Raw genomic sequence first — 57,671 nt, 5'->3', positions numbered from 1 at the left:
ATCTGCAGCAACAACTAGTACTACAATATCAGTAACTTTTGCTCCTCTAGCACGCATAGCAGTGAATGCAGCATGACCTGGAGTATCAATAAAGGTAATATCCCCTTTTTTCGAATGTACTTTATAGGCTCCGATATGTTGGGTAATACCTCCTGATTCGCCAGAAACTACTTTAGATCGACGGATGCAATCGAGTAATGATGTTTTTCCATGATCTACATGCCCCATTACCGTTACAACAGGGGCGCGTACTTTTTTAATGCCTTGTATGAACTGTTGCTCGTTAAGTGTGAGCTCCAATATATTCTCTTCTAAAAGTTTAGGTTTATGACCCATATCTTCCACTAGGATTACAGCTGTATCCCGATCTAGTGCTTGATTAATTGTTGCCATAATCCCTAAACGCATGAGATGTTTTACTACTTCAGCAGCTTTTACTGCCATTTTCTGTGCAAGCTCAGCAGCAGTAATTGTCTGCGGGATGACAACCTCTCGTATTATTGGAGTACTTGGTTTTTCAAAACCATGTTTTATGGTGAGTGCAGCTTTTTTAGGGCGGTTTTTCTTATTTTTTCCAATAAACTTATCAGAATTTAGAGATTGCTCTTTATAACTATGTTTTTCCTTCTTATTTTCTTTATCCGTATCATTAGATTCCCGAGGGCTATCTTTATCAGGTTTATTTTTTTTGCTTACCTTATTTTTTGAATTTGAAACAGAATCATCTAAAGCAGAAGTAGATAAAGATTTATTATCTTGAGAATCCGACTTTTCAATACCTAAATTTTCAGCCAATTCTTGCTCTTTAGGTTCATTGACTTGCTCTAATTCTTCAATAGATTTAGATGCCTCCACTTGATCTGCTCTAGCAGTTAGCTTAGTTTCTTCTTGAGGTGAATCTTGAACTACCTGAGTATCTATTGGCTTAATGCTATTCTCTTGGGGTTCTTGAGGATTGTTAACAACGGTACTATTCTCTTCACGATAACGCTCTTGACGCTCTGTTTTTGCCTCTGCAAGACGCTCTTGTTCTTGCTCAAGGATAACACTTCGTTTAATATAAGTACGCTTTTTACGTATCTCAATATTAACACGCTTAGAACGACCACCGCTGTTACTAACTTGGATTTCACTATAACTTCGACGTTTTAGTGTAATCTTCTTAGGAACTTTGAGTTCTGTGCCTACACTTCTTTCTTGTTTTAGATATAGTAATAACTGTGATTTTTGAGACTCAGTTATCGGGCTATTTCCTCCATCTACTTTAATACCAGCTTTATATAGCTGCTCTAATAAATGGTTGATAGGTGTACCCATAGCACTAGCTAATTGTTGTACCGTCGTTACATCACTCATGTTTCACCTTTTACTTCTTAAGCTTTTTGCTACTACTCATTAGCAAACCAAGCTTCTCTAGCTGCCATAATTAAACGAGCGGCTTGTTCCCTATCGACCCCTTCGATTTCAATAAGATCATCTACTGCTTGTTCAGCTAAATCATCCCTCGTGAAAATGCCTACCATTGCAAATTTATCAGCTAATACTTTATCAATACCCTCTAATGTTAAGAGATCTTGGTTTGGTTGTAAGGTTTGAGATTCCTCACCATTCATAGAATGACTAAGAAGCACATCTCTAGCACGCCCTCTTAGATCCTTAACAATTTCTTGATCAAATTCATCAATAGCTAGTAGCTCTTGCTCTGGTACATAAGCGATCTCTTCAATACTAGAAAATCCTTCATGTACTAAAATAGCTGCTATTTCTTTCTCTACATTAAGTTGATCAGTAAATAGTTTTTGTAGTGCCTCATTTTCTGCCTCTCCGATTTCACCTGCTTCCTGCTCTGTCATTACTTTTAATGACCAACCAGTAAGTTGAGTAGCTAAACGAATATTTTGCCCACTTCGACCAATCGCTTGAGATAAATTTTCCTCAGCTACAGCAATATCCATACTATGATTTTCTTCATCTACAACAATAGAGCTAATTTCTGCAGGTGCCATCACATTAATCACAAAACGGGTAGGATCTTCATCCCATAACACAATATCTATCCGCTCTCCTGCTAATTCATTTGAAATCGCCTGTACTCGAGATCCTCGCATTCCTACACATGCTCCTATCGGATCAATGCGAGATTCATTGGTTTTCACTGCAATTTTAGCTCGAACTCCGGGATCTCTTGCAGCACCTTTAATTTCTATTCTATTTTCGCTAATTTCTGGCACCTCTAACTTAAATAACTCTATCAAAAGTTCTGGAGCAACACGGCTTACTATTAATTGTGGACCTCTTCCTTCTCCACGTACATCTTTGAGATAGCATCGTAATCTATCTCCATGGCGCACGGTTTCACGAGGAATCATTTCTTCTCGTAGAATAATACCTTCAGTATTATCTCCAAAATCTAAAATAATATTGCCCTGAGTAGTACGTTTTACTACCCCTACTATCATTTTACCTATTTGGTTTCTATAGATTTCAAAAATTTGAGCCTGCTCTGCTTCTCTAATTTTTTGAACAATAACCTGTTTTGCAGTTTGAGCTGCAATACGACCAAATTCTATAGATCCTATAGGATCTTCTATAAATTCGCCTAACTTAGTATTGGGTGATTGATCTTGTGCCTTGCTGAAAGATACCTGCCGGTGTGGAAATTCTATACTCTCTTCATTTTCAACCACTTCCCATACTCTAAAAGATTCATACTCGCCTGTTATCCGATCAATAACAACGCGTACTGCAATATCTTCTGAATAGCGCTTTCGGGTTGCCATTACAAGAGCCGCTTCTAGGGCTTGAAAAATTACCTCTTTATCTACGCCTTTCTCATGAGAAACAGCGTCTACTACCATTAGTATTTCTTTGTTCATTATTAACCCTAAGCCAACTTAATTTATCTTTGGTACTAAACGCGCTTTTCTTATATTCGACAATGGAATTTGGAAATCTTTCCCAGTGACTACAATTACAATTTCATCTTCAAGAACAGCCTTTAGTAAGCCCTTTAATTTTTTTTGTCCATCTAAAGCCTCATAGAGCATAATTGAAATGTCATTTGCGATAAATCGAACATAGTGTGCTTTAGTGAAAAGAGGTCGATCAAGCCCAGGAGAAGATACCTCTAGAGTGTAAGATCCCATATTTGGCTTTTCTATCTCTAGTAAAGCACCCACTTGATGACTTACATTTTCACAGTCATCTACTGTAATTCCTAAATCTGAATCAATATATACACGTAAGAGGGAATTTCTATGATTGACATGGCATTCTATACCTACTAGCTCATAGCCTAAGGTAGTAATAGTTGGCATTATTACAGTATAAATACTTTCCCTATCCCACATACTTAATCATTTAAAACAAAAAAAGGGCCAGCGGCCCTATTCTAAATACTATATTATATAATTAACATACATAATGTGGTAGCGGGGGCAGGATTTGAACCTACGACCTTCGGGTTATGAGCCCGACGAGCTGCCAGACTGCTCCACCCCGCATCACAAGTTTAAATATAATACTTAATATAATGGTTACTTTCAAGTGGTAAATTGATTAAAGCCAGTTATTTGCCTATAGTAATTATTAATTTATTTACTGATTGTTTAATTATTTATAACTATAAACAGTAGTATCTATAAAATACCGATGTCTTTAACTACTCAACAACTAATTGATAGAGCATTAGATTTAATTAGCCGTATTGAATGTCGTTTTTTTCCCCAAGATAGAGTTCTTGATTGGGAATCATTCATTGCTTTTCGCTGGCGATCCACCCACTTAAGTCATTCAGGTTATTTGGAACCTATTTCAAATACCCATTCTATTCAGCTAAAACATTTGTGCGGAGTAGATTCCCAAAAGCAGCGGTTAATCCAAAATACTCGCCAGTTTATTTCAGGGTTACCAGCAAATAATGTACTTTTATGGGGTTCTCGAGGTACAGGAAAATCTTCCTTAGTTAAAGCTATTCTCAATAAGTTTGCTTATCAAGGTCTAAGGCTAATTGAAGTAGATAAACACGAATTAATTCATTTACCTGATATTATTGCTCAGGTGATACAACGTCCTGAGTATTTTATATTGTTCTGTGATGATCTCTCATTTGAAGCAGATGATCCTGGCTATAAATCTTTGAAAGTTGTTTTAGATGGTTCTATAAGTACTGCTCCAAAAAATGTATTAGTTTATGCCACTTCCAATCGTCGCCACTTACTCCCTGAATATGAATTAGAAAACCAACAAACACAACTAATAAATAATGAAATTCACCATGGAGAGGCAGTAGAGGAAAAAATTGCTCTCTCTGATCGATTTGGGCTATGGTTATCTTTTTATCCCATAAATCAGCAAGGCTATCTTGATATTATACATACTTGGCTTCAGTATCATGAAATAGGCCCAGAACTATGGGAAGAGGCAGATAAGGCGGCTTTGCAATGGGCATTGGCAAGAGGATCAAGAAGCGGACGTACTGCTTGGCAATTTGCTCAAGATTTTACAGGATCCCAAAAACTCAAGAATAAATTTAGATAAAAATTTAAAATATACTGGAATAATATAGACTTATGAGTAACATTCAAGCTGTTATTGAAGAGGCTTTTGAACACAGATCTGAAATTAATCCCCATAATGGAGAAGCTAAGATTAGAAGAGCAGTATCAGAAGCACTACAGCTCTTAAATACAGGCCAAGCCCGAGTAGCAGAAAAGAAAGAAGGAAGATGGCAAGTCAACAAATGGCTTAAAAAAGCAGTATTACTTTCTTTTAGGCTTTCTGATAACTCCCTTATTCAAGGGGGATTTACTCATTATTTTGACAAAGTACCTCCAAAATACGAACAATATACCTTGAATGATTTTCAAAAAGATAATATAAGGGTCGTTCCACCAGCTACAGTACGTAAAGGTGCGTTTATCGCTCCTAGTGTGGTACTAATGCCTTCCTATGTAAATATTGGTGCTTATGTGGATGAAGGTACTATGGTGGATACTTGGGCAACCGTAGGGTCTTGTGCTCAAATTGGAAAGAATGTTCATCTCTCTGGAGGGGTGGGCATCGGTGGCGTATTAGAACCTTTACAGGCTTACCCTACGATTATTGAAGATGATTGTTTTATTGGTGCCCGATCTGAAGTAGTAGAAGGAGTTATTGTAGAGAAAGGATCGGTTATTTCCATGGGTGTATTCATTGGTCAAAGTACAAAAATTCTAAATAGAGCAACTGGTGAAATAAGCTATGGACGAATTCCCGCAGGCTCTGTAGTAGTTTCTGGTAACCTTCCCTCTAAAGATAGTACCTATAGTCTTTACTGTGCTGTAATTGTAAAGCAAGTAGATGAAAAGACCCGCAGTAAAGTGGGGATTAATGAATTACTCCGTGATATTTAAATAACATCATTCAATTATGTCTGCTACTTTAGCACTTACTAAAGAACTAATTGCTTGTCCTTCAATTACCTCAGATGATGCAGGGTGCCAGAAGATATTGGTTGATCATCTCGAGAAAATAGGCTTTCATGCTGAATATATGCCTTTTGGGGAAGTACAAAATCTTTGGATTCGCCGAGGTAAAAGCTCTCCTCTATTTGTATTTGCAGGTCATACAGATGTAGTACCTACTGGACCTAAAGAAAAATGGACGAACGATCCTTTTACCCCAACCATTAAAGATGGAATTCTTTATGGACGTGGAGCAGCAGATATGAAAGGTGGTCTCGCTGCTATGGTAACTGCCTGTGAGCAATTTATTTCTATTCACCCTGATTATCAAGGCTCTATTGCTTTACTCATTACTAGCGATGAAGAAGGAATTGCAGTAGATGGTACTGCTAAGGTAATAGAAGTATTACAAAAGCGAGGAGAAAAAATAGATTTTTGTTTAGTGGGTGAACCCAGTAGTCTTGAGCAAGTGGGTGATCAAATCAAAAATGGTCGTAGAGGATCTCTCAACGGAACCTTACTTGTTCATGGTATTCAAGGGCATATTGCCTATCCTCAATTAGCTGATAATCCTATTCATAGCTTTGCAGAAGCATTATTAGAACTATGTAACACTCGATGGGATGAGGGAAATGAGGATTTTCCTCCTACCAGTTTTCAAATTTCAAATATTCGCAGTGGTACAGGGGCAACTAATGTAATTCCAGGGGATCTAGAAGTGCTATTTAACTTTCGTTATTCTACAGAGGTTACAGATAGTGAATTAAAATATCGAGTCGCTGATATTCTTTCCCGCCATCGCTTAAAATATACTATTAATTGGCATCTCTCTGGCCTACCATTCCGAACTCAAGAAAACGCAACTTTAGCAATAGCAGTCGTAAAAGCAATTAAGGAAATCACGGGTATTGAAACGAAACTCTCAACTAGTGGTGGTACCTCAGATGGGCGATTTATTGCTCCCACTGGTACACAGGTAATAGAGTTAGGACCAGTAAATAAAAGTATCCATCAAATTGATGAACATGTAGCCATTGCAGAGCTAGATCAACTGTCTCAAATCTACATTCGAACTTTAGAGCTTTTACTAGTAAGTTAATTCACTAATTTTTATCTGCTCTCGGTAAAATGCTTCAATTTCTACTAATAATTCTTCTCGGCAAATATCTCCTTGAAGAAAAATTGTAGGTACTGTATTTCTAAGAGTTTCTTTTAAATATTGAGCAATAGGACCTACCTCTATGCCTTGCCGAATATAAATTTTTAATAAGCTAAGCTCTTGTAGATTCTTAATCCGTAACTGATGAGACTGATTAGCATTTTTTATCAGTGCAGCCAAATTGTTTAAAGTTTCTTCTAATTGGGTCAGTGGCTTTCCAATATGCTTAGTTTCGTGACCAATGATACTAGCTGTACCCGAAATATAAAAGTGAATTTCAGAGTGCCATTTTTTTAATGTAGCCCGAGAAAAGGAAGGACTGCGGGGAGCATAATAAAATGGATATCGAAAAGCACTAACTTGGCGGGGATTTTCTACTCGTTCTCCAGGACTAGTCGTTGCAAGGAAATAAACAAGAATTTTTCCTGTGCTCGTACCCATTGCTGTAGCAGCGACTAAAAAACGCTCAAAGTTTGGAAGGGTTTCTAAAATTCGATGGCGACCCAAGCAAAAAGCCCGATACCGCTCTAAGCCTTCCTCCTCATTATGAATATGAGGTAAATAATTCCATGTTCTTAACAAATATGGATAATTTAAATTTTGTTGGCACTCAATGATAGAGCGATAGATACGATAAGTAATTTCATTTAAACTTGAGATATTATCCTCTTCAATTTGAAGATAACCGAATAATATAGAATCGGTTCGACTATACCAAATCCCCCTTTCTTTATCGTATCCCGTTTCAAATTTTTGAGTAGTGCGCCAAACCTCAACTGTAGATAATTGTGATACTTGTAGTTCAGGTAAATTAACAGTAATTACTCTAGGATCATCTATACTAGTTAAATAATCACCGAATCTTATAGCACATAGTATATTTTGCTCACTAAGGATATCTTTAATATCGGCAAGATTCTCATAGCTTATTTCAAATGGAGGAGAAGAAATAGAGGTGTTAGATATTTCCTTATTATGATTAATAACTTCCACCTCTAACCTCTGAGTAGCTTTTATTATGCTGCTGCTTTTAAAGAAGCTGCTTTAGTTGCTGCTCCCACTTCTATTTTGGCACCTAAGTCGCTTAGAATCTTTTCCAACGCGCCTAGGAAGATTAAGACGTTACGTAAATTAGCACTATGCCCCATTAAGCCAACACGCCATATTTTGCCTGCCATATCTCCTAGTCCAGCTCCTATTTCTATCCCATATTGTTGTAATAGCTGAGTACGTACTGTGGCATCTTCAATACCTTCAGGAATTTTAATTGCATTGAGCTGAGGAAGACGATAAGGTTGATCAACAATAAAGGATAATCCCATAGCTTCAAGACCTACTTTAAGTATTTGATGGTTGCGATCGTGCCTTGCCCAAGATTGCTCAATTCCTTCCTCTTGTAAAATCACTAGAGCTTCATGTAAACCATAAAGAGCGTTAATCGGTGCAGTATGATGATAGGCTCGCTTACCTATCCCACCCCAGTAACTGCTCACTAACCCTAAATCTAAAAACCAACTCTGAGCTTTTGTTTTTCGAGTTTTTATTTTTTCTACTGCCCGTGGACTAAAACTTACTGGAGAAAGCCCAGGAGTGCAGGAAAGACATTTTTGGCTACCTGAATAAATGGCATCAATTTTCCATTCGTCTACTTTTACTGGACTACCTCCTAAGGAAGTCACCGTATCTACAATAGTAAGACAACCATAGCGGTGAGCAATCTCTACTAAAGTTTTTACATCTGATTGAGCACCTGTAGAAGTTTCTGCATGGACAAAAGCAACCACTTTTGTATCTGGGTGTATCTTAAGGGTTTCTTCGAGCTTATTTGGATCTACAGGTTTTCCCCAAGAATCCTGTATCATAATTGGGGTAGCACCGCATCGTTCTACATTTTCTTTCATCCGACCACCAAACACCCCGTTTTGGCAAACAATGGCTTTATCTCCTGGTTCTAATAAGTTAACAAAGCAAGTTTCCATCCCTGCACTACCGGGAGCGGAAACCGAAAAAGTGAGATCGTTTTGGGTTTGAAAGGTATATTGTAGTAAAGATTTCATTTCATCCATCATGGCAACGAAAAATGGATCTAAATGACCAATGGTAGGACGAGACATAGCTTCTAAAATTCGAGGGCTTACATCAGATGGGCCTGGGCCCAATAAAATTCGAGTAGGTGGATGAAAAGAAGAAATAGGCATTAATAGGCTCCTAGATGTTTATAGTATAAGTGTTGCTAATTTTTAGCCTGTATTTTTAAAAATTCTCTCTGATCACTAATCTCTAATACCATATCAGCATAAGAAGGTACTTCTATTAACATATGCTCTGTTATTCTTTGAAAATGAGCGATAAATCGTTTTATCGCCACTTTGTCCATAATTCTTATTTCTGAAGTATGATTTCCTAAATACTCTTGCTGATTTAACCGAATGAGATTTTGTTCCTGTTCCAATCGTTGCTTATACACAGTCTGAAAAGAAGAAATTTTTATAAAAACTAGCTTGTCTAAAAGAGAAAATAACTGAGCATAGTCATAATATAATGCTTGATTAATATAATGTCGCCATACTCCATCCTTATCTTCTTCAGATTCTAATTGGTTTATAGGCTTTGTCAGTTGTTGTTCAAGCATTGGGAGAGTGCCTACACACCATCCTTCAAAAATTATAATATCAGGTTGCCCTTGAAAAATAATGCCCTCTGTATCAGGTAGCCTATCATCTAACTTTTTATCAAATTTAGGAAACTGAGTAATCGAATCTGCATTTGCTGATTTTAAGGATTGTAGTATCTTTATTGCGAGCATTGTATCATGGGTACCAGGCACACCCCGAGTCACAAATAAAGGATGAACTCTCTGAGCTAGCTGTTGTCTCTTAGCATGGGAGAAATAGAAATCATCCAATGATAAAGTAGCCACTTTTTGATGAAAATAGGTAGTCAAAATAAATTCCAATAACCTACTCAAGGTAGATTTTCCTGATCCTTGAGCACCACTTAGCCCTAATACTAAAGGTTTTTTCCCTAACTCTCCTTGTTGCTCTATGATCCATATGGCTATAGGTAAGTAGACCTGCCATAGGGTTTCTAGCGGTGGTATTTGTAGTTGGTCGTGCTTTGCTAAAATAGTACTGTTTAAACGTAGTAACCTACTTTTTTCTTGTATGTTATGGTAGATACGCTTATTTGATTTATCTAAATTCTTTCCCCACAAAGCGTAGGTATCTAACTCTAAATCTACTAGAATAGAATAAATTTCCTTAGAACAATAAGGTAAAGTATTCCTCCCTTCTGCTAGTTGCTGAAGCACATTTATTATATGTGTATTTCTGGATTCCTCTATCATAGAGTACATTATAGATACTATTTATTTTTATTTAGAGGTTAAAGATTGTTTACTTCAGAAATCCCTAACCATTCTCTTAATAAGAAAGAATTTATTAAAAAGCTTAGTGCTTTTTTGCCTAAAAATGGAATTCTCCATAAAGAAGAAGATATCTCTCCTTATGAATGTGATGGACTCTCTGCGTATCGAAATCTTCCTTGGCTAGTAGTAATACCAGAAACGATTGCTCAAATCCAAAAACTTCTTCAGATTTGCAACGCAAATAATATTCCTATTGTGCCTCGAGGAGCAGGAACAGGACTCTCTGGAGGATCTTTACCCCTAAGTAATGGGGTTCTTATTAGCCTTGCTAAGTTTAATCGTATTTTAGCCATTGACCCCCTTAATCGAACAGCTCGAGCACAACCTGGAGTACGTAACCTTGCTATTTCTGAGGCGGTAGCACCTCATGGGCTTTATTACGCACCCGATCCATCTTCTCAAATCGCTTGCACTATTGGAGGTAATGTTGCAGAAAATTCCGGTGGAGTACACTGCTTAAAATACGGATTAACTGTTCATAATGTTCTAGCATTAAAAATCCTTACCATGACTGGTGAACTTATTTCTTTAGGGGGCACTACCTTAGATTACCCTGGTTATGACTTAATATCATTGATGACAGGGTCAGAAGGATTGCTTGGAATAATTATTGAAGTCACCGTAAAATTACTCCCTATTCCTGAGCAAACCCAATTATTACTCGCTGCTTTTAGTAAAGTAGAAAAAGCAAGTAATGCAGTCAGTGCTATTCTAAGTGCGGGAATCATTCCTGCAGGATTAGAAATGATGGATAGATTAGCAATTCAGGCAGCAGAAGATTTTATTCAAGCAGGCTATCCTAGAGACGCTGCAGCAATTTTGCTATGTGAGCTAGATGGAAATGCTACAGAAGTCATCTATCAACTTGAGCAAGTTAAAACTTTATTATCTTCTGTGGGTGCTATAGAGATACGTACTGCAGAAAATAAACAAGAGCAGTTAAAGCTATGGAAGGGGCGTAAAGCAGCCTTTCCTGCAGTAGGTCGGATCTCTCCAGATTATTACTGTATGGATGGGACTATTCCACGAAAAAAACTTGCTGAAGTATTAATACAAATTAACAAGCTTTCAGAGAAATTTAAATTACTCATCGCTAATGTATTTCACGCTGGAGATGGTAATTTACACCCTTTGATTCTTTATGATGGAAGTAAACCCAGAGAGCTTGAGAGAGCAGAACAGCTAGGGGCTAAAATTTTAGAGCTTTGCGTTGCTGTTGGAGGCACAATTACCGGTGAGCATGGAGTAGGGATTGAGAAAATTAATCAAATGTGTATTCAATTTGGTACTGAAGAGCTTAAACAATTCCATGAAATAAAATCAGCTTTTGATCCTAATAATTTACTTAATCCTGGCAAAGGGATTCCAACCCTACATCGCTGTGCTGAATTTGGAGCAACTCATGTTCATCGCAATTCTCTCCTCTTTCCTGAATTAGAGCGGTTTTGACAAGGATTAAAGGTTAATTTTTTAAGATTACTTGATCAAAGTCATCAATTAAAATTTTTAATTGCACTTTCCAATACTCAGTAATAGGTAATACTGGAAGATGAGCAAGCCATAAATCGCCGACTTGATGTGCTTGGCGGCGTAAAGGCTCAATTTCAGGGGTGAATGGATTAGTAATAATAAGAGTAACTTCTTGGGCTGAAAAAATTTGCCCATTATGAGTAGCTATAGCAATTTCCCAAGTACCTAGAGAATCTCTCTGTTCTTTAATTTCGGCATGTATTTGGCTATTTTGTAAATGAAACACTATTGTTTTAGTAGCAGATGAAGTGTTTAGGCTACGAGGTGGCGGAGTAAATCGCCATAAAGATACTACACCTAATACTAATATTGCCAAGATTATTTCTAAGCTGATAGAGTATTTTAAATGTTTTTGTGCTTTAGTAGATCCAGAAAGTGCTGGTTCTGTATAACACCAACGGTTTAAAGAAGCTAAAATAAGTAAAAGAGCAACTAAAATCAGCTTAGCTATCAAGATTTCGCCATATTCTGTCCGCCATAAGCTGTCTAACCGATCTACCTGTAAATAACTTAGTCCTAAGCCGCTGATCACTAAGACAATAACAACTGGGGTAATCCATCGAGAAAAGCTGGCTAAAGGTGTTAACCCTATCAGGGTTGGGAATGGATTACGATAAGAGGGCAATAGTCGAACCAAAGGGATAAATAAACCTACCCAAAAGATAGCAGTGATGATATGCAGAGTTACTAAAGGACGAGCGAGCCATTGAGGTGGTGCGGTACTAGCATGACCACTTACGGAAAATGCTAGACCAGAGATCCCTCCCCCAATTATTGCTATGATCATAGAAAATTTATGAAAATTTAGTGTACTAAGACCCACCAAAAAAACAACTGCCATTAAGCCCAGCATCCAAGCATAATGACCTGTAGAAAATGCAGTAACCCAAGTAGTAGAATCAGCAAGGGTTGCCCAAGAAGAATCTTGTAAATCTAATCCTTGTAGTCCTAAATCAATAGGTAGCGTGATTATACCTAGCAGTGCAAAGGGAAAAACCCAAGACAACTTGGTTTTAGGAGCTAGCACACGAAATAAGATAGCACCACTCACTACAAATAAACATAAATAGCCTAGCCATTTACTTAACCAAATTGCTACATTTCTTATAGATATATTTGCTGAAGGATCTGTAACCATTACACTAGGGGTACCTATAGAATAATCTAATATACCTCCCACAGGATGCCCATCAGCAGAGACAATGCGCCAGCTTAATAAATAAGTACCTTTTAAATCCATATCCGGTATAGAGATATGGATCTGCTCATTTCTATTAGTATAAGAATCTAGGTTTATTTGCCTCTCTTTAGGATCGATCAATTGCATTTTGGTTATCCCTACAGGCTCATTAAAAATGAGAGTAACAGTTTTGGGAGAAGCATCTAGAATTGCTCCCGATTCAGGCAGTGTTGATACTAATGCAGCATGTCCCCAAACTGTCTGTCCCCAAAAAAACAGACAGCTTGTAAATATAAAAAGGAGATTTCTCATTTTGTATTGACAGGTGCAGTTAGCCTAAGACCAGGTGCGGGATAATCTCCACCTTCATTCTGTTCTACACCTAATTTACCTGATGTATCAATCCAACGGGATGCTCCTTTCACACATTCTTGAACTGAAAGAAAATATAAAGTTTGATCTGGCTTTAACGAAGATGAGAGATAACCTACAAAAGCAAATTCCTCATAATGTGCATCAGAGAGTTTCCCAGTCCAGTCAATTTCCTTTACCCCGCTATCTATTTGAGTACCAAATAAACTTTGTGGATGGTCATATTTTCCTTGGATAATATCTAACTGCCAGCCAGCTTTAGGCTGAGGCTTTACCGTAAGTACTCCTTCAGGAATACGTACTTTTAATTTTACGGTATCAGATCCTTCGCAACCATGGGGTACTCCTAAAACTGTTTTATAATAATTACCTACTGGAGCAGAAGGAGCAGACTGCAAAAAAACGTGAGCCTGGGCTACTGGAATTATATTGGTTAGCAAACTAGCTAAAATAATAATGAAGAACACTTATCAAAACCTCTCTATTTAAAAAATAAAAAATTTAGAGCATTACCTTATAAGTGAGGTTCAATAAAATTACTCATTTAGTTTTTAGGAAGAAATTAATTTTTACTAGACTCCATCTCGTGTACGGTAGGTATCAAATCGTTTTTAAACCAATTGTGGATTGGGGTATGCACATGGATATAATAAGAATCTCCATAAATAGGTACTGAGAAATTGCGTAACTCCCCAGTCTTAGCATCATAGATAAAAAATGCCAATTTAGCTATTCCTCGCATATTCTCTTTTTTAAAAAAGGCAATTTCTGGAGTTTTAAATGTGCCTGATAAAGGTACAGGAACAGAAAAGCTAGGGATACCTATAAGTCGCTCAATTTTATCGATGGAAAGTGCACCTACCCTTGCTTCCATGATCAAGTCAGCTTCTTTTTCATCTTTAGCCAATCGCCCACCTTGTTTAAGGAGCTGAGCTTTAATTGCACTGATAGCATATAAAATATCTTGATTCTTACCACTATCTTTATATATCGGTAAGGCATTGGTATCGAGCCAAATTTTGGCTCTTTCTGGAATATTGAAATTTAAATCTACTACGCTGTGATCTACTGCAGTAGAAATAAGTAATTCTTCTGTTGCTGTTCTGGAGGGTAGAGTTTCATTGACTGTAGTGGTACAACCACTAAACATTATTATCGGAACTAGAACTAGGAAAAAAAACACAATAATTATTTTAAAAAAGATGGATTTTTATTAAAATCCTATTAAATTATTATGAATTTACTTTTAAAATCTCCTTTAATAGTAGAATACTACTACCATTTTTATAATGGATTTATAAAGTATTTTCTATAAAATAGGCATAAAAATAAGTACTTCATTTATGATGCTTCATGTAGAATAAGCTGCAATTGTATACAAGATTATAATCTGCATTGTTTTTATTGTTTTAAATTTTAAAAGTTAGAGATTATGGATGCTGTTATTGAAGACAAAGTGTATCAAGATAAAATCCTTGTGGATGTTTCCCGCACCTTTGCACTTACAATTCCCCAGCTACCAGATAAACTAAGAGAAGTTGTTGCAAATGGTTATTTATTATGCCGAATTGCAGATACTATTGAAGATGAACCTACCTTAAGCTTAGAGCAAAAAAATACATTCTCTAAAGTATTTACTCAAGTAGTCAAAGGAGATAAATCTGCGCAATCTTTTGCCGAAGATCTCTATCCTCTTTTATCTGATCAAATGCTTCCCGCTGAACGAGAACTCATTCAGAATACCTCTCGAGTTATTCGAGTAACTCATAGTTTTACGCCACCTCAGCGTGCTGCTCTAGAGCGATGTGTTCGTATTATGTGCGATGGAATGCCTAGATTTCAAAGATCAGCTAGCTTAAAAGGATTAGAGGATATGACAGCAATGGATAAATACTGTTATTTCGTTGCTGGCGTAGTAGGTGAAATGCTCACAGAATTATTTTGCGACTATTCTCCAGAAGTTCATGAAAACTGTGATGGACTACGTAAACTTACGCTCTCTTTTGGGCAAGGATTGCAAATGACCAATATCTTAAAAGATATTTGGGACGACAGAGAACGGGGTGTATGTTGGTTGCCTCGTAGTGTATTTAAAAAAGCACATTTTAATTTAGAGGATTTAACGCCAAATCAGTATTCCCCTACTTTTGGAGAGGGATTTCAGTATTTGATTAGCATCGCCCATACCCATTTGCGAAATGCTTTAGATTATACTTTGCTTATTCCAGCTAAAGAAGTAGGTATTCGCCGTTTTTGTCTTTGGGCAATTGGATTTGCTATTTTAACTTTACGTAAGCTACATCACCATCAGGATTTTTCTAGCGGAAATCAGGTTAAAATTTCACGCCGTAGTGTAAAAATAACAATTTTTTTAACTAACCTTGCAGCAAATCATGATAGAGTGCTTAAATTTTTATTTAACCTTGCTGCTAAAGGTATACCTCTTTCCCCCTTAGAAACCTCTCATATTAGTTACGGTAAATAAACTATTAACATATAAATAAACTTAAGGAATTAAACGGATAAGGATTGAACTATCATGGCTCATGCGATTGAAAAGACTATTATAGAACCCACCGAAACACAACCAGATCACAAATTAGATAGTGCCATATCCCGTGCTAGAGATTATTTATTGAAGCAACAGCGTAAGGATGGTCACTGGTGTTTTGAGCTGGAGGCAGATTGTACCATTCCAGCTGAATATATTATTTGGACTCACTTTACTGGTGAGCTAGAACCAGAGTTAGAGCGTAAATTAGCAGTTTATTTGCGTGAGAAGCAAGCTGATCATGGTGGCTGGCCCTTATTTTATGATGGCGATCTAGATATTAGCTGTTCAGTAAAAGTGTACTACGCTCTAAAATTCGCAGGGGATGATATTAATGAACCCCATATGGTACGGGCTAGAGAAGCTATTTTAGTCCGTGGTGGAGCAGCTCGATCTAATGCGTTTACTCGCCTTACTTTAGCTATGTTTAAGCAAATTCCTTGGCGAGCGGTCCCCCTTGTACCTGTGGAAATCATGCTTTTCCCTCGCTGGTTTCCTTTCCATTTAACGAAAGTAGCCTATTGGTCAAGAACTGTAATGGTGCCTTTGGCTATTCTCTATAGCTTAAAAGCTGAGGCAAAAAATCTTAATAAGGTAGATATTCAAGAGCTTTTTACCGTACCTCCTGAAAAGGAACGCAATTATTTTCCAGTGCGATCTCAGGCAAATAAAATACTACTCTATGTAGAGCGTGTGGTTCGACTGATAGAACCGATTATTCCATCATTTATACGGAAAAAGGCTCTTAAAAAAGCAGAAAACTGGTTTGTTGAACGTATCAATGGTATTGACGGATTAGGGGCCATTTTCCCAGCAATGGTTAACGCCCATGAGTCTTTAATATTATTAGACTATCCTCCAGATCACCCTGTAAGAAATATGGCCAAAAAAGCCTTGCAAAATCTCATTGTAGATTATGGTAAATCAGCTTATTGTCAGCCTTGTGTGTCTCCTGTTTGGGATACAGGATTGGCTGCTTTAGCACTTCAAGAGGTGGAAAATGGAAAAACCACAAACCAAGTAATTCATGCTCTTGATTGGTTAAAAACAAAACAGATTTTAGAGCATCCAGCAGATTGGCAGGAAATACATCCAAACCTTAAGAGTGGTGGTTGGGCTTTTCAATATAACAATGCTTACTATCCAGACTTAGATGATACTTCCGTAGTTGCTTGGGCTATGGATCAAGCTGGTAATTCTGATCGATATGGGGAATCGATTACCCTTGCTTGCAATTGGCTGCGAGGAATGCAATCAAGCAATGGTGGATTTGCTTCATTTGAAACTAATAATATGCATTACTATTTAAATGAGATTCCCTTTGCAGATCATGGCGCCTTGCTTGATCCCCCTACAGTGGATGTAAGTGCTCGATGTGTTGCTTTAATGGGACGGCTGAAACGATCTGAAGATTCAGAATCACTAAAACGTGCCCTTTCTTATATACGTGATGAACAAGAAGCGAATGGATCCTGGTTTGGACGGTGGGGAACAAATTATATTTATGGGACTTGGTCGGTATTAACTGCCTTAGAACAAGTAGGGATTAATCCAAAAGAGGAATTTATTCGCAAAGCAGTTCATTGGCTTCAAGAAGTTCAACGTTCAGATGGAGGCTGGGGCGAGGATAATTATTCTTACTATGACTCATCTATTGCAGGAACATATAAAGAGAGTACCCCTATCCACACCGCATGGGCACTGCTTGGGTTAATTGCTGTAGGTGAAGGAGGTAGTACTACAGTAAAACGGGGTGTTGAATACTTGCTCGCTAACCAAAATAAAAACTCTTGGAATCACTTGGCATTTAATGCACCAGGATTTCCTCGGGTTTTTTACCTTAGATATCACGGCTATGATAAATTTTTCCCACTTTGGGCCTTAGCGAAATACCGAAATTATATTAATAATCTATGCTAGTTGCTTCTAGTTTAAATCATGATCCAATAGAAACTGAGATATTATCCACTGCTTCTATTAATACAGGAATCATTGCTGCCCTTCCTTCGGAAGGGCGTTGTCTTACTAGTAAAAATCTTTATCCTAAAGGAAGTATTCGTTTATCTGAATCTTTATATTTACAACTCTCTGGTATAGGATCTAAGCGTGCCCAATTAGCTGCCGAATCTCTGGTAGCAGCAGGAGCTAAAGCTCTAATTAGCTGGGGAGTAGCAGGTGGTTTGGCACCCCATATAAAATCTGGGACACTATTACTACCTAAACAAATACGAGTCACTGAAGATGAGATCTACCACTCGGATCATAAATGGCGGCAACGCATCATAGACCGCTTAGATCCTCTGCTAACCTTTTCTATTGATGCACTTTACCATACAGAGATTACTCTTGGTTGTCCTGAGACAAAAAATCTTATCTATCAGCAAACCCAGTGTGTTGCCACAGATATGGAAAGTGCTTCTATTGCTCGTGTTGCAACTAAGGCGAGTATTCCATTTTTAGTAATTCGATCGGTAGTTGATCCTGCGCATATGGCCCTTCCTAGCTCCATATTAAGTACGGTAAATATAGAGGGGAATATTCATAAGCTTGCTTTATTAGCAAATCTACTTAAGCGTCCTAAAGATATTCTAAAACTATGGCAGCTTGCAACCCATTTCCATGCAGCACGTACTACACTAAAAGCAGTAGTTGCTTGTATAGGTCCTACCCTTTTAGCAGTTTAACTAGTGCTGCTTTTTGAATAGTGCGTGCGATTATTTTGGCGGCTGGTCGGGGCAAACGGCTTGCAGGTTATATTGATCAACCCAAGTGTTTATTAAAAATCCACGAATCAGCTAGTTTACTTGTGCGGCACTTATCTATTCTTGAATACCTAGGTATTCAAAAGATTACTTTTGGTCTAGGGTATCAAGCCGATAAAATCAAGAAAGTATTAGGTAATTATTCTTCTCATATTCAATTTAATATTGAATATAATCCTAATTTCAATCAAGGTAGCGTAGTCACTCTATGGACATTACGAGAATATCTCCGCTTAAAAGAAGATATTCTTTTAATGGATGCAGATGTACTCTACGATTATCAAATTTGCCAACGATTATTGCAATCGCTTCATGATAATTGCCTTTTACTAGATCGCCAGGTTGATATTAATGATGGAGAGCCAGTAAAGGTATGCCTTCGTCATGGAGTTCCTATAGAGTTTAGAAAAAATATTTCAAAAAATATTCCCTATGATCTTGTCGGTGAATCTGTAGGTTTTTTTCGTTTTTCAGCAGAAATAGCTTCTCAACTAGCAGATCGCTGCCAATATTACATAGATCACAAATATTATGATACGCCTCATGAAGAGGCTATAAGAGATATATTGTTAGCTAATCCTCGATGTTTTGGGATTGAGGATATTACAGGCTTACCATGGATAGAGATTGATTTTCCAGCAGATATTACTCGTGCACAACAGATTATCTTTCCTCATATCCAACCCACACCTAAAGCTAGTTAAAAAATAGTGTAAAGATTTTATGGATACTTTACTACCTATTCCAACTCCTCAAGCTTCGAAATTTACCCGGTTAAGAACTTTATTAAATTCTCACCAAACAGAATTTTTACTAGAAGCCCACAATGGGTTAAGTGCACGTATTGTAGAGGAGGCTGGCTTCAAAGGAATTTGGGCAAGTGGGCTTGCCCTTTCTACCCAATTTGGGGTAAGGGACAATAATGAAGCAAGTTGGACTCAGGTAGTAGACATACTAGAATTTATGTCTGATGCCACTCAAATTCCTATTCTTTTGGATGGAGATACGGGTTATGGAAATTTTAATAATTTACGACGGCTAGTAAAAAAACTAGAACAAAGAGAAATTGCTGGCGTGTGTATTGAAGATAAGATTTTCCCTAAAACCAATAGTTTTATTGGCGGAGAGAGACAACCCTTAGCTAATATCGATGAATTTTGTGGAAAAATTAAAGCAGGCAAAGATTCCCAGTATCACCCAGATTTTTCTATTATTGCACGGGTAGAAGCCCTTATTGCTGGTTGGGGGCTAGATGAAGCACTGCACCGTGCAGAAGCCTATCATCGAGCAGGTGCCGATGGTATTTTAATCCATAGTAAGCTATCTCAAGCAGATGAAATTTTAGCATTTGTTAATGAATGGGCTAATCGTGCTCCCTTAATTATCATACCTACTAAGTACTATAGTACACCAACAGAAGTATTTCGCACTGCAAATATCAGTATTGTTATTTGGGCTAACCACCTTATTAGGGCAGCGGCTGCTTCTATGGCTAAAATAGCTAAGGAAATTCATAAAACTGAAACCTTAGTTAATATCGAGGATCAAGTTGCTTCAGTAAGTGAAATTTTCCGCTTACAAGGTGCTGATGAATTACTTACTGCAGAGAAACGCTATTGCAAATCGTCTAATGAAATCAATGCAATTGTACTAGCTGCTAGTCAAGGAGAGGGATTAGAAGCAGTCACAAGTGAATATCCAAAGGTTATGCTACCTATTGCAGGTATTTCTTTATTACGGCGCTTAGTAGATAAATTTAAGCACCAACAGATCAACAATATTACCGTAGTAACTGGTTACAAGCCAGAATCCATTACCGTAAAAGGAATTTCTTTAGTACATAATGACACCTATACCCATAGCAATGAGCTCTACTCTCTTCACTGTGCGCTTAAGTCGCTTTCTAATGACACTATAATTACTTATGGAGATTTACTCTTTCGTAGCTATATTCTACGGGATTTATGTCATATGTCCGGAAAAATTATCACTGTGGTAGATTCCATGTTTCCAAGCTCACAAAAATATCACATTAAAGATATTGCGTTTTGCTCAAAGTCAGATGATCGCTCTCTATTTAGCCAAGAAGTGTATTTAACTAGAATTGAAACTTATCAAAATAGTAGCAAAGCAAACATCAAACCTAATGGGTATTGGGTTGGAATGATGCGGGTAGTAGATGAAGGACGAAATTGGGTATTAAGTGCACTTGATGAATTAGTAAAACGGGAAGATTTTTTACAGCTTACTATTCCAGATTTATTAAATTATTTAATCGATAAAGGTTTCCCTATTCGAGTGTTATATATTAACGGGCATTGGCTAGATATCAATAATATTGAGGATTTAGCACGGGCTGGAGATTTTGCCCATGGTTATCAGTAATTAAAGGAAATATATTTCCATGATAGAAGCACATGAATTTATCGATCGGGCACAAAAGTTTGGTTACTATTCCTATGCAGGAGTACCCTGCTCGTTTTTAACTCCCTTTATTAATCATGTAATTGCTCGAGATGATATAAACTATATTTCTGCAACAAATGAAGGGGATGCCGTAGCAATAGCATCAGGAGCTTATCTAGCAGGACAACCTGCAGTAGCAATGATGCAAAACTCTGGCCTAGGCAATGCAATTAATCCGCTAACTTCTCTTAATCATACATTTTGTATTCCCATTTTATTAATTGTTACCCTAAGAGGAGACCCTGATCTTAAAGATGAGCCCCAGCATGAGTTAATGGGCAGAATTACTGGCTCTTTATTAGAGTCAATGAAGATTCCTTGGGAGTATTTTCCTCAAGAAATCCCACAAATTCAACCTACACTTGAGCGTGCTACTTATTATATAAAAGAACAAAGACGCCCCTATGCTTTAGTAGTATGCAAAGACTCTATTGCCCCCTATGGAGCAAGTGGTGGTGGTATTCCTCATCGAATATTAAATAAAGCAGCACCCATAAATTTTCCTTTAGCTGCTCCAGTTCATTCCCGAAATGAAATACTTAGCCATCTTCATACGCAAATGCCTAAAGAGAACAGTGTAGTGATTGCTACCACTGGTTATACTGGGCGTGAATTATTCGCCCTAGAAGACAGAGAGAATCAGCTATATATGGTAGGTTCCATGGGATGTGCTTCTTCTCTAGGGCTAGGTATTTCCCTTACTCGCCCAGATTTACAAGTTATTGTCATTGATGGAGATGGTGCTGCTCTAATGCGGATGGGAAACTTTGCTACTGTAGGTACATATGGACAACCAAATTTTACCCATATATTACTAGACAATGAAGTACATGACTCTACTGGATCTCAAGCAACCATATCAGGTAACTTCTCCTTTGCCAATATAGCAAGCAGTTGTGGTTATGAAATAGCTTTATCAGGAAATGAGGTTACCCTATTGGATCAACTATTTGCCCATAAGACAACTAAAGGTCCTAAGTTTGCTCAAATTAAAATACACTCTGGTACAGTGGATCACCTTCCCCGCCCTAAACTTAGTCCAGAGGAAACTACTAGGCGATTAATGACCTACATTTCAAAATGTAAATAAATATTTATGATTTTACTTAATCCAGGTCCTGTTAATTTAAGTCATCGAGTAAGAAAAGCTTTTTTAGGCCCTGATTTATGCCATCGAGAATCTGAATTTTTTGATCTTCAAGATGAAATCAAAAAACAGTTACTAGCAGCTTATAAGCTTAATCCTGAAAAGTGGGCAGCAGTATTGCTAAGTGGTTCAGGCACTGCTGCTGTAGAGGCAATGATCAGTAGTCTTGTTCCTACCCAAGGAAAATTATTGATTATTGAAAATGGAATTTATGGTGAGCGAATTACTAAAATTGCTAAAATTCATAAAATAAAACATATTACTTTATCCCATAGCTGGGGAGAAGAAATTAACTTTGATCAATTAGAACAAACTCTGAAAAAAGATCCTAAAATTACCCATGTAGCAGTTATTCATCATGAAACTACAACAGGACGGCTCAATTCTTTAGAAACAATTGGTAGAATTTGTCAGCAAATAGGAGTTCAGCTTTTAGTTGATGGAGTAAGCAGCTTTGGTGCAGAGTTGATCTCTTTTGATCATTGGGGAATCAGTGGGCTTGCTGCTACGGCGAATAAGTGTCTCCACGGTGCTCCGGGTGCTGCCTTTGTGATAGTACGACGAGATAGCTTTCCTGAAACTCCCCTGAAACGGAGCTTTTATTTAGATTTAGCCTCCTATTGTCAGGAACAAGATCAGCGAGGTACGCCTTTTACCCCTGCGGTTCAGTCTTTTTATGTTCTACACGAAGCTTTACAAGAGTTTACGGATTTAGGTGGTTGGCATGCTAGAAGAAGTCACTATCGGCAACTAGGTAATCTTGTAGAGCAAGAATTTAAGCAACTTGGCATTAAACCCCTGCTTTCTCGCAAAGATTCTTCCTGTGTACTGCATTCCTATCATCTTCCAGAAACCCTTGCGTACCAATCCTTACATGATCAATTAAAAAAACGTGGATTTATTATTTATGCAGGTCAAGGGAAGTTAAATACTAAGATTTTTCGAGTAGCTACCATGGGTGCAATTACTATTCAAGATATGCAACAGTTTATCATGGCAGTAAAAAAGATTAAATTTATTTAAATAGTAGCACTACTTATAACTTAAGTTAGCTATTTATGGTTGTTTTAATTTAAGAGAGGTTATCATGTCTGAGGGTAAAATAAATAAAACTGTTTATTTAAAAGATTATTGTCCCCCAGACTATCAAATTAAAACCGTTCATTTATCTTTTTATCTTGGTGAGGAGCACACTAGGGTTTATTCTAAGCTGAGTATTACTCGTTCTCTAGGAAAAAAAACTCCTCTTATTTTACATGGGGAAGCACTTAAATTACTCTCTATTCAGCTTAATGGACAGCTACTTACAGAGAGTGCTTATCAGATAAACTCTGAATCCCTTACCTTACATCAGGTACCTGATTATTTTATTCTAGAAATAGAAACTAAAATCTATCCTCAAAAGAATACTACCCTCTCTGGGCTTTATGTTTCAGAGGGAAATTTTTGTACCCAATGTGAAGCGGAAGGATTTCGAAGGATCACCTATTTCCTAGATTGCCCTGACGTAATGGCAACTTATACTACAACTATTATTGGAAATAAGGAAAAATACCCAGTATTACTTTCTAATGGAAATTTAATTGATCAAGGAGATAAAGAAAACGGAGAACATTTTGCTATATGGCAGGATCCTTTTCCAAAACCTTCCTATCTATTCGCTCTGGTTGCAGGTAAATTATCCAGTATTCAAGACAAGTTTATAACTTTATCCAGACGAGAAGTTAATTTATCTATTTACGTACAGCCCCATAATATTGAAAAATGTACCTATGCCATGGCCTCATTAAAACGATCTATGGCTTGGGATGAACAAGTCTATGGTCGAGAATATGATTTAGATAATTATATGATTGTGGCAGTGGATGATTTCAATATGGGTGCTATGGAAAATAAAGGATTAAATATCTTTAATTCCAAGTTTGTTCTAGCGAACCCTGAAACTGCAACTGATACAGATTATCAATATATTGAAGGCGTGATTGGTCATGAGTATTTTCATAACTGGTCTGGTAATCGAGTCACTTGCCGAGATTGGTTTCAATTAAGCCTTAAAGAGGGATTTACTGTTTTTCGAGATCAACAGTTTAGCGCTAGCCAGAGTGGCTCCGTAGTGAAACGCATTGAAGATGTTAATCGTCTCCGTACTTATCAGTTTCGAGAAGATGCAGGTCCTATGGCACATCCAGTTCGCCCTGAATCCTATGAAGAAATCAATAATTTCTATACCGTCACCATTTATGAAAAAGGAGCAGAAGTAGTACGAATGCTCCATACTTTACTTGGAGAAACTGGTTTTCGTAAGGGTACCGATCTTTATTTTGAACGCCATAATGGGCAGGCAGTTACCACCGATGATTTTGTCAAAGCTTTAGAAGACGCCAATCAAGTGGATTTCTCTCAATTTCGCCTTTGGTATAGTCAGGCAGGTACCCCAGAGCTTCATGTGCAAAGTAGTTACGATGCCGATCAGCAAACCTATAGCCTAAAAATAAAACAAGCTTGCCCACCTACCCCGGATCAGCCCTATAAAAAGCCGTTTCATTTGCCTCTAACCATAGGTTTATTAGATTCCCAAGGTAAGGATATTCCCTTACAGCTTGTAGGGGAAAACAATAGGATTAAAGGTACTCAAACTCTTGAGATAAAAAACCAAGAAGAAACCTTTACTTTTGAAAATATATCTATGAGTCCAACTCCTTCCCTACTACGTGGATTTTCCGCTCCTGTCAAACTTCATTTTGAATTAAGCGATAAGGAGCGTTGTTTTCTACTAGCCTATGACAATGATTCCTTTAATCGTTGGGAAGCTGGCCAACAACTTGCAGTAAAAATAATTCTAAGCCTTACTAAGGACTATCAGGAAGGTAACCTTCTTAAGGTATCTTCTATTTTTATAGAAGCCATAGCAAAGTTTTTAGAAAATTATAAAACAGATAATCAATCATTTATTGCCCAACTGCTTATTCTTCCTTCAGAGCATTATCTCTCTGAGTTTATGGAAGTAATTGACCCTGAAGCGCTTTATCAAGCGAGAACCTTTTTAAGAAAAACATTGGCGCACAGCTTAAAAGATTATTTTAATACTATTTATCATCAGCTTACTTCAGAAAAACCGTACTCTTTTAACCCACAAGAAGTAGCAAGACGTACTTTACGCAATATATGTCTTGGCTATCTGATGATGCTAGATGAAACGGAAATTCATCAACGCTGTTTTCATCAGTTTAAAACAGCAGATAATATGACCGATAGCATTGCTGCTTTAAGCTATCTAGCAGATACAAAAAGCACTGAAAGAGAATCAGCACTAAGTATATTTTATGAGCGGTGGAAACAAGATTCTTTAGTGATGGATAAGTGGCTCAGTATTCAGGCTAGTGCTAAACGTGATGATACTTTTGAGATTGTAGAACAGCTTAGCGGTCACTCTGCCTTTAAACTAACTAATCCTAATAAAGTACGTGCCTTAATTGGAACATTTTGCCAAAATAATCTTGTTAATTTTCATCATCCTAGTGGAAATGGCTATAAATTTCTCGGAGAATATATTTGTAAATTAGATCCGCTTAATCCACAAATTGCAGCACGCCTTGTAAGTATCTTTAGTTTTTGGAAACGCTATGATCCAAAACGGCAAACATTAATGAAAGATCAGTTGGAGCAAATCTCTCGCAGTCCAAATTTGTCTAAAGATGTACAAGAAATTACATTAAAAAGTTTGAAAATGAATTAAATATAATAATAATAATGAATACTAAATATATTCTTTTCTTCACAGGGCTAATTAGTTTATTAATTGCTGCCTGTGCTACCTCACCTACTGGGCGGCATCAACTCTCTTTCTTTTCAACAGATGAGATAGCAAAGATGGGAGATGCATCCTATGAACAAATTAAAAAGGATACCCCCATTTCTAGTGATCCAACTATTAATACCTATGTTCAATGCGTGGTTAATGCTCTCACTGCTATAGTCCCTAAACCACCTAATGGTGCTGATTGGAAAGTTACAGTATTTAAGGAAGATGAAACCATCAACGCTTTTGCTCTCCCGGGCGGCAATATTGGTGTTTACACAGGGATTCTGCAAACTGCTAAAAACGCCGATCAGCTTGCTGCTGTGATTGGTCATGAGTTAGGTCACGTGATTGCCGATCATGGTAATGCGCGTATATCTACTCAATACACTACTCAAGCAAGCCTCCAACTAATCCAAGTAATGCTTAGTGGATCTTCTTGGAATGGCGTGATTGGAGACCAGTTAATGGGTTTGCTTGGCGTAGGAACACAAGTAGGTATTGCTCTGCCCTTTAGTCGTGCAGAAGAGAGCGAAGCAGATGTATTAGGACTTGAATATATGGCTAAAGCAGGGTTCAATCCACAACAAAGCGTTCAGCTCTGGAAAAATATGATGGCTGCCGATAGTGGAAAAGGGCCTTCAGAACTACTCTCTACCCACCCTTCAAATCAAACTCGTATTGATAACTTAGAAAAGCATATGCCAAAAGCAACTGATCTCTATCAAAAAGCAGTTGCTGAAGGTAAGCACCCTAAATGCATTCTTTCTACTACTTCTAAGGGTTAGATTCCTAACCCTTAACCTTCTGTTCGGCGGTGAACTGATCGATCTGTCCGACCTCGAAGGAGAGGTTTTGCGCCTGGCCGAGAAGCTGCTGGGTGCGCTGGCGATCCGGGAAATTCAGGCCATAATGCGCGTCATGGGGTAATCTCCTCCTCTTCCAGGGTGAATTCGAACTCGATATCATCAAAGATGGTGTGGAACAGGTCCTCGCTTCGGCCTTCGTCGTTGGCGGTGAGATTGCTGAGGTCCGGGATGAAATCGGCCGCCCAATCGACGCCGCGGTCCTTGAGCTAGGCGGCAAGGAATCTATCGCGGCTGTGCTCGGCGAGGATCTCGCCAATCAGCGCCTGATCGGATTTGGATGAGGCGGTACAGAGTGCTCCACCGAGGAGAACGCAGCACTGAACGGGACCGGATACTGATTCCGTTGCTTGTTCCTGTCACGTAATTCTCCCCATACTCTTTTTCTCACCTGCCTATATCGCTCGTCGGGCCTCGAAGGTGAAAATCTCGTCCTCCGGCTGCGGTGCCCGTGCGTGCTGATAGTTGCCCAACACATGCACGTCCGAAAACCCGACAGCCTCCAGCGCCAGTCGGAACTTATTGACTCCCCACCAGCGCAATTTGAACAGATCGAGTTCAGTCGCAATCAGCGCCCCGTCCCGCCAGTGTTCATAGCGACTATGCGAAAGCGTCGTCTGCAAGAGGTAGTTGGTCTCCACTCGGTTGTCGGTCAAAGTCAGCAGGTCGCCGTTCTCGGTCGTCCAACTCCGAATGGGACCGGAGGGAGCAAGTATGCCGCCGATCGGATCGAGGTCGATGATCAACCGACCATTCGGGGCCAGATGATCATAAAAGCGTTTCAACACGGCAACTGCGGCAGCTTCATCGGTCACCAACTGAAATGACCCTGCCGGAATGACGATAGTGGCGAAGTTCTTGTCATAGGAGAATTCTTCGAACGTCTGCCGGGTCAGGTTCAATGGAAGATTGCGCTTGCAACACTCGTCCCGGCAGTGGCTCAACATCTCCTCAGACGCGCCGAAGCCTTAGATCTGAAATAACCTTCTTGTAGCAGCGGCACAGAAAATCCGACCATTGCCTACTGCGGGCTCCAGGATGGGCTCGTCGCACTGTTCGAGGCGTTGCCGATAATACTCCAGGTCTCCAAACGATCGGCCGATCGGTTTATCGATATTGTAAACCCAGGATGAGAGCATCCCGTATCGATTATATCGCATCCTATTCAAGCCTCGATTTTCCATCTCAAATTCTATTTTCCTAGCGATAACACTGTATAGGTTAACCTGCGACAACTCTTTCTAAACCGCCTGTTCGGCGGTGAACAATAAAAAATTGTTAAAGATCCTTCAAAAATGATGAAGTTAGATTAGATTACGCGATTTTTAATCTATTGTTTTTATTAAATAAAAATTTAAGACTAAAAAAGAAAGGTTTATAGGAAAGAAAAATAGTGAATCAGAATTAAATATTTTTTACAAGATGTATAGCTTAAAGGGCAATTTATAAATAATTGCCCTTTTATATTTTTTTATTTATGCAGTTTTGACTGCTTTTAGTTCTATATCTTTTTTATTAAAATCCTTTCCTTCTTTAACTTCTTCTACATACCCCATGCGCACAACAAAATTTCCAAAATATTCCCCTTTATTTCGATCTTGAGCATAATGTTTAAAAATTGGAGTGAGTGTTTCGATAATTTCATCTTCAGTTAAAGACTCCTTATAAAGTTTGTTAAGCCGTTGGCCTGCAAATTCAGCACCTAAATAAAGATTATAACGACCTAAAGATTTACCCACTAGGGCAATCTCGCTAATATAAGGTCTCCCGCAACCATTAGGGCAGCCTGTCACTCGAACTGTAATAGGATCATTTTGCAATCCTATCCGTGCTAAAATAGCTTCTAATTTATTGAGAAAATCAGGCAACATCCGTTCACTTTCTGCCATTGCTAACCCACAGGTAGGCAGTGCAACACAAGACATAGCATCTTGCCGTACTCGACTGATTTTTTCAGGCATAGGTAAGTGATACTTCTCTACCAATGCTTCTATATTTTTCTTCTCAGCAGGCGGAATGTTTGCAATGGTAAGGTTTTGATTGGTCGTAAGGCGAAAATCTCCTTGGTGAATTTTAGCAATCTCCCGCAAGCCAGTCATTAAAGGTTGCTCAGGGGTATCTTTAATTCGTCCACTTAGTAAGCATAGGCTTAAATGCCAATTTCCTTTAAAGTCTTGAACCCAACCAAAGGGATCATTATTACTTTCAAAATGATATGGCCGAGGGGATTCTAACTTCCAGCCTAATCTTTGATTAAGTTCTTCTTTAAACCAGTCTATGCCACGGCTATCAATGGTATATTTTAAGCGAGCTTGTTGGCGATCAGAACGATTGCCAAAATCTCTTTGAATCCTAATGATATGCTCAGCGACTTCAAATATTTGATCTAAGGTACAAAAACCAATCACGCTAGCAAGTCGAGGGTAGGTTTCCGGGACATTGTGAGTCATGCCCATCCCTCCTCCAACACTTACATTAAAGCCAATGAGATGATTTCCATCATTGATTGCAATTAACCCTAAATCTTGAGCAAATACGTCAATATCATTGCTTGGAGGTAGTGCAATTCCTATTTTGAATTTACGAGGGAGATAGGTTTCTCCATATAAAGGCTCTTCTTTTATAGAAGAATCCGCAGAAATTTTTTCTTTATCTAGCCAAATTTCTGGATAGGCACCTGTTTGGGGTAAAAAACGATTGCTCAATCGTTTTGCCCAATCGTAGACTTCTTCATGGCAAGTAGAAAGATAAGGATTATTGTGACAAACTACATTACGGTTTACATCACCACAGGCAGCAATGGTGCTTAATGCTGCTTTGTTAATCCCAGCAATAGTTGATTTTAAATAACGCTTAATCACACCATGATATTGAAAAGTTTGTCGAGTGGTAATTCGTAGTGAGTTATTGGCATACTTTTGGGCAATTTCATCCAATTGTAACCACTGATCAGCAGTACATATACCACCGGGCATTCGAATACGTACCATAAAAGAATAAGCAGGTTCGAGTTTTTGGCGCATCCGCTCTACCCGTAAATCACGATCGTCTTGTTGGTAGGTACCGTGAAATTTAAGAAGTTTTATATCATCACTGGTTGCCGATCCGGTAATGGAGTCGGCTAAACTCTCTAGAATAGTTCCTCGAAGATAACGACTTTTTCTTTTAAGGGCTTCATCTGGGCTCAAATTACTTTGTTGCTGTAAGTTCTGAGTCATTACTTTTACCTCCTTAATATACGTCTCGTTGATAACGCTTATTTTGTTGGAGATCTCGTACATATTCTGTAGCCCTTTCTCGGGAAACATCTCCTTCTTTTTCTACGATAGTTAATAGAGCTTCATGTACGTCAGGTGCCATGGATTCTGCATCACCACAGACATAAAAATAAGCACCCTCTTCTAACCAAGCATAAATTTCATTGCTATGTTCAAGCATACGATGCTGCACATAGGTTTTGCGACTATCGTCCCGAGAAAAGGCTACATCAATTTTAGTTAATAGACCGCTCTTACGATGTGCGATCCATTCTTGCTGATAGAGAAAATCGGTATGAAAATTACGATCCCCGAAAAATAGCCAATTTTTTCCTTGTGCTTCTAAAAATTCCCGTTCTTCTAAAAATGCCCTAAACGGTGCCACTCCTGTGCCAGGACCTACCATAATTATAGGAGCATCCGGATTTTCTGGCAGATGGAAGTTTTTATTACTATCGATATAAATAGGGACGGTACCATCTTCAGGTATTCGTTCTGCTAAAAAAGTAGTAGCCACTCCACAACGAGATCGACCATAACTTTTATAGCGCACAATCGCAACCGTAAGGTGAACTTCATCTGGATTAGCCTGATAACTTGAGGCAATAGAATAAAGTCTTGGCGGTAATTTCCGAAGCAACCCAATAAATTGATTAGCAGTGATTCCAGCGATTGGATAAGTCTGTATTATATCGATGAGTTCTCGTCCGTAAATGTATTTTCGAAGCCGCTCCCGGTTTTCTTCTTTTAGGAGTTCCTTAAGTTCTTGAGATTCGGCAAGAGTGGCATATTTTTCTAAAAATGGTCGAGTAATGGTAGTAATTTCATACTCATGAGATAAAGCTTTATCTAATGATATTTCTTCTTCTTTTGCATTAGCAATTTTCTCACCAGAGCTAAAACCTAAAGCTTCAATTAACTCAGCTACCAATTCAGGGTGATTAGTAGGCACCACACCTAACGCATCCCCCGGTTTGAAGGAAAGGCTTGAATCCTCTAAGGATAGGGCAATATGCCGTACTTCTTTACTCGATCCTCGCCCTGTAATCTGAATATTTTCAAGTAATGGTGCTAAGAAAGGATTCTTTTTAGAGTAGGTAGATGCTACGTTATTATTAGCTACGCCTATTGACAATGGATTAGATACTGATTGAGCTGTAGTAGTAAGTTTTTGTGAAAGAGTTTGTACGACGTTAGCAATCCAAGCATCTGCCTCTTCTTCATAATCTACATCACAACTGACACAGTCTAATATCCGCTTTCCACCTAACGTATGTAGTCTAGAGTCAAAATCATGTCCTGTTTTACAGAAAAATTCATAGCTACTATCCCCTAAAGCAAGCACAGAAAACTCTAGTTCTTCTAGCTTAGGTGCTTTGGTACTATGAAGAAATTCATGGAATATCTCTGCATTGTCAGGAGGATCCCCCTCACCATGGGTACTTGCGATAATAAAAAGGTAGGATTCCTTTTTTAACTGCCTAGGTTTATAATTACTCATACTACAGAGATTTGGCGTAAGCCCAGCTTCTGTAAGCCTAGTACATAATTTTTCAGCAAGCTTTTCCGCATTGCCTGTCTGAGAACCAAATAGTACAGTAATAGGATCTGATGTATTACTAACAGTAGTTGCAGCTACTTGTGAAGCTACACTATCTATAGTTGCAGCATTAAGACCAGCGAGATAGCCACTGATCCAAGTTCTCTGTTCTGGAGAAAGATCTCCAATAAGCTGATTTAAAAGTGCAGCTTGTTCCGCAGTGAGTGGGCTGTTTTGAGCGCTAAAAAAATTGTTTCCCATGAATAAATGTAAGCTACTATTTAGGTAATTCCTTATCTAAACTGGTATTTAGTGTACATCTTATAAAAGAGTAAGCTACAAAATAACAAATATCCCTTATAATGTAAAAGAATAAAAAATTAATAATTATAATATTTTTTTATATAGGTATCTCATAATACCTCTTGCTCATTTTATTAAATAGAATTATCTTTTTAGCAGATAAAAATATTTATATAATTAATATCTATATCAGGAATAGCAATCTATGCAAATTGATGTGTATGATACTTATGTAACTACTACAGAAAATAAACGTCTTCATTTTGATGTGTTTCTTCCTACAGGAAAACCTGAAGAAACAGCTCAACAACACGCAACGGAATGGCTTAAAAGTATAGGAATTGAAGCTAGCAATATTAAACAAGAATCTTGTAGGTATTGCCACAGTGAAAGTGCAAACCCCAAAATAAAAGATCATATCCAGCAATATGGATATTATATCTTCCAAATGGAAGGATGCCCTTCTCCAGCAAGATAATTTCTTGCATTAACTTATCGCTTATCAGAGATATATTATGAGTTAACTTTTTTTTAACTTAATAGTTATTTTAAAAAATGAAATAGCCCTACTTAGCTAGGGTTATTTTTTGTTAAGTACTTTTCTATTGTGAGTTTAAATCTAGAGCAACTCCATGCTTTAAAATCAAAAATCCCCTACTGTATGGGATATGATCAGCGTCGGCTAACTTACAGATTGCAGCAGCTTATAAAAAATAAGCCAAACTCTGAAGATTCTCAGCTCATTTCTATTATTCAAGCCGTTGAGCAATCCTATTTTAAAAGAGAACAACGTCAAAATAATCGCCCTACTCCTATATTCCCTCTAGGACTCCCTATTACTGATCGTAGAGCAGATATTAAAACTACTATCGAGCAGCATCAAGTCACAATCATATGTGGTGAGACAGGCTCTGGAAAAACAACACAACTCCCTAAAATTTGTCTAGAGCTTAACCGGGGGATCTCTAGGATTATTGGTCATACCCAACCTAGACGGATCGCTGCTCGAAGTGTAGCAGCACGCATAGCTGAGGAATTGGCTAGTCCTCTCGGAGATGTAGTAGGCTATAAAATACGCTTTCAGGATCGGCTTAGCCCTAAAACTTATATTAAGTTAATGACTGATGGGATTTTACTTGCTGAAACTCAAAAAGATCCTAATTTAGATCATTACGATACCCTGATTATTGATGAAGCCCATGAGCGAAGCCTAAATATTGATTTTTTATTAGGCTATTTAAAACAAATCTTACCTAAGCGACCTGATTTAAAGGTGATTATCACTTCAGCGACTATTGATACTAAAAAATTCTCTGATCATTTTAATCAAGCACCAGTCATTGAAGTATCAGGTCGAAGCTACCCAGTAGAAATTCGTTACCGTCCTCTATATGAAGAAACTGAAGATAAAGCGGATCAAGATATTCAACAAGGAATTTTAGCAGGGATTAAAGAATGTACCAAAATAGGATTAGGTGATATTTTAGTTTTTCTCCCCGGAGAGCGAGAGATTCATGAAACAACTACCTTTTTAAAAAAACATCCTACTCTTCATAGTGATGTGCTACCTCTCTATGGACGATTATCTAATACAGCACAAAATCAGATATTTAACCCTATTCAAAATAAGCGGCGAATCATTTTAGCCACTAATGTAGCTGAAACTTCTTTAACAGTACCTGGTATTCATTATGTAATTGATACAGGTCTTGCTCGAATTAGCCGCTATAGCACAAGGAATAAAGTACAACAACTTCCCATTGAGAAAATATCCCAATCTAGTGCTAATCAAAGGGCAGGTCGATGCGGGCGTATCACCGCAGGAGTATGTATTCGTCTTTATAGTGAAGTGGATTTCCAGAATCGCCCAAAGTTTACTGATCCTGAAATTTTACGCACTAATCTAGCGTCAGTGATTTTACAAATGAAAGGATTGAAATTAGGTGATCCAAAAGATTTTCCTTTTATCGATCCTCCTCCTACCAAAATGATTAACGATGGTCTCCGTTTATTATTAGAGATAGGAGCAGTTAATAAAAATCAAGACCTAACTAAAGTAGGTAAACAGCTTATTCGCTTACCTATAGATCCTAAAATTGGCCGTATCGTTATTGCGGGAGGTGCCCTTCACTGCCTTAAAGAAATACTGATTATTACTAGTGGCTTAAGTATTCAAGATCCTAGAGAACGTCCTTTAGATCAGCAACAAGCGGCGGATATAGCCCATACTCGCTTTGTTCACGAGCAATCAGATTTTCTCTCTTATTTAAATATTTGGGAAGAGTTTCAGAATCAAAAAAATCAGCTATCTCAAAACAAACTTCGTACTTATTGTCATGATCATTTTCTATCTTACCTGCGCTTAAAGGAATGGCAAGATACCCATCAGCAATTACAAGATCTAGCAGTACAGCTTGGTTTTTCTATTAATCAAATTCCTGCGGAATATAACGTGATTCATCAAGCATTATTAGCTGGATTGCTTACTAATATTGCTTTTAAAACAGAAAGAGCAGATTACCTAGGTACTCGAAATATTAAATTACATATTTTTCCGGGATCTGGACTATTTCAGAAAGCACCAAAATGGATTATGGCTGCAGATCTGATAGAAACCACTAAGCTCTATGCTCGCTGCGTTGCTAAAATTGATCCTCAATGGGTTGAACCCCTCGCCTCTCATCTATTAAAGCATAGTTATTTTAATCCCCATTGGGAAAAGAATCCTGCCCAAGTAATGGCTGATGAACAAGTAACTCTTTATGGCTTAATTATTATCCCTAAGCGGCGAGTGCATTATGGTCCTATTGATACTAAATATTCTCGAGAAATTTTTATTCGAGAAGCACTCATTAACGGTGAATATAAAACCTCTGCTTCTTTTTTTACTCATAATCAAGAGCTAATCAATAGTATTGAAGATCTAGAACATAAAAATAGAAGGCAAGACATATTAGTCGATGAGAGAGTGCTATACCAATTTTATGAGCAATATATTCCAGTAGATATTTATAGCGGTACTCGCTTTGAGCATTGGTATCAACAGGCTAGTAAAGATAATCCTAAATTGCTTTATTTAACTGAAGAAATGCTTATTCGCCGTAATGTGGATGATATTACTCAAGATAAGTTTCCTGACAAAATAACAATCCAAGGGATACCTCTCTCGCTGTCTTATCGCTTTGATCCTAGTCACTCTGAAGATGGCGTGATGGTAACCATACCTGTTGCAGTATTAAACCAACTCAACGAAGAGCCATTTCAGTGGCTTGTACCTGGATTATTAAAAGAAAAAATCATTTTTTTAATAAAATCACTCCCTAAAAATCTACGTCGTCATTTTGTGCCTGTTCCTGATTTTGCCGAATATTGCTGTCAAATACTTAATTTTAGGGAAGGGAATTTTTTAGAAATGCTTGCCAATCAATTGCGAAAAAAAGCGGGAGTAAGCATTACAGAAAAAATTTGGGAGGATATTCACTTCCCACCTCATTTATTGATAGGCTTTCAATTGGTAGATGAAAAAAACCGAACATTAGCGATTGATCAAAGTTTAGCTGCTTTACAGAAACAGTGGGGGCATAAAACTCAAACTCATTTTGAGAAAGCAAATATTTATCCTGTCCAAGAAAAAATTACCCAATGGAATTTTGGAGATCTGGCTGAACAGGTTGAACTTAAGGAACAGGGATTACCACTTATTGCTTATCCAGCACTTCGAGATCAAGGAAATTCAGTTTCTTTAATAGTTAGGGATTCAAGAGAAGAAGCAGAAGAAATAACCTTAGTAGGCTTAAGGCGACTCTTCATGCTTGCTTTAGATAGTCAAATAAAAACACTAAGAAAAAATTTACCAAAGATTCAGAAAATATGTTTGCACTATACCCATATTCCCTCTTCCCCATGGAAAGATGAATATCTATCTACTCAACATTCTTGTGAGAAGTTGAAAGATGAAATAATTAAAATAATCATTGACAGAACTTTTTTGATAAATCGTCCCCTAATTCGTAATGAAAAAGAGTTTACTCTACGGCAAAGTCAATATAAATCTGACTTATTTTTAACTGCGAATGAATTTTGTCATCTAGCTGCAGAAATCTTGAATCAATATCACCTTGTCATAAAAACTATAAGTAGTCCGTCCCCTATAGGTTGGCTAGTAAGTATCAATGATATAAAAGCTCAGCTTACTTATTTGATTTATCATGGGTTTATTTCTGAAACACCACTGAGTTATTTAACATATTTTCCTCGCTACTTAGAGGCGATAAAACTTCGCTATACTAAATTAAAGCAGGATCCTCAGAGAGACCAGCAGCGATGTAAAGAAATTCTTCCTTTATGGGAAGCTTATCTCAAAAAATGGAAAGCCCAGCATGAAGGGGGAAAAGTAAGGCCTGAATTGACTACCTATCGCTGGATGCTTGAGGAATATCGTGTTTCTCTTTTTGCTCAAGAGCTTGGTACAAGTTGCCCTATTTCTCCTAAGCGGCTAAAATCTCTGTGGGAAAAAACCTAATTACCCTAAACTAGACAGATCATGGTATTAGCATATCCTTACCTTAGTATTGCTGATTATCAAAATTCTTCAGACTTTAAAAAAGCAAAAGAACTACTTACCCATTGGATAGGTGTTGATACTTCTTTAACATCTCAAGGGTATACATTGGTAGAATTACTTGCTCACTTAAAAGTAGATATAGAAACACAAGTAGCTGGATTCTTACTTCCTGCCGCAGAAAAAGGAATCATTGATTATCGAGTAACTACCCGTAAATTAGGACTTGTTATTACTCGTTTACTTCAGGGAACAGAGCATTTTTTAGCTCTAAATCATTATTTATATAATAAAAAATCTCCAGATCAAGTGGAGAAATTTCGTAAAATGCTGCTGGCTATCGTAGAAGATCCTCGAGTAGTGCTCATCGGTTTAGCAAATCATCTATGTTTGCTACGTCAAGCTAAACATGACGTAGAATCAGTACACCAACGATTAGGTCAAGAAACTTTAGATATTTTTGCTCCCCTTGCAAATCGTTTAGGAATCTGGCAGCTTAAGTGGGAACTTGAAGATTTTGCCTTACGATATCTAAATCCTGAAGCTTATAAAGATCTTGCTAACAAACTAAAAGCACGTAGATCTGATCGTGAGCAATATATTGCTCACGTAATTGAGCAAATTGAACAAACTCTTGCTCAAGCAAATATCCAAGGAAAGGTCAGTGGTCGACCTAAGCACCTATATAGCATTTGGAAAAAAATGCAAGCAAAGAGCCTCGATTTCGAGCAATTATTCGATATCCATGCTTTTCGAATTATCGTCCAAGATACTAAATCGTGCTATGCAGCACTGAGTCAAGTCCATAATTTATGGACTCCTATTGCTGAAGAGTTCGATGATTATATTGCTCGCCCTAAGGCAAATGGTTATCGCTCTCTACACACAGCCGTAAGAGGTTATTTAGGAAAGTCCATGGAAATTCAGATTCGTTCTCTAGAAATGCATCAAGAATCTGAGCTTGGAGTAGCTTCTCATTGGCGATATAAAGAGGGATCTAAGTCAGATTCGAGTTTTGAACAACGAATTATTTGGCTACGGAATTTCTTGGAAAAAAAGGAAGAAAATTTAAACTACCATGTATTAGAGCAACTCAAAACTAAAGCCTTTGATCGCCGAGTATATGTATTTACTCCTAAAGGACAGGTCATTGATTTGTCTGAGGGATCAACTCCTTTGGATTTTGCCTATACTATCCATACAGAAGTAGGGCATCGATGCAGAGGGGCTAAAATCAACGATATTATTGTACCTCTTACCCAAAAACTGATCAGTGGACAACAAGTTGAAATACTTACTACTCGAGAAAGTACTCCAAGTAGAGATTGGCTTAATCCGAAGTTAGGATATTTACATACCGCTCAAGCTCGGGCTAAAGTTCAACGCTGGTTTAAGCTACAGGATCAAGCTATCTATATAGCCCAAGGGAAAACCTTACTCGAGCAAGCCCGCCATAGAAATAGATTAAATGAAGTAGATTTAAAGCCTTTATTAAAAAAATTCCATTACCAAAGTGAAGATAGTTTATTGGCTGCAATAGGTTATGGTGATATTAGTGTTAATCAAGTAAACACAGCAGTTAAGGAACAAATAATTAAAATAGAGAGCAGATTATCTACTGTTCGTTCAAGTACGCTCTATAAAGAAAGTTTAGATCAATACGGCATACAAGTGACTGGAATCAGTGACATACCAGCACGAAGAGCAGGTTGCTGCCAGCCTGTAGTTAAAGATTCAATTATTGGCTATATTACCAAAAATAGCGGAATCACTGTACACCGAACTAATTGTATTAACATTATAAAATTGTCCTTAGAACGCCAAAAACGCTTAATCGATGTCTCTTGGGTTAAAAAGAAAAAGTAAACTAAAATCCTTTTAATTTATAACCCTAAATTAAATTGTCTAGGGTACTGTAGTTTCTTAGCAGCGGTGCTTATCTATCTTACTTGCTACCTACCTGCTACACTTATCCCGCTACAATCTTGCCTTCTTATCAATTATAAAGTATCAATTTTAATATAAATATCCCTTAGATATTTATATTAAAAAAGTGCTCAATTAATATTGCCTCCCTCTATTTACCATCAGTGTCATTAATGAAGTATACGTTTAAATTTATAGCAATAAATGATAGTTATAATGATTAAATTGAAATATAATTAGTAGTAATCTATTAATTATATTAAATAATATAATTAATGGCATAGATGTTGCTTCATAATTCTAAGGGTAATTATTTGTCTATAAAACTTAGTTTATAAGTAGCTTTTAGATGCCTATTGGATAGAGCTATCTTATATTTTCTGTAAAAGCATTTTCTTTTATGCTAAATTTCTTACCTAGTGTACTAGAGTATAAGAAATGACCAGCAAAAATAGTAATTCTCAGCAACTTCCAATTAGTAAGAAGATACACGGCCAAAATCGCCTACTATCAGATTCTTGTGAACTTCTTGATTCCTATGTGAGGGTGATACTCACTCAAAAACCTTTTAATCTACATAGTATTGATCAGCCTTTACGGGAAATCAGAGATTGTTGTTTTGAGTGGAAAAACAATCTTAATCCTACCCTTACTTACGCTCGTAATGAATTAAATCATTTTTTAGAGCACTTTGATACGCTATACCCTTCTTTAGAAGTACTTGCTAACAAGTTAAATCAAAAAGATAATCGTGAAGATCTTATTAGCGATTTGCAGAATTTAAAAAGCGAGGTGGAAAGTAAGCAATCTAGCTGGTTAACCCTTTTTGAGAGTTTACAATCTTTTCAAGAAAATATTAAAGTAAAAGACGAGAATTTTAATCAAGCGGTCACCTCAGTAAGTACATTAAGTATTGAAGATCAAGAAGAGATAGACTATCTTCATGCTCATAACCAATCTTTACGTGAGCAAATTCATGGAGGAATTACAATAGATGCTGGTGTAGTAGCAATACTGATCATTGGGAGTATTATTTTTATTCTTGGCGGATTGATTGATCTCGATACTAACGGGATGTGGAAAAAATTTATTCTTGTTGGTGCAACTCTTATTACCATTGGGGGTCTTGAGATTCTCTTAAGTGGTATTAGTCATAAAAGAACTGTAGATCGACACTCTCGTAACTTGGAGAATATAGTTGCTTATAACCCTCATGAGTCTGCTTTTCAAAGAATAAACGATCAAGTAGCTAATTTAGTATATGTAAGTAAAGACATTGCAGATACTTTGAAAAATATCAATGAAAGCTGGCAGATTTTATATAATGAAATTATTGTTGCTATAGGGAAAATAAATAACGCTGAGCATTAAAATCAAAGAGCATACATTTAATTAATTTAGTTTTTTATATTAGAAATCTAACATTAGATGAGTATATTAAGATTTACTTTTGCCTTTACCTCCATTCTATTATTTACTTCAACTCTTGGGTATGCCAGCCTCCAAGACGGAGTTAGTGCATTTCGTAGCGGGAATTATGAGCTAGCACTGAAAAATTTTATACCCGAAGCTTCTCAAGGTAACCCACGAGCACAGTTTTATTTAGGTGTAATTCATAATTTTGGATTAGGTGTGTCTCAAGATTACAAAGAGGCAGTCAAATGGTATCAAATGGCAGCTGATCAAGGAGATCCAGAGGCTCAAAATAGCTTGGGGAGAATGTATTTAACTGGATTAGGTGTGACTTGGAGCTATAGAAAAGCTATGGAGTGGTATGAGAAATCTGCTCATCAAGGTTATGCAGACTCTCAAAATAGCTTAGGAAAAATGTACTTAGAAGGCAGAACTGTACCTAGGGATGATGAGGAGGCAGTGAAGTGGTTTCAATTAGCTGCCGAGCAAGGGGATGTGGAGGCAGAATCTGTCTTAGGTATGCTGTATCTTACAGGTCGTGGTGTACCAAAAGATGAAACAAAGGCTATGGAGCTATTTCAAAAAGCCGCTAGCCAAAGTAGTACCAATACTCAACTTATTTTAAGCAAAATGTTCTATCTTGGTATAGATGGATTTCAAGATGATGTACAAACGATAAAACAACTGCTTCGTGCAGCGGATCATGGGAATATGGATGCTCAACGCAGCTTAGGTGGTGTCTATTATCTAGGTTTAAAAGTACCTCAAGATTATCAGCAATCAGTGAAATGGTTTCAACTTGCTGCCAGCCAAGGAGATCCGGAAGCTCAATCTATATTAGGCTTACTTTATCTTACGGGGCAAGGGGTAACTAAAGATAGTAAGCTCGCAGCGAAATGGTTTCAATTGGCTGGTGCTCAAGAGGATATTGAAGCACAAAATAGCCTAGGAAGAATGTATTTGGCTGGAGAAGGTGTTGTACAAAATGATAAATTAGCAGCGAAATGGTTTCGACTAGCGGCAGAGCAAAATAGTAATGAGGCCCAATTTAACTTGGGATTGTTATACTTGGCTGGTCGAGGAGTACCTCAAGATAAGCAAGAATCAGCCAAATGGTTCCGTCTCGCAGCTGATCAAGGTTATGCAGGGGTACAAAACAGTTCTGATGAAATGTATGCTTTTGGAAATACTGCTATCCCTGAAGGAAAAGCAGCTGCTGCCTATAGTCTTGCTCAATTATTATCGACAGATGTCGATGCACCTCCTGAGATAAAGCCTAGTAAATTTAATGAAACTTTAGATGCTTATATTAATTAGTGCCATATACTTCTTGCTTAACTAGAATAGCCAAACTATTATTTGATAAGCACCCTAATTTGTTTTTTTAAGATGAGGAGGAAGGATGAAAATGCAAGGAGAATCTATAATATCAGGTATTACGCCATCAGCTCATATCTCTAGAGCTTGGGGGCTTATTCCTGTATTCGTTGCAGCTATTTATCCGCTTTTCCTGCAAGGATTTCATAGTGTAATAAGCACTAGAAAAGATGAAATTTCCTTTACTACAACTGCAATAATTCTTCTAGGAGCTGCATTTATTGTACCTATTCTAGGATTAATATTTGCAATGAAAGGTCCTGATTTCGCTAATATACGTAGATTAGCCTATATGGTAGTTACTACACCTGCCCTATATACCTTACTTGGTACCTTACAAGGAATGACTCGAAGTCCAATTCCAGAGGATTTGGTCTGGTATGTTTTATGGTTTAGTTTTGGAATTTTAACTATCCTTAGTACTAAAGAAACAAAAGATAAACCCTCAAACCCAGAATTTACTGTCTATTGGAAAGTCATTCATGGGCTAAGTGCTACTCTTGTGAGTATTTTTATTGTATTTCACATCACCAATCATTTTTTCTCTCTGAAAGGTGCTGATACTTATAATGCAGTAATGAAATTGGGTGAAAAAGTATACCGTAATCCTTTTGTTGAGCCAATACTTATTATTTTCTTCTTTTTTCAAATCCTTACTGGAATCCAACTTATGTGGCGTTGGAGTACCCGATCCGTACCCTTTTACCAAAGTTTCCAAGTAGCCTCAGGAATTTACCTTGCCGTTTTCTTATTAAGCCACTTAAATGCAGTACTTATCTATGCACGAATCTATTTAAACATTCCAAGTGATTTTGCATTTGGAAGTGCTGCACCTGCAGGAATTATCCAAGATCCCTGGAATATTAGATTATTTCCTTATTATACCTTAGGTGTATTTTTTGCGCTCTGTCATCTTATGACCGGAATAAGAACAGTTGCATTGGTAAAATATAAATCTCATAGAACTACTATAAGCCGTATATGGGTAGCAATGATACTGGTAAGCGGGATCGCCTCTGGAATTATTATTGCGGGAATGTCTGGTGTAAGAATATAAGGAAATTAGTAAATATCTAGGATCTATTTGTCTCTGTCCTATTAGCAAATAAAGATCCTAGATAACTAGACTATTTTTTAATTGGTCGATAAACGTGAGTGCTTTGACCAAAGAAGACTTCAGCTGATTCCATCACTGTTTCAGAAAGAGTAGGATGAGGATGAATACTCAGCTTAATATCAGAAGCAACAGCTGCCATTTCTACTGCTAATACAAGCTCTGAAATCAATTCTCCTGCTCCTGGTCCTACGATTCCTGCTCCAAGCACACGCTCTGTTTCAGGATCAATGATTAATTTAGTAAGACCATCGGTGCGATTTAAAGTAATTGCCCTTCCTGAAGCTGCCCAAGGAAAACGGGTTACTTGAATCTTTTGTCCTTTTCTGTTTGCCTCTGCTTCTGTTAATCCGCACCAAGCTACTTCTGGATCAGTAAATACGACTGCAGGAATTGCTCTAGGCTCGAACACTGCCTTAAATCCAGCAATAACCTCAGCAGCTACTCGCCCTTCATGGCTAGCTTTATGAGCCAGCATAGGCTCACCTACTACATCACCAATAGCAAAAATATCTGGATCATTTGTACGACACTGGGAATCTACTTGAATAAACCCTTGCTGGTTTATTTTAACTTGAGTGTATTCAAGACCTGAAATTGCTGAATTAGGTTTACGCCCAATGGCAACCAACACTTTTTCAAAAACTTCTTCTCCAGCAGTTGATCCTTCAAAACGAACCCGAATTACTTGAGATTCCTCTTGCATTTGAGCAACTTTTGTTTTTGTTAAAACTCTATGTACTCTTTTTTCAATTTGTTTTGACAATATTGCGACTAGATCGCTATCTGCACCAGGAAGTAAGGTCTCTCCCATCTCAACTACAGTCACTTGAGATCCTAAGCTAGCATAAACCGTTGCCATTTCTAGACCGATATAACCACCACCTACTACAAGTAGGTTTTTAGGAATATTTTGAAGCTCTAACGCAGAAGTAGAATCTAATAATTTCGGGCTTTCAATACTTCCGGGTAACCTAACTGGATAAGATCCTGTGGCAAGAATAGCATTTTTAAAATTTAGTTGCTGATCACCATTTTTTCCATGTATTTGTAAAGTTTTTTGGGTAACAAATTTTGCCTGACCTTGAATATAGTTAATTTTTCGCTGCTTAGAGAGTTGCCCTACTCCTCCAGTGAGCCTATTTACGACTTGTTCTTTCCATGATCTAATTTTATCCAAGTCTATTTTAGGATCAGAGAAGGTAACCCCCCAGGTATGAGCCTCTTTTGCTTCATTAATCACTTTAGCCACATGAAGAAGAGCCTTAGATGGAATGCATCCTCGATAAAGACATACCCCACCGGGGTTTGGTTCTAAATCAATAAGAGTAACTTCTAAACCTAAATCTGCTGCCAAAAAAGCAGCTGCATACCCACCTGGGCCTCCGCCAATAATAGCCAATTGAGTAGTTTCTGAAGCACTAGCCATAATCATATCCCCTTATCTAGTTTATACTTAAACACATATATTTATGGATTTATCTTAGTTGTATTAACCTGACAAGGACAAAAGCATAGGTTCTTCTAAAAGATCGATAATCCAGCGTAGAAAACGCACTGCATCTGCACCATCAATAACTCGATGATCATAGGAAAGAGAAAGAGGCATGAGTAAGCGAGGCTGAAATTCCCCATCGATATAAACAGGCATCATTTTCGCTCGAGAAATACCAAGAATTGCTACTGCAGGCCAATTAATGATTGGAGTAAAATGACTCCCTCCTAGCCCACCTAAATTAGTAATTGTAAAGGTACTTCCTTCCATCTCTTCAGGGGCAAGCTTCCTATTTTTTGCCTTTTCAGCTAAAATGGTCAACTCAATAGCAATTTCTGTAATATTTTTTAAATTCACATCTCGAATGACTGGAACTAAAAGTCCATGTTCCGTATCTACTGCTACCCCAATATGGTAATACTCTTTATAAATAAGCTCTTTAGTAACTAAATCTAAGGAGGTATTAAAATGAGGGAACATTTTCAATGCTGAAGCAACAATCTTTAGTGCAATTGCTGTTAGGGTAAGCTTACCTCCAGATTTTTCTACTCGCTCTGCAAGCCGTTTTCTTTCTTGCTCAAACTGGGTAATATCTGCATAGTCGTGCTGGGTAACATGAGGTGCTGTCCAAGCATGAGTCATATGCTCCGCAGTTTTACTTCGTATTTTACTAATAGATTCTCGTCTGATTGAACCCCACCGCTCAAATTGAGGAAGTGGGGAAAGGACAATAGGTGATATGCTAGAAGATTGTATTTGATCGGATAGCTGATCATGTACGTATTGTTTTATATCTTCTGCAGAAATTCTTCCGCCTGATCCAGAACCAAAGACTTGATGAATATCAACACCAAGTTCTCGGGCTAAACGACGTACAGAAGGTGTAGCAGGTACAGGGATAATATCGCTGCTCGCAGCTGTTTCCTGTTTTACAGCTGAAGAAGACTCAGGCTTAGTAGGTGATACTATTGGCTCAGGTATCGATAATAGTTGTTCCTGCTTAATACTTTGATGAGGTGTAGTTTCCTGTGTTTCTTTAGGGCTAGTATCAGTAGATGCTGATGTAGGTTCTGGATCTGCTTTTGATTCTTCAATATTATCCTCTACTGTTAATATGGATTGACCTATACTAACTTGATCCCCAGCTTTGATATGTATCTCTTTGACTTTACCACGGATTGAAGAAGGAATTTCGACAACGGCTTTATCTGTCTCAAGCTCTAATACAGGCTGATCTATCTCTAAAAAATCTCCTACAGATACCAAAATTTTAGCTACATCACCAGATTCAATGTTTTCACCTAATTCTGGAATTTTAAATTCACTTGCCATATTGTCTATCCTTCATTAAGAGATCATAGGGTTAGCTTTGTTTGGATCAATTTCTAAATCCTGAATTGCCTGTTGTACTAGGGTAGGCTTAATTTTCCCTTCTTTAGCTAGTGCTGATAAAGTAGCTAAGGTAATAAATCTTGCATCTACTTCAAAGAAATTCCGTAATGACCGACGACCATCGCTACGTCCAAATCCATCTGTACCTAAAGAAGTGACTGGTCTAGGGAACCAGCGGTAAATGGAATCTGGAAGGACTTTTAAATAATCTGAAGCAGCCACAAATACACCAGGTGCATTCTCTAAACATTGCTCTATATAGGATTGTTTAGGCTTTTCTAAGGGGTGAAGCATATTCCATCGAGTAACTTCATGACCATCCATATAGAGCTCTTTATAACTTGTAATACTCCAAACATCAGCATTGACTTCGTATTTTTCTAAAAGAGTTTGGGCATGAAGCACCTCGTTTAAGATAGAACCACTGCCGAAAAGTTGAGCTTGTAATTTTGCTTTAGAGTTAATACCCGATTTTAGCCGGTACATTCCTTTCAAAATGCCTTCTCTAGAACCTTCCGGCATTTCTGGCATAGCGTAAAGCTCATTTTCTACTGTGAGATAGTAGAAGATATCTTCTTGCTGCTCATACATACGATAAATACCATCTTGAATAATCACAGAAATTTCATAAGCATAAGCAGGATCATAGGCTTTTAAATTAGGAACAGAATAGGCAAGCATTTGACTTTGCCCATCTTGATGCTGAAGCCCCTCTCCTGAAAGTGTAGTACGTCCTGCAGTTGCACCCACAAAAAAGCCTCGACAACGCATATCCCCTGCAGCCCAAATCAGATCGCCAATTCTTTGAAATCCAAACATGGAATAGTAGGTGAAGAAAGGAATCATATTGATTCCATGGGTAGTATAGGCTGTACCTGCCGCAATAAATGAGGACATAGCACCGGCTTCCGTAATACCTTCTTCTAAAATCTGTCCATCTTTAGCTTCTTTATAATAAAGTAGGGTAGATATATCTACAGGCTCATAAAGTTGACCTGCATGGGCATAAATTCCTACTTGACGAAATAGGGATTCCATACCAAAGGTACGGGCTTCATCAGGAATAATGGGGACAATCAGCTTACCCAATTTTGGATCCCTAAGAAGCTTGGTAAGTACACGAACGTAAGCCATAGTTGTTGCCATGGTTCGATTACCTGTACCTTTATAAAATTCACTATAGAACTCTTCGGTAGGTGCTTTTATCGGCTCGCTATGTATTCTACGTTGAGGTAAATAACCGCCAAGAGCTTTTCTCCGTTCATGGAGATATTGCAATTCAGGACTATCTTCTGAAGGTTTATAAAATGGAGCTTGAGCAATTTGCTCATCAGAAATAGGAATCCCAAATCGGGATCGAAAGTCACGGAGTTCTTGTTCGTTTAATTTTTTCTGCTGATGAGTAATATTTTTACCCTCGCCTGCCTCGCCTAAGCCATAGCCTTTAATGGTCCTTGCTAAAATTACAGTAGGTGATCCTCTATGATCCACTGCCGCTTTGTAAGCAGCGTACACTTTCTCAGGATCGTGACCTCCAGTACGAAGACGACAGATCTGCTCATCAGAGAGATGTTGGACTAATTCTAGTAGATCTGGATCAGTGCCAAAGAAATGTTTGCGGATATAATCTCCAGATTCAACCGTATATCTTTGATATTCTCCATCAACTGTCTCTTCCATCCGTTTAACAAGTTTACCTTTAGTGTCTCTGGCAAAAAGAGGATCCCAATCACTACCCCAAATGACTTTAATAACATTCCAACCAGCTCCACGGAAAATAGCTTCTAGTTCTTGGATAACACTACTATTTCCACGCACTGGCCCATCCAATCGCTGTAAGTTGCAGTTAATCACAAAAATAAGATTATCGAGCTTTTCTCTAGAGGCAAGGTTAATCGCACCTAAAGTTTCTGGTTCATCGGTTTCACCATCACCAATAAAAGCCCATACTTTATCTTGTGAAGAGGTTTTAAGCCCACGATCTTCGAGATAGCGATTAAATCGGGCTTGATAAATGGACATAATAGGTCCTAAACCCATAGAAACAGTGGGGAATTGCCAAAAATTAGGTAAAAGCCAAGGATGGGGATAGGAAGGTAATCCTCCTTCAGGCTTTAATTCTCTTCTGAAATTTTCTAACTGTTGCTCTGAAAGTCGGCCTTCAAGAAAGGCTCTGGAATAATTTCCGGGAGAGGCATGGCCTTGGAAATAAACAACATCACCACTATGATTTTCTGTTTTACCATGAAAGAAATGATTAAAACCAATCTCATATAGAGTGGCGATAGAGGCAAAGGTGGAAATATGCCCTCCGATACCATCTTCTTCCTTATTCGCCCTGACTACCATTGCCATGGCATTCCAGCGAACTAAGCTACGAATACGTCGCTCAATTTCATGACTCCCCGGGAAAGGAGGTTGCTTATTAGCAGGAATAGTATTTATATAGGGGGTATTTGCTAAATACGGAAGCTGAACTCCTGATTTCAAGGCATGGAGCTGTAGACTACCCAATAAGCGTTGAGTCCGTTTCAAATCTCCTTGTTGGAGTATATATTCTAAGGACTCCAGCCATTCTTGAGTCTCTTGCGTTTCAATATCCTGAGTTATTTTTACTTTATCCACTGACATGCCTTTGGCCCCAATTTTAAGTTAAGGTCATCCTATATAAACTGCTATTTGCTCACTAATTATTTATAAAATATAGAGTTTCCAGTATTATACCAGAACTATTCTAGACACTCTTTAGATTTAGAGATGATGAGCACACTATCAATTTATCTCTAAATGAAACATTTATTAATATAGAGGGTTAGAATATACATGCAACACAAAGAAATTATAGGGTAAATAAAAATGCATAAAACCATCTTAGAAAAACTGTTAAAAACATCTATTTTCCAACTTAGTATTTGCCTAATTGGCTTAGGAATCATCAATCCATCAAGTGCAGATCCTATCACTGGCACTTGGACATGTTCTGGCACTATGGCTACTGGGAATCAATTTCGTAGCGATCAATGTGGCACCTTTAGTGGTGGCTCATTTAGTGATAGTAATGGTACTTACTCTAGTGGAGATGTGTCCATACCTACAGGGGCAAGTTCTTATCAATGGTTAGTGACTACTAACCAAACATCCTCTGGACAAATAGATACAAATAATACCGGAGCCTTGCCTGCCTCTCTTACTGGCATGGATTATTGTACAGATAATTCAATAAGCACAAGCCAATGCCCTTCGACTGGTACTACCCTGACTTCATCTACATTTAGTGTAGGTAGCCAAGGTGGAGAGTTAAGCTTTGATTTTGATTATATCACTAGTGATAGTAGCCCATATAATGATTATGGTTGGGGTGGCTTATTTAATACTAATGGTGATTTAGTTGCATTATTATTTACTGCAAGAACACCGACAGATGCGGATACAAATATGGTTCCAGGCCATGATCTTCCTGAAGTGAGTTCGGGTGTAACACTCACTCCACAAACTACTATAATTACTCCAGGTACTGCTAAAGTAGCAAACCCATTCTTTCAAGGCACTAGTATAAATGGTGCTCCAAATTGGGCACCAATTTCTGGTGATGGGTTTATTGCTAATGATAACTCAATTTATCGTTGCAATTCAGATAGCTCTAACAATACGTGTGGCTCAACTGGCTGGATTACCGCTAGTTTAGAAAATCTTGCTCCGGGTGATTATTATCTTGAATTTGGGGTAGTGAACTGGACCAATCCAAGTTTTCAAAGTGGTCTTGCAATTGCTAATGTTGACATCAGTATGGGTACAAACGAAGGTTCATCAATTCCAGAGCCTATAACATTAAGTTTAATTGTTTTAGGTTTATTTGGGATTGGTTATTTCTCTAATAGAGAGAATAGAAAAATACAACCTGCATACTCATAGTAAAAAGAAAGCTCTTAGGGTATTAAACCCTAAGAGCTTTTTCTATATGATTCTAATTAAATAATACCAAAAGCAAGCATGGCTTCTGCTACTCGACGAAACCCTAGGATATTGGCTCCCACTACATAATTATTAGAATAGCCATATTCTGCAGCGGTTTCGAAACATTCCTGATGGATATTTCTCATAATACTATGCAGTCGCTGTTCAACCGTATCAAAAGACCAGGAATCCCTACTGGCATTTTGCTGCATTTCTAATGCTGAAGTGGCAACTCCCCCTGCATTAGCGGCTTTTCCTGGCCCATAGGCAATTTCTGCCTCGTGAAATACTTTTACGCCACCGGGGGTAGTAGGCATATTCGCTCCTTCGCTTACTGCAATACAACCGTTTGCAACTAACTTACGTGCAGAGTTTTCATCCAGCTCATTTTGAGTGGCACAAGGTAGAGCAATATCACAGGGAATATCCCAAATATTTCCCCCTTCAATATATTGAGCTTCCTTATATTCATGGGTATAGAGATGAATTCGTTGCCGTTTAACCTCTTTAATTTCTTTAACTGTATCTAATTGGATTCCTTGAGGATGGTAAATTACCCCATTAGAATCAGAGCAGGCGATTACCCTAGCTCCTAGAGCCGTTAGCTTCTCCATAGCATAAATCGCTACATTTCCAGAACCTGAAACAAGGCAATTTTTTCCTTCAAGGGCTTTGCCACGTACTTTGAGCATTTCATCGGCAAAGAATACACAGCCATAGCCAGTTGCCTCTTTCCGGGCAAGGGATCCGCCCCATTTTGGATTTTTACCTGTGAGCACCCCAGATTCATAGCTATGGGTTATTCTTTTATACTGACCAAATAAATAACCAATTTCTCTTGCTCCTACCCCAATATCCCCTGCAGGTACATCAATATTTCCACCTATATAGGGATAGAGCTCAGTTATAAAACTCTGACAAAAACGCATAATCTCATTTTCCGATCTTCCTTTAGGATCAAAATCTGAGCCACCTTTTCCTCCGCCTATAGGCATGCCAGTTATGGCATTTTTAAATACTTGCTCAAAAGCAAGGAATTTAATTGTGCCTAAATATACTGAAGGGTGAAAGCGTAACCCTCCTTTGTAGGGACCAAGTAAACTGTTAAATCCCACTCGAAAGCCCCGATTAACATGAATTTTTCCTTGATCGTCCTGCCAGGGTACTCGAAAAATAACTTGTCGTTCTGGCTCGCAAATTCGCTCTATAATTTTATAATCCACATATTCAGGATGCTTTTTAAGTACTGGATCTAAAGTTTCAAGAACTTCTTTTACTGCTTGATGAAAATCGGATTCACCTGGATTTCGGTGAATAACGTCTTCAAAAATCTTGGAGGTTATAGTTTCTGCTTCCAACAGTGCTACTCTCTAAATGGGTGTGGCGCGCCTGGCAGGATTCGAACCTGCTACCCTCGGCTTAGAAGGCCGATGCTCTATCCGAGTGAGCTACAGGCGCTGGTTAATAGATAGATAAATTATACAACGAAATAGAATTTTCAAGCGAAAAAATTGGTCGGGGTAGAGGGATTTGAACCCCCGACCCTCTGCTCCCAAAGCAGATGCGCTACCAGACTGCGCTATACCCCGAAATACAGATGATAAGAAGATGTAACTGTCAATATAAAGCGGTAATAATTCGAATAATTTTGATTACAGTTATATTTATTTCTTTTAATTATAATACATTATACATTGACTATATAGTATATAATTAAATAATTTTTATGAACGCTAAAATCCTTGATGGTAAAGCAGTTGCTACTGCACTGCGAAAAGAGATAAAACAACAAGTTCAAAAAAGAATAAATCTTGGACTACGCCCACCAGGGTTATCAGTCATCCTCTTAGGTACTGATCCAGCATCTCAAACCTACGTACGAAGTAAGCGAAAAGCTTGTGAAGAAGTAGGATTTAAATCCTTATCTTACGATTTACCAGCAGATACTACTCAAAATGAGTTGATTAATCTAATCCATCAGCTTAATGAAAATTCAGAAATTGATGGTATCTTAGTCCAACTCCCTTTTGGAAAGCATATTCGCTCTGAAGAAATTATAGAGCAAATTTATCCTAGCAAAGATGTGGATGGGTTTCACCCTTACAACATAGGACGATTAGCGTTGCGAGTACCTACTCTAAGACCCTGTACTTCCTATGGGATTATGACTTTATTAGCCCATACTGGGCAAGATCTAAAAGGATTAGAAGCGGTTATTATTGGCACTTCTAATATTGTTGGACGACCTATGACTTTAGAATTACTCTTGGCTGGTTGTACAGTCACTAACTGTCATCGTTGGACCAATGATCTAGCACAGCATGTTTCTAAAGCAGATATTGTGGTTTCTGCGGTGGGTAAGTCCAATTTAATTAAAGGGGAGTGGATTAAATCAGGTGCGATTGTGATTGATGTGGGGTTTAGTCGCCAAACAAACGGTGCTTTATCTGGGGATGTGGAATTTGAGGTAGCAAAAGAACAGGCCGCTTGGATCACTCCAGTACCTGGAGGGGTAGGTCCAATGACGATTGCTACCCTATTACAAAACACCCTTTATGCAGCAGAGCAACGGGATAAAAATATTAGCTAAATAGAGTTACCTAGATAGCCTAGCCACGTCGCCATAAAGTCTTTGTTGCAGTATCTTCAATGGTGATATTTTGTTCTTTTAAAATATCTCTGATTCGATCGGCTTCTTGCCAATTTTTGTTTTTACGTTCCTCTACTCTTTGTTGAATAAGCTGCTCTATTTCTTGATTTGTAAGAAGTTGAACAGCATGAGCTGGCATTTTTTCTATTTTTGCAAGAACTGGTTCTACAAAAACGTATTGGTTTCCATGGGCTTGTATTGGGCTTTGAAGAAATTCCTCTGGATCGGAATTTAGCAATCCTAGAGTACTGCCCATCAGGTATAATAATTTTGCTAATTCATCTTGCTGTACATTATCCTTGTATTTAGCGTTGTTTAATTCTCGCTTTGCTTCATTAAGCACGGCAAGAGCTTCTGGGGTATTAAAATCATCATCCATAGCTGCACGAAAACGAGTTATTAGTGGATGATCTAAAGAGCTTAATGGCTTATTTTCTATTTTTTTCGTAGGAACACCTCTTAATGTACTATATATGCCGGTTAGAGCTTGCTTTGCCATTGAAAGCTGAGATTCAGCGTAATTAAGGGGGCTACGATAGTGGCTAGAAAGGATAAAATACCGTAATACTTCCGGATGGTAATAGGATAATACCTCTTCAATAGTAAAAAAATTCCCTAAAGATTTAGACATTTTTTCATCATTAATACGGACAAAGCCATTGTGCATCCAGTAGTTTACAAATTTATGTCCAGTAGCTGCTTCACTTTGAGCAATTTCATTTTCGTGGTGAGGGAACTGTAAATCTTGCCCTCCTCCATGAATGTCAAAAGGAGATCCTAGTTCATGAAGAGACATGGCAGAGCATTCAATATGCCACCCTGGTCGACCTAATCCCCAAGGAGAATCCCAAGCAGGTTCATTAGGTTTTGTCATTTTCCAAAGCACAAAATCTAAGGGATTTTTTTTATCTGCGCTTATCTCAACACGCTCTCCAGCTCGTAAATCCTCAAGTTGTTTGCCAGAAAGCAACCCATAGGATTTAAACTGGTGCACATCAAAATATATGTCCCCATTTTTTCCTTGGTAGGCATAATTTTTTGCTAATAATTGCCCAATCAGGGTAATAATCTCTGCTATAAATTCAGTGGCCTTAGGTTCTTTATTAGGAGGAATAATATGAAGCTCATTTGAATCTTTATAAAGTGCTTGAATATATCTAGCAGTTAAATTTTGAATACTTTCGCTATTTTCATTAGCTCGTTGAATAATTTTATCGTCAATATCTGTAATATTTCGTACATAATTGACTTCAAATCCACTGGCTCGGAGATAGCGAGCCACTATGTCAAAAACAATCATTACCCGAGCGTGACCTATATGTGCTTTATCGTATACAGTCATACCACATACATATATCCGCACTTTACCCGGTTCAATAGGGATAAATTTTTCTTTTTTCTTAGTTAAGCTATTGTAAATATGCAACATTTATTAGTCCTTATTTTCCAGATATATTCAGGCATTGGGTTAATCTCTGGTGAATTTTTTCAACTCCTATCAATGGAAATAACAAAGCGAGCTCTGGGCCATCTAATTCTCCGGTTAAGGCAGCCCGTAAGGGTTGAAAAAGGACTTTACCTTTAGTTTCTGTAGTATTTTTTAGTTCAGTAATGAATTTTTTAAAATCTAAACCACAGGAATCTATAGCTTTAAGTGCTTGGGTAAAAAAAGAGGAATCAGTTTGAGTAATAATTTTTAAAGACTCATCCTTATAGTTTAGTTTTTCATCGAAAATAGCAGTAATCCATCGCAAGGTATCTTTAGGGAAGAGAATATTAGGTCTTATTGCTTCGATAAACTGTTCATATTGATTCTCTGGAATTTGTGCCAAAATATCATTTCCCAGCCAATCTTTTAAGGCTTCAGCATTACTATGAATTAATCCTTCCCGTTGCCAATGGATAAGTTGAGATTCATCAAACCGAGCAGGTGCTTTTCCTAAATTTTCTAGCTTAAATTGACTGGCTAGAGTAGCTAAAGATAAAAAACTAGTATCTTCGAAGTGATGCCCTAGTCGAGCTAAATAATTACATAGAGCAAGGGGTAGATATCCTTCCTCTCTAAGCTCAGCGATACTGCGGCTACCATGACGTTTTGATAAAGGAGCTCCATCATGGCCAATAATTAAACCAATATGAGCATATTGAGGAATAGACAATTGGAGAGCTTGAAGTAATAAAATTTGCCGAGGGGTATTGGTTAAATGATCTTCACCTCGTAACACATGGGTAACTTCCATTAAAGAATCATCAATGGCATTACTGAAAAAAAATGCAGGTGAGCTGTCTGCTCTACGAATAATAAAATCCCCAATATCATGAGCGGTAAAACGCTGCTCTCCCCTTACTAAATCAGTAAATTCTATAATGCTAGAATCAGGCACTCGAAACCGCAAAGTAGGTTTAATTCCCTTGGTTTGCCTATTGTTTATTTCATCTGAATTTAACCTAGCACAGGTACCTGGGTAACGTGGGGGTTGGCCTGAGGCAAGTTGGCGTTTACGTACTTGTTTTAATTCCTGAGGTGAGCAAAAACAAGGATAAGCTAATTTTTTATTTTCCAGCTGATCAAAGTATGACTGGTAAATTTGAGTTCGTTCAGATTGTCGATAAGGGCTATAGCTCCCTCCTACTTCTACACCCTCTTGCCATGCCAGATCTAACCATTTTAAATCTTTTATTAAAGTAGTAATATACCCTTCACCACTTCGCTCTTGATCAGTATCTTCTATTCGCAGTAAAAAAATACTTTGATGAGCACTAGCAAAAAGCACATTAAATAAGGCAGTGCGTACATTTCCTAAATGTAATAAGCCACTCGGGCTAGGTGCAAAGCGGGTTTTAATCATAAAAAAAGTGCCATATTAGAAATATATCTCATTAAGTTTTGCTCACTCTACAATATTATTCGTATAATGGAGAGCACAATTTATCGTGAAATTAAATACTATAGGTATTCTATGCATATACTTCAAAGAACATTTATTTTTTTATTATTGGGAATATTTGGATTGACTGCTGAAGCTGCTGGTGGTAGTTCAAGTCTTAAATCTTCTCCTCATGTTAAATTAGAGACTAATCTAGGGGATATTATCATTGAGCTTAATCCAGAAAAAGCACCTATTTCGGTTAAAAATTTTCTAAATTATGTAAATGAAGGCTTTTATAATGGCACAATTTTTCACCGAGTAATTAAAAATTTCATGATTCAAGGGGGTGGATTTGATGAAACATTCAATCAAAAATCTACTAACCCATCTATCCAAAATGAAGCAGACAACGGTTTAGCAAATGAAATAGGTACTATTGCTATGGCCCGTACTCCTGATCCAAACTCAGCAACTGCTCAATTTTTTATTAATACTGCGGATAATAAGTTTTTAAACTTTCAAAGTAAAACAGCTCAAGGATGGGGATATGCAGTTTTTGGGAAAGTTACTGAAGGTATGGACATAGTAAGAGCGATTGAAAATACACCTACAGGTCGCCAAAATGGATATGCAGATGTGCCACTTAAACAAATCGTAATTCAGCAAGCATCCGTAATAAATTAATTCATTAAAAGTTTTTGTGACTACCTTTTTTATCTCAGATTTACATCTGAGCTCAACAAACCCAAATGCCCAAGAACAAGTTCTAGAATTTCTAGCTAAAGATACGTTTTCTGGAGAAGCACTGTATATTTTAGGAGATTTATTTAACTCTTGGATAGGCGATGATGCACCCACAGATGAGGGCTTGGCTATAGCTTCAGCCCTCCATCGCTTATCTAAAAATAAAGTGCAAATATACTTCCTTCCGGGAAATCGAGACTTCTTAGTTGGGCAGGAATTTGCAAAAATGAGTGGCTGTCAAATTCTACCTGATCCTATAGTGATTGACCTTTATGGCACCCCTACCTTACTTACCCATGGAGATATACTCTGTACAGACGATAAGGTATATCAAAGATCTAAAGCTCGCTTTAGGCGCCCCATTATAATTAATACCTTTCTTTCTTTACCAAAATCCCAGCGTCAAGCAATTGCTCAAAGAATACAGCAAAAAAGTAGAGAGTATACCCAGAGTCAGCCATTAGAAATTATGGATGCTAACCAAAATAAGGTGGAAGAAGTCATCCAAAATTACCAAGTGACCCAGATTATCCATGGCCATACCCATCACCAAGGAATACATGAATTTTCAATCAACAATAACCCAAAACGAAGAATTGTTTTAGGGGATTGGTTTAATAGAAAAAGTATCCTTGCCTATAGTAGAGATAATTTTTCTTTAATGAATTAACCTGCTGAATTAGCATTTTGTTCCAGTAATTTTATTAAAGAGCTTGGGCGAATAAACCCTGGAATCATAGTACCATCCTTTAAAATAAAGGTAGGAGTGGCGTTCACACCAATTTTCTCACCCAAAAGGAATTGATCGGCAACAGGATTAGTGCACTGAGCAGTATTTTTTATAGGTTTATCTGCTTTTGCTAAAGTGATTGCTTTTTGTTTATCTTGAGCACACCATACATTAGCTGCTTTATCATAGGATGATGAACCGATTCCTGCACGAGGAAAAGCAAGATAACGTACTTTAATCCCAAGTTTATTGTATTCATCGATGTGCTGGTGCATTTGGCGACAATAGGGACAATCAATATCAGTAAAGATATTTACAGTATATTTAGGATCCTTAGGCGTAAAGACAATCATATCCTTTTCATCTAGTTCACTAATAGCAGCTGCTCGAATCGCTTTTACTCGCTTTTCTGTTAAATTAGTACGAGTGGCTAAATCAATTATCTGTCCTTGAATAGCATAGCGTCCATCCTGAGTTAGATAAAATATTTGCCCATCTAGTATGACTTCATAGAGATTAGGTACAGAAATGGATTTAATGCTCTGAGGTTTTGCATCAGGTGCCCATCTTTTTAGGGATTCTTTAATAGAATTTTCTTGCTGTTCATCTGCAATTCCTAGACTAGAAAAAGTAATTAATATACTTAGAAAAATAGAATTAAATATTAAGTACATAGAATAAATTTTGTGCTTTTTATTAATCACGAAAATTAATATATTGCAGAGGTAAGCTAACTTTAGATTCTCTTAGAATTGCAATGACCTGCTGTAAATCATCTCGTTTACCGCCAGATACTCTCACCTGATCCCCTTGGATAGCTGATTGTACCTTAAGCTTACTCTCTTTAATTAATTTAGTAATTTCTTTTGCGATATCCTTATCAATTCCTTGACGGATTTGAATAGTCTGTCGTGCGCTTTTGCCGGAAACTTCTGGCTCTTTAGCTTCTAAACAGTTAACATCGATATTTCGTTTAGCTAGTTTAGTATCTAAGATATTGCTCATTTGCTGGAGTTGAAATTCATTTTCAGCCTCAAGAATAAGCTCTCCGTCTGATTCCTTAATCACGGCATCAGCCCCACGAAAATCAAAGCGTGTGCTAATTTCACGATTAGCTTGATCAACTGCATTTTTTAATTCATGCTTGTCTACTTCGGAGACAATATCAAAAGAAGGCATGTTATATCCTCTCTCTAATTAAACCATTTGAAATTAAACTTGTCCTAATGTCACCCTCGGGGATGATATCGTTGATGAAGTTGTTGTAATCTAGCTTTTGCCACATGAGTATAAATTTGAGTTGTCGATAAATCAGTATGTCCTAACAGCATTTGCACTACTCTTAAATCTGCACCATGGTTTAATAAATGAGTTGCAAACGCATGGCGTAGCGTATGGGGAGAAAGCGACTTATTAATACCTATCTGTTGTGCATAACGCTTAATCAAATACCAAAATCCTTGCCTTGTCATCTCTGCTTTTCTTTGCGTAAGAAATAAAAATTCACTTGCTTGCCCTTTAAGAATCTCTGGGCGAATTTCATCTCTATAACGAGCTAACCAACTTAATGCAACTTCCCCTAAAGGTACTAATCGCTCCCGATTACCTTTACCCATTATTCGCACAGCACCTTGGCGAAAAT

Annotated in this window: 44 protein-coding genes and 3 tRNA genes (2 of these 47 only partly in view); 23 read left to right on the top strand and 24 right to left on the bottom strand. The window is 37.7% G+C overall.

Annotation, left to right across the window (positions count from 1 at the left end; all coding sequences use genetic code 11):
- The 4 genes from infB to NSCAC_RS02850 all read right to left on the bottom strand — a co-directional run.
- Positions 1 to 1,356: the 5' portion of a translation initiation factor IF-2 gene (gene infB, locus NSCAC_RS02865; protein WP_197744920.1), read on the bottom strand. 1,254 nt of this gene lie to the left of the window's left edge; 1,356 of the gene's 2,610 nt are visible here — the first part of the coding sequence; its start codon is at positions 1,354 to 1,356; its stop codon lies beyond the left edge, outside the window.
- A 32-nt stretch (positions 1,357 to 1,388) separates the two neighbouring features.
- Entirely contained in the window at positions 1,389 to 2,876 is a 1,488-nt protein-coding gene (gene nusA, locus NSCAC_RS02860; RefSeq protein ID WP_197744919.1) for a transcription termination factor NusA, read from the bottom strand.
- An 18-nt stretch (positions 2,877 to 2,894) separates the two neighbouring features.
- Positions 2,895 to 3,350 carry a ribosome maturation factor RimP gene (rimP, locus tag NSCAC_RS02855; protein ID WP_197744918.1) on the bottom strand — a complete coding sequence of 152 codons (456 nt, stop codon included), beginning with the start codon at positions 3,348 to 3,350 and terminating at the stop codon, positions 2,895 to 2,897.
- A 76-nt stretch (positions 3,351 to 3,426) separates the two neighbouring features.
- A tRNA-Met gene (locus tag NSCAC_RS02850) sits at positions 3,427 to 3,503 on the bottom strand.
- A gap of 148 nt (positions 3,504 to 3,651) precedes the next feature.
- Here NSCAC_RS02850 and NSCAC_RS02845 point away from each other — a divergent pair.
- Genes NSCAC_RS02845 through dapE form a run of 3 tightly spaced genes read left to right on the top strand, consistent with a single transcriptional unit; the run spans position 3,652 to position 6,543 of the window.
- Positions 3,652 to 4,539: an ATP-binding protein gene (locus NSCAC_RS02845; protein ID WP_197744917.1), complete on the top strand. Its 888-nt coding sequence runs from the start codon at positions 3,652 to 3,654 to the stop codon at positions 4,537 to 4,539.
- A gap of 32 nt (positions 4,540 to 4,571) precedes the next feature.
- Positions 4,572 to 5,393 (top strand): 2,3,4,5-tetrahydropyridine-2,6-dicarboxylate N-succinyltransferase, encoded by an 822-nt coding sequence (gene dapD / locus NSCAC_RS02840; RefSeq protein ID WP_197744916.1) that lies wholly within the window; start codon positions 4,572 to 4,574, stop codon positions 5,391 to 5,393.
- A 16-nt stretch (positions 5,394 to 5,409) separates the two neighbouring features.
- Positions 5,410 to 6,543, top strand: coding sequence for a succinyl-diaminopimelate desuccinylase (gene dapE / locus NSCAC_RS02835; protein ID WP_197744915.1), 1,134 nt, complete (start codon positions 5,410 to 5,412; stop codon positions 6,541 to 6,543).
- Here dapE and NSCAC_RS02830 read toward each other — a convergent pair.
- Genes NSCAC_RS02830 through NSCAC_RS02820 form a run of 3 tightly spaced genes read right to left on the bottom strand, consistent with a single transcriptional unit; the run spans position 6,532 to position 9,913 of the window.
- Positions 6,532 to 7,596, bottom strand: coding sequence for a chorismate transformation FkbO/Hyg5 family protein (locus NSCAC_RS02830; protein ID WP_232085976.1), 1,065 nt, complete (start codon positions 7,594 to 7,596; stop codon positions 6,532 to 6,534). The two genes, dapE and NSCAC_RS02830, sit on opposite strands and share 12 nt — an antisense overlap.
- 23 nt (positions 7,597 to 7,619) lie before the next feature.
- Positions 7,620 to 8,801, bottom strand: coding sequence for a pyridoxal-phosphate-dependent aminotransferase family protein (locus tag NSCAC_RS02825; protein ID WP_197744914.1), 1,182 nt, complete (start codon positions 8,799 to 8,801; stop codon positions 7,620 to 7,622).
- A 35-nt stretch (positions 8,802 to 8,836) separates the two neighbouring features.
- Positions 8,837 to 9,913 carry a kinase gene (locus NSCAC_RS02820; protein WP_197744913.1) on the bottom strand — a complete coding sequence of 359 codons (1,077 nt, stop codon included), beginning with the start codon at positions 9,911 to 9,913 and terminating at the stop codon, positions 8,837 to 8,839.
- 81 nt (positions 9,914 to 9,994) lie between these two features.
- Here NSCAC_RS02820 and NSCAC_RS02815 point away from each other — a divergent pair, with 81 nt between their 5' ends.
- The gene (locus tag NSCAC_RS02815; protein WP_197744912.1) at positions 9,995 to 11,479 is read left to right on the top strand and encodes an FAD-linked oxidase C-terminal domain-containing protein; all 1,485 of its coding nucleotides are present in this window, start codon (positions 9,995 to 9,997) and stop codon (positions 11,477 to 11,479) included.
- Positions 11,480 to 11,492: 13 nt separating this feature from the next.
- Here the strand turns inward: NSCAC_RS02815 and NSCAC_RS02810 are convergent, their stop codons facing one another.
- From NSCAC_RS02810 to NSCAC_RS02800, 3 genes are all read right to left on the bottom strand, one after another.
- Positions 11,493 to 13,052: a copper resistance CopC/CopD family protein gene (locus NSCAC_RS02810; protein ID WP_197744911.1), complete on the bottom strand. Its 1,560-nt coding sequence runs from the start codon at positions 13,050 to 13,052 to the stop codon at positions 11,493 to 11,495.
- A complete protein-coding gene (locus tag NSCAC_RS02805; RefSeq protein ID WP_197744910.1) occupies positions 13,049 to 13,510 on the bottom strand; it encodes a YcnI family copper-binding membrane protein in 462 nt (153 codons plus the stop codon). The genes NSCAC_RS02810 and NSCAC_RS02805 overlap by 4 nt, the downstream gene beginning before the upstream one ends.
- Positions 13,511 to 13,674: 164 nt before the next feature.
- On the bottom strand, positions 13,675 to 14,262 hold the full coding sequence (locus NSCAC_RS02800) for a DUF6655 family protein (RefSeq protein ID WP_197744909.1): 588 nt from the start codon (positions 14,260 to 14,262) through the stop codon (positions 13,675 to 13,677).
- Positions 14,263 to 14,544: 282 nt separating this feature from the next.
- Here NSCAC_RS02800 and NSCAC_RS02795 point away from each other — a divergent pair, with 282 nt between their 5' ends.
- The 9 genes from NSCAC_RS02795 to NSCAC_RS02755 all read left to right on the top strand — a co-directional run bounded on the left by NSCAC_RS02795 (position 14,545) and on the right by NSCAC_RS02755 (position 26,625).
- Positions 14,545 to 15,597, top strand: coding sequence for a phytoene/squalene synthase family protein (locus tag NSCAC_RS02795; RefSeq protein WP_197744908.1), 1,053 nt, complete (start codon positions 14,545 to 14,547; stop codon positions 15,595 to 15,597).
- Positions 15,598 to 15,651: 54 nt separating this feature from the next.
- Positions 15,652 to 17,583 carry a squalene--hopene cyclase gene (shc, locus tag NSCAC_RS02790; protein ID WP_197744907.1) on the top strand — a complete coding sequence of 644 codons (1,932 nt, stop codon included), beginning with the start codon at positions 15,652 to 15,654 and terminating at the stop codon, positions 17,581 to 17,583.
- A complete protein-coding gene (locus tag NSCAC_RS02785) occupies positions 17,577 to 18,347 on the top strand; it encodes a phosphorylase family protein (protein ID WP_197744906.1) in 771 nt (256 codons plus the stop codon). Before shc ends, NSCAC_RS02785 begins: the two co-directional genes overlap by 7 nt.
- 20 nt (positions 18,348 to 18,367) lie before the next feature.
- A complete protein-coding gene (locus NSCAC_RS02780) occupies positions 18,368 to 19,129 on the top strand; it encodes a phosphocholine cytidylyltransferase family protein (protein ID WP_197744905.1) in 762 nt (253 codons plus the stop codon).
- A 19-nt stretch (positions 19,130 to 19,148) separates the two neighbouring features.
- Positions 19,149 to 20,810, top strand: coding sequence for a phosphoenolpyruvate mutase (aepX, locus tag NSCAC_RS02775; protein ID WP_197744904.1), 1,662 nt, complete (start codon positions 19,149 to 19,151; stop codon positions 20,808 to 20,810).
- Between the two features lie 19 nt (positions 20,811 to 20,829).
- The gene (gene aepY, locus NSCAC_RS02770) at positions 20,830 to 21,981 is read left to right on the top strand and encodes a phosphonopyruvate decarboxylase (protein WP_197744903.1); all 1,152 of its coding nucleotides are present in this window, start codon (positions 20,830 to 20,832) and stop codon (positions 21,979 to 21,981) included.
- A gap of 6 nt (positions 21,982 to 21,987) precedes the next feature.
- Positions 21,988 to 23,061, top strand: a complete 1,074-nt coding sequence (locus NSCAC_RS02765; RefSeq protein ID WP_197744902.1) for a 2-aminoethylphosphonate aminotransferase — start codon at positions 21,988 to 21,990, stop codon at positions 23,059 to 23,061.
- Positions 23,062 to 23,125: 64 nt separating this feature from the next.
- Positions 23,126 to 25,774 (top strand): aminopeptidase N, encoded by a 2,649-nt coding sequence (gene pepN, locus NSCAC_RS02760; protein WP_197744901.1) that lies wholly within the window; start codon positions 23,126 to 23,128, stop codon positions 25,772 to 25,774.
- Between the two features lie 14 nt (positions 25,775 to 25,788).
- The gene (locus tag NSCAC_RS02755) at positions 25,789 to 26,625 is read left to right on the top strand and encodes a M48 family metallopeptidase (RefSeq protein ID WP_197744900.1); all 837 of its coding nucleotides are present in this window, start codon (positions 25,789 to 25,791) and stop codon (positions 26,623 to 26,625) included.
- Positions 26,626 to 27,098: 473 nt separating this feature from the next.
- On the opposite strand, the gene NSCAC_RS02750 is transcribed toward NSCAC_RS02755, so the two are convergent.
- The 3 genes from NSCAC_RS02750 to NSCAC_RS02740 form a co-directional block, all read right to left on the bottom strand.
- Positions 27,099 to 27,650, bottom strand: a complete 552-nt coding sequence (locus NSCAC_RS02750) for a class I SAM-dependent methyltransferase (RefSeq protein WP_197744899.1) — start codon at positions 27,648 to 27,650, stop codon at positions 27,099 to 27,101.
- A 528-nt stretch (positions 27,651 to 28,178) separates the two neighbouring features.
- Positions 28,179 to 29,921 (bottom strand): NADPH-dependent assimilatory sulfite reductase hemoprotein subunit, encoded by a 1,743-nt coding sequence (locus NSCAC_RS02745; RefSeq protein ID WP_197744898.1) that lies wholly within the window; start codon positions 29,919 to 29,921, stop codon positions 28,179 to 28,181.
- 13 nt (positions 29,922 to 29,934) lie between these two features.
- Positions 29,935 to 31,761 (bottom strand): assimilatory sulfite reductase (NADPH) flavoprotein subunit, encoded by a 1,827-nt coding sequence (locus tag NSCAC_RS02740; RefSeq protein WP_197744897.1) that lies wholly within the window; start codon positions 31,759 to 31,761, stop codon positions 29,935 to 29,937.
- 247 nt (positions 31,762 to 32,008) lie between these two features.
- Between NSCAC_RS02740 and NSCAC_RS02735 the strand changes: the two genes are divergently transcribed.
- The 6 genes from NSCAC_RS02735 to NSCAC_RS02710 all read left to right on the top strand — a co-directional run bounded on the left by NSCAC_RS02735 (position 32,009) and on the right by NSCAC_RS02710 (position 42,137).
- Positions 32,009 to 32,281: a DUF2024 family protein gene (locus tag NSCAC_RS02735; protein WP_197744896.1), complete on the top strand. Its 273-nt coding sequence runs from the start codon at positions 32,009 to 32,011 to the stop codon at positions 32,279 to 32,281.
- Positions 32,282 to 32,410: 129 nt separating this feature from the next.
- Positions 32,411 to 36,325 carry an ATP-dependent RNA helicase HrpA gene (hrpA, locus tag NSCAC_RS02730; protein ID WP_232085975.1) on the top strand — a complete coding sequence of 1,305 codons (3,915 nt, stop codon included), beginning with the start codon at positions 32,411 to 32,413 and terminating at the stop codon, positions 36,323 to 36,325.
- 21 nt (positions 36,326 to 36,346) lie between these two features.
- The gene (locus NSCAC_RS02725; RefSeq protein ID WP_197744895.1) at positions 36,347 to 38,230 is read left to right on the top strand and encodes a RelA/SpoT family protein; all 1,884 of its coding nucleotides are present in this window, start codon (positions 36,347 to 36,349) and stop codon (positions 38,228 to 38,230) included.
- Positions 38,231 to 38,728: 498 nt separating this feature from the next.
- A complete protein-coding gene (locus NSCAC_RS02720; protein WP_197744894.1) occupies positions 38,729 to 39,661 on the top strand; it encodes an HBL/NHE enterotoxin family protein in 933 nt (310 codons plus the stop codon).
- A 57-nt stretch (positions 39,662 to 39,718) separates the two neighbouring features.
- Positions 39,719 to 41,020: a tetratricopeptide repeat protein gene (locus tag NSCAC_RS02715; protein ID WP_197744893.1), complete on the top strand. Its 1,302-nt coding sequence runs from the start codon at positions 39,719 to 39,721 to the stop codon at positions 41,018 to 41,020.
- An 85-nt stretch (positions 41,021 to 41,105) separates the two neighbouring features.
- Entirely contained in the window at positions 41,106 to 42,137 is a 1,032-nt protein-coding gene (locus NSCAC_RS02710) for a hypothetical protein (RefSeq protein ID WP_197744892.1), read from the top strand.
- 70 nt (positions 42,138 to 42,207) lie between these two features.
- Here NSCAC_RS02710 and lpdA read toward each other — a convergent pair whose 3' ends face one another.
- The 3 genes from lpdA to aceE form a co-directional block, all read right to left on the bottom strand.
- Positions 42,208 to 43,623 (bottom strand): dihydrolipoyl dehydrogenase, encoded by a 1,416-nt coding sequence (gene lpdA, locus NSCAC_RS02705; RefSeq protein WP_197744891.1) that lies wholly within the window; start codon positions 43,621 to 43,623, stop codon positions 42,208 to 42,210.
- 63 nt (positions 43,624 to 43,686) lie between these two features.
- Entirely contained in the window at positions 43,687 to 45,021 is a 1,335-nt protein-coding gene (locus NSCAC_RS02700) for a 2-oxo acid dehydrogenase subunit E2 (protein ID WP_197744890.1), read from the bottom strand.
- A gap of 15 nt (positions 45,022 to 45,036) precedes the next feature.
- The gene (gene aceE / locus NSCAC_RS02695; RefSeq protein ID WP_197744889.1) at positions 45,037 to 47,712 is read right to left on the bottom strand and encodes a pyruvate dehydrogenase (acetyl-transferring), homodimeric type; all 2,676 of its coding nucleotides are present in this window, start codon (positions 47,710 to 47,712) and stop codon (positions 45,037 to 45,039) included.
- 225 nt (positions 47,713 to 47,937) lie between these two features.
- On the opposite strand from aceE, the gene NSCAC_RS02690 reads away from it, so the two are divergent.
- Positions 47,938 to 48,993: an NF038132 family protein gene (locus tag NSCAC_RS02690; protein WP_197744888.1), complete on the top strand. Its 1,056-nt coding sequence runs from the start codon at positions 47,938 to 47,940 to the stop codon at positions 48,991 to 48,993.
- Positions 48,994 to 49,049: 56 nt separating this feature from the next.
- On the opposite strand, the gene gdhA is transcribed toward NSCAC_RS02690, so the two are convergent.
- From gdhA to NSCAC_RS02675, 3 genes are all read right to left on the bottom strand, one after another.
- A complete protein-coding gene (gene gdhA, locus NSCAC_RS02685; protein WP_232085974.1) occupies positions 49,050 to 50,393 on the bottom strand; it encodes an NADP-specific glutamate dehydrogenase in 1,344 nt (447 codons plus the stop codon).
- 23 nt (positions 50,394 to 50,416) lie between these two features.
- Positions 50,417 to 50,493: transfer RNA gene (locus NSCAC_RS02680), tRNA-Arg, on the bottom strand.
- Positions 50,494 to 50,547: 54 nt separating this feature from the next.
- Positions 50,548 to 50,624, bottom strand: a tRNA-Pro gene (locus NSCAC_RS02675).
- Between the two features lie 137 nt (positions 50,625 to 50,761).
- Between NSCAC_RS02675 and folD the strand changes: the two genes are divergently transcribed.
- Complete coding sequence (gene folD / locus NSCAC_RS02670; protein ID WP_197744887.1) at positions 50,762 to 51,625, top strand: bifunctional methylenetetrahydrofolate dehydrogenase/methenyltetrahydrofolate cyclohydrolase FolD; 864 nt, start codon at positions 50,762 to 50,764, stop codon at positions 51,623 to 51,625.
- Positions 51,626 to 51,644: 19 nt separating this feature from the next.
- On the opposite strand, the gene cysS is transcribed toward folD, so the two are convergent.
- Both cysS and gltX read right to left on the bottom strand, forming a co-directional pair.
- Positions 51,645 to 53,114 (bottom strand): cysteine--tRNA ligase, encoded by a 1,470-nt coding sequence (gene cysS, locus NSCAC_RS02665; protein ID WP_197744886.1) that lies wholly within the window; start codon positions 53,112 to 53,114, stop codon positions 51,645 to 51,647.
- Positions 53,115 to 53,124: 10 nt separating this feature from the next.
- Complete coding sequence (gltX, locus tag NSCAC_RS02660; protein WP_197744885.1) at positions 53,125 to 54,534, bottom strand: glutamate--tRNA ligase; 1,410 nt, start codon at positions 54,532 to 54,534, stop codon at positions 53,125 to 53,127.
- 111 nt (positions 54,535 to 54,645) lie between these two features.
- Between gltX and NSCAC_RS02655 the strand changes: the two genes are divergently transcribed.
- Positions 54,646 to 55,239, top strand: coding sequence for a peptidylprolyl isomerase (locus tag NSCAC_RS02655; RefSeq protein WP_197744884.1), 594 nt, complete (start codon positions 54,646 to 54,648; stop codon positions 55,237 to 55,239).
- Positions 55,240 to 55,255: 16 nt separating this feature from the next.
- Complete coding sequence (gene lpxH, locus NSCAC_RS02650; RefSeq protein WP_197744883.1) at positions 55,256 to 55,969, top strand: UDP-2,3-diacylglucosamine diphosphatase; 714 nt, start codon at positions 55,256 to 55,258, stop codon at positions 55,967 to 55,969.
- On the opposite strand, the gene NSCAC_RS02645 is transcribed toward lpxH, so the two are convergent.
- The 3 genes in view from NSCAC_RS02645 to xerD are tightly spaced (at most 50 nt apart) and all read right to left on the bottom strand, a layout consistent with a single transcriptional unit that may run on beyond the window.
- Complete coding sequence (locus NSCAC_RS02645; RefSeq protein ID WP_197744882.1) at positions 55,966 to 56,703, bottom strand: DsbC family protein; 738 nt, start codon at positions 56,701 to 56,703, stop codon at positions 55,966 to 55,968. The two genes, lpxH and NSCAC_RS02645, sit on opposite strands and share 4 nt — an antisense overlap.
- 22 nt (positions 56,704 to 56,725) lie before the next feature.
- Entirely contained in the window at positions 56,726 to 57,208 is a 483-nt protein-coding gene (locus NSCAC_RS02640; RefSeq protein ID WP_197744881.1) for a YajQ family cyclic di-GMP-binding protein, read from the bottom strand.
- Between the two features lie 50 nt (positions 57,209 to 57,258).
- On the bottom strand, positions 57,259 to 57,671 hold the 3' end of the coding sequence (xerD, locus tag NSCAC_RS02635) for a site-specific tyrosine recombinase XerD (RefSeq protein ID WP_232085973.1). The gene runs 511 nt beyond the window's last position; the window shows 413 of its 924 coding nt (coding positions 512–924); its start codon lies off the right edge, out of view — the gene reads right to left on this strand; it ends in the stop codon at positions 57,259 to 57,261.

The sequence above is a fragment of the Candidatus Nitrosacidococcus tergens genome (assembly GCF_902810445.1).
Classification (GTDB): Bacteria; Pseudomonadota; Gammaproteobacteria; order Nitrosococcales; family Nitrosococcaceae; genus Nitrosacidococcus; species Nitrosacidococcus tergens.
Note: the sequence above shows the minus strand (reverse complement) of the source record. Positions and strands in the feature narration are given on the sequence as shown.

Bases quoted from the DNA above. Each gene is read 5' to 3' on its own strand.
- aceE (WP_197744889.1), bottom strand. From the start codon at position 47,712: ATGTCAGTGGATAAAGTAAAAATAACTCAGGATATTGAAACGCAAGAG.
- shc (WP_197744907.1), top strand. From the start codon at position 15,652: ATGGCTCATGCGATTGAAAAGACTATTATAGAACCCACCGAAACACAA.
- NSCAC_RS02735 (WP_197744896.1), top strand. From the start codon at position 32,009: ATGCAAATTGATGTGTATGATACTTATGTAACTACTACAGAAAATAAA.
- NSCAC_RS02690 (WP_197744888.1), top strand. From the start codon at position 47,938: ATGCATAAAACCATCTTAGAAAAACTGTTAAAAACATCTATTTTCCAA.
- NSCAC_RS02700 (WP_197744890.1), bottom strand. From the start codon at position 45,021: ATGGCAAGTGAATTTAAAATTCCAGAATTAGGTGAAAACATTGAATCT.
- NSCAC_RS02655 (WP_197744884.1), top strand. From the start codon at position 54,646: ATGCATATACTTCAAAGAACATTTATTTTTTTATTATTGGGAATATTT.
- dapD (WP_197744916.1), top strand. From the start codon at position 4,572: ATGAGTAACATTCAAGCTGTTATTGAAGAGGCTTTTGAACACAGATCT.
- aepY (WP_197744903.1), top strand. From the start codon at position 20,830: ATGATAGAAGCACATGAATTTATCGATCGGGCACAAAAGTTTGGTTAC.
- pepN (WP_197744901.1), top strand. From the start codon at position 23,126: ATGTCTGAGGGTAAAATAAATAAAACTGTTTATTTAAAAGATTATTGT.
- nusA (WP_197744919.1), bottom strand. From the start codon at position 2,876: ATGAACAAAGAAATACTAATGGTAGTAGACGCTGTTTCTCATGAGAAA.
- NSCAC_RS02810 (WP_197744911.1), bottom strand. From the start codon at position 13,052: ATGAGAAATCTCCTTTTTATATTTACAAGCTGTCTGTTTTTTTGGGGA.
- NSCAC_RS02725 (WP_197744895.1), top strand. From the start codon at position 36,347: ATGGTATTAGCATATCCTTACCTTAGTATTGCTGATTATCAAAATTCT.
- NSCAC_RS02645 (WP_197744882.1), bottom strand. From the start codon at position 56,703: ATGTACTTAATATTTAATTCTATTTTTCTAAGTATATTAATTACTTTT.
- lpdA (WP_197744891.1), bottom strand. From the start codon at position 43,623: ATGGCTAGTGCTTCAGAAACTACTCAATTGGCTATTATTGGCGGAGGC.
- NSCAC_RS02845 (WP_197744917.1), top strand. From the start codon at position 3,652: ATGTCTTTAACTACTCAACAACTAATTGATAGAGCATTAGATTTAATT.
- NSCAC_RS02720 (WP_197744894.1), top strand. From the start codon at position 38,729: ATGACCAGCAAAAATAGTAATTCTCAGCAACTTCCAATTAGTAAGAAG.
- NSCAC_RS02785 (WP_197744906.1), top strand. From the start codon at position 17,577: ATGCTAGTTGCTTCTAGTTTAAATCATGATCCAATAGAAACTGAGATA.
- aepX (WP_197744904.1), top strand. From the start codon at position 19,149: ATGGATACTTTACTACCTATTCCAACTCCTCAAGCTTCGAAATTTACC.
- NSCAC_RS02745 (WP_197744898.1), bottom strand. From the start codon at position 29,921: ATGACTCAGAACTTACAGCAACAAAGTAATTTGAGCCCAGATGAAGCC.
- NSCAC_RS02755 (WP_197744900.1), top strand. From the start codon at position 25,789: ATGAATACTAAATATATTCTTTTCTTCACAGGGCTAATTAGTTTATTA.
- NSCAC_RS02740 (WP_197744897.1), bottom strand. From the start codon at position 31,761: ATGGGAAACAATTTTTTTAGCGCTCAAAACAGCCCACTCACTGCGGAA.
- NSCAC_RS02765 (WP_197744902.1), top strand. From the start codon at position 21,988: ATGATTTTACTTAATCCAGGTCCTGTTAATTTAAGTCATCGAGTAAGA.
- gltX (WP_197744885.1), bottom strand. From the start codon at position 54,534: ATGATTAAAACCCGCTTTGCACCTAGCCCGAGTGGCTTATTACATTTA.
- NSCAC_RS02800 (WP_197744909.1), bottom strand. From the start codon at position 14,262: ATGTTTAGTGGTTGTACCACTACAGTCAATGAAACTCTACCCTCCAGA.
- NSCAC_RS02710 (WP_197744892.1), top strand. From the start codon at position 41,106: ATGAAAATGCAAGGAGAATCTATAATATCAGGTATTACGCCATCAGCT.
- rimP (WP_197744918.1), bottom strand. From the start codon at position 3,350: ATGTGGGATAGGGAAAGTATTTATACTGTAATAATGCCAACTATTACT.
- dapE (WP_197744915.1), top strand. From the start codon at position 5,410: ATGTCTGCTACTTTAGCACTTACTAAAGAACTAATTGCTTGTCCTTCA.
- NSCAC_RS02715 (WP_197744893.1), top strand. From the start codon at position 39,719: ATGAGTATATTAAGATTTACTTTTGCCTTTACCTCCATTCTATTATTT.
- folD (WP_197744887.1), top strand. From the start codon at position 50,762: ATGAACGCTAAAATCCTTGATGGTAAAGCAGTTGCTACTGCACTGCGA.
- NSCAC_RS02750 (WP_197744899.1), bottom strand. From the start codon at position 27,650: ATGTTGAGCCACTGCCGGGACGAGTGTTGCAAGCGCAATCTTCCATTG.
- cysS (WP_197744886.1), bottom strand. From the start codon at position 53,114: ATGTTGCATATTTACAATAGCTTAACTAAGAAAAAAGAAAAATTTATC.
- NSCAC_RS02795 (WP_197744908.1), top strand. From the start codon at position 14,545: ATGGATGCTGTTATTGAAGACAAAGTGTATCAAGATAAAATCCTTGTG.
- NSCAC_RS02825 (WP_197744914.1), bottom strand. From the start codon at position 8,801: ATGCCTATTTCTTCTTTTCATCCACCTACTCGAATTTTATTGGGCCCA.
- NSCAC_RS02640 (WP_197744881.1), bottom strand. From the start codon at position 57,208: ATGCCTTCTTTTGATATTGTCTCCGAAGTAGACAAGCATGAATTAAAA.